This window comes from Cohnella sp. GbtcB17 (genome assembly GCF_019091135.1).
GTDB lineage: Bacteria > Bacillota > Bacilli > Paenibacillales > Paenibacillaceae > Cohnella.
In genome coordinates, this window is record NZ_JAGXJW010000004.1 from 115343 (window position 1) to 173013 (window position 57671).

At 52.5% G+C, this 57671-nt stretch carries 39 protein-coding genes (1 of these 39 cut by a window edge); 30 read left to right on the forward strand and 9 right to left on the reverse strand.

Going from position 1 to position 57671, the window contains the following annotated elements:
- The 5 genes in view from ald to KVT38_RS03070 are tightly spaced (at most 32 nt apart) and all read left to right on the forward strand, a layout consistent with a single transcriptional unit that may run on beyond the window.
- Positions 1-585: the 3' portion of an alanine dehydrogenase gene (gene ald, locus KVT38_RS03050; RefSeq protein ID WP_217592218.1), read on the forward strand. Its footprint begins 552 nt before the window's first position; 585 of the gene's 1137 nt are visible here — the last part of the coding sequence; the start codon falls outside the window, past its left edge; it ends in the stop codon at positions 583-585.
- 16 nt (positions 586-601) lie between these two features.
- Positions 602-2047 (forward strand): xylulokinase, encoded by a 1446-nt coding sequence (locus tag KVT38_RS03055; RefSeq protein ID WP_217592219.1) that lies wholly within the window; start codon positions 602-604, stop codon positions 2045-2047.
- Positions 2044-3111 carry an amidohydrolase family protein gene (locus tag KVT38_RS03060; protein ID WP_217592220.1) on the forward strand — a complete coding sequence of 356 codons (1068 nt, stop codon included), beginning with the start codon at positions 2044-2046 and terminating at the stop codon, positions 3109-3111. Before KVT38_RS03055 ends, KVT38_RS03060 begins: the two co-directional genes overlap by 4 nt.
- Positions 3099-4487, forward strand: coding sequence for an L-arabinose isomerase family protein (locus KVT38_RS03065; protein ID WP_217592221.1), 1389 nt, complete (start codon positions 3099-3101; stop codon positions 4485-4487). Before KVT38_RS03060 ends, KVT38_RS03065 begins: the two co-directional genes overlap by 13 nt.
- Before the next feature lie 32 nt (positions 4488-4519).
- The gene (locus KVT38_RS03070) at positions 4520-5668 is read left to right on the forward strand and encodes a Gfo/Idh/MocA family protein (RefSeq protein ID WP_217592222.1); all 1149 of its coding nucleotides are present in this window, start codon (positions 4520-4522) and stop codon (positions 5666-5668) included.
- Between the two features lie 89 nt (positions 5669-5757).
- Here the strand turns inward: KVT38_RS03070 and KVT38_RS03075 are convergent, their stop codons facing one another.
- Positions 5758-7620, reverse strand: a complete 1863-nt coding sequence (locus tag KVT38_RS03075) for an ADP-ribosylglycohydrolase family protein (RefSeq protein ID WP_217592223.1) — start codon at positions 7618-7620, stop codon at positions 5758-5760.
- Positions 7621-7736: 116 nt separating this feature from the next.
- Between KVT38_RS03075 and KVT38_RS03080 the strand changes: the two genes are divergently transcribed.
- The 9 genes from KVT38_RS03080 (at position 7737) to KVT38_RS03120 (ending at position 25359) form a co-directional block, all read left to right on the forward strand.
- Positions 7737-8651 (forward strand): AraC family transcriptional regulator, encoded by a 915-nt coding sequence (locus tag KVT38_RS03080; protein WP_217592224.1) that lies wholly within the window; start codon positions 7737-7739, stop codon positions 8649-8651.
- Positions 8652-8968: 317 nt separating this feature from the next.
- A complete protein-coding gene (locus tag KVT38_RS03085; RefSeq protein ID WP_217592225.1) occupies positions 8969-13468 on the forward strand; it encodes a glycoside hydrolase family 71/99 protein in 4500 nt (1499 codons plus the stop codon).
- 94 nt (positions 13469-13562) lie between these two features.
- Positions 13563-15326 (forward strand): sensor histidine kinase, encoded by a 1764-nt coding sequence (locus KVT38_RS03090; protein ID WP_217592226.1) that lies wholly within the window; start codon positions 13563-13565, stop codon positions 15324-15326.
- Positions 15319-16971 carry a response regulator transcription factor gene (locus tag KVT38_RS03095; protein WP_217592227.1) on the forward strand — a complete coding sequence of 551 codons (1653 nt, stop codon included), beginning with the start codon at positions 15319-15321 and terminating at the stop codon, positions 16969-16971. Before KVT38_RS03090 ends, KVT38_RS03095 begins: the two co-directional genes overlap by 8 nt.
- A gap of 120 nt (positions 16972-17091) precedes the next feature.
- On the forward strand, positions 17092-18882 hold the full coding sequence (locus KVT38_RS03100) for an extracellular solute-binding protein (RefSeq protein ID WP_217592228.1): 1791 nt from the start codon (positions 17092-17094) through the stop codon (positions 18880-18882).
- 102 nt (positions 18883-18984) lie between these two features.
- Entirely contained in the window at positions 18985-19875 is an 891-nt protein-coding gene (locus tag KVT38_RS03105) for an ABC transporter permease subunit (protein WP_217592288.1), read from the forward strand.
- Positions 19876-19889: 14 nt separating this feature from the next.
- Entirely contained in the window at positions 19890-20783 is an 894-nt protein-coding gene (locus KVT38_RS03110; protein ID WP_217592229.1) for a carbohydrate ABC transporter permease, read from the forward strand.
- 33 nt (positions 20784-20816) lie between these two features.
- Positions 20817-22694: a beta-N-acetylhexosaminidase gene (locus KVT38_RS03115; RefSeq protein WP_217592230.1), complete on the forward strand. Its 1878-nt coding sequence runs from the start codon at positions 20817-20819 to the stop codon at positions 22692-22694.
- Positions 22695-22722: 28 nt separating this feature from the next.
- On the forward strand, positions 22723-25359 hold the full coding sequence (locus KVT38_RS03120; protein WP_217592231.1) for a glucosidase family protein: 2637 nt from the start codon (positions 22723-22725) through the stop codon (positions 25357-25359).
- 7 nt (positions 25360-25366) lie between these two features.
- Here the strand turns inward: KVT38_RS03120 and KVT38_RS03125 are convergent, their stop codons facing one another.
- Positions 25367-27016 carry a response regulator transcription factor gene (locus tag KVT38_RS03125; protein WP_217592232.1) on the reverse strand — a complete coding sequence of 550 codons (1650 nt, stop codon included), beginning with the start codon at positions 27014-27016 and terminating at the stop codon, positions 25367-25369.
- 6 nt (positions 27017-27022) lie between these two features.
- Positions 27023-28822 (reverse strand): cache domain-containing sensor histidine kinase, encoded by a 1800-nt coding sequence (locus KVT38_RS03130; protein WP_217592233.1) that lies wholly within the window; start codon positions 28820-28822, stop codon positions 27023-27025.
- A 210-nt stretch (positions 28823-29032) separates the two neighbouring features.
- Here KVT38_RS03130 and KVT38_RS03135 point away from each other — a divergent pair, with 210 nt between their 5' ends.
- The 14 genes from KVT38_RS03135 (at position 29033) to KVT38_RS03200 (ending at position 46201) form a co-directional block, all read left to right on the forward strand.
- Entirely contained in the window at positions 29033-30307 is a 1275-nt protein-coding gene (locus KVT38_RS03135) for an ABC transporter substrate-binding protein (RefSeq protein WP_217592234.1), read from the forward strand.
- Between the two features lie 51 nt (positions 30308-30358).
- Positions 30359-31234, forward strand: coding sequence for a carbohydrate ABC transporter permease (locus KVT38_RS03140; RefSeq protein ID WP_217592235.1), 876 nt, complete (start codon positions 30359-30361; stop codon positions 31232-31234).
- Between the two features lie 12 nt (positions 31235-31246).
- Positions 31247-32092, forward strand: coding sequence for a carbohydrate ABC transporter permease (locus KVT38_RS03145; RefSeq protein ID WP_217592236.1), 846 nt, complete (start codon positions 31247-31249; stop codon positions 32090-32092).
- An 80-nt stretch (positions 32093-32172) separates the two neighbouring features.
- On the forward strand, positions 32173-33282 hold the full coding sequence (locus KVT38_RS03150) for a glycoside hydrolase family 172 protein (protein WP_217592237.1): 1110 nt from the start codon (positions 32173-32175) through the stop codon (positions 33280-33282).
- Between the two features lie 105 nt (positions 33283-33387).
- Entirely contained in the window at positions 33388-34689 is a 1302-nt protein-coding gene (locus tag KVT38_RS03155; RefSeq protein ID WP_217592238.1) for an ABC transporter substrate-binding protein, read from the forward strand.
- A gap of 297 nt (positions 34690-34986) precedes the next feature.
- Complete coding sequence (gene tatA, locus KVT38_RS03160) at positions 34987-35211, forward strand: twin-arginine translocase TatA/TatE family subunit (RefSeq protein WP_217592289.1); 225 nt, start codon at positions 34987-34989, stop codon at positions 35209-35211.
- 103 nt (positions 35212-35314) lie between these two features.
- Entirely contained in the window at positions 35315-36073 is a 759-nt protein-coding gene (gene tatC, locus KVT38_RS03165; protein ID WP_217592239.1) for a twin-arginine translocase subunit TatC, read from the forward strand.
- Between the two features lie 199 nt (positions 36074-36272).
- Entirely contained in the window at positions 36273-37301 is a 1029-nt protein-coding gene (locus tag KVT38_RS03170; RefSeq protein WP_217592240.1) for a zinc-dependent alcohol dehydrogenase, read from the forward strand.
- Positions 37298-39673 carry an alpha-L-rhamnosidase-related protein gene (locus KVT38_RS35515; protein ID WP_217592241.1) on the forward strand — a complete coding sequence of 792 codons (2376 nt, stop codon included), beginning with the start codon at positions 37298-37300 and terminating at the stop codon, positions 39671-39673. The genes KVT38_RS03170 and KVT38_RS35515 overlap by 4 nt, the downstream gene beginning before the upstream one ends.
- Before the next feature lie 129 nt (positions 39674-39802).
- A complete protein-coding gene (locus KVT38_RS03180; protein ID WP_217592242.1) occupies positions 39803-41686 on the forward strand; it encodes a hypothetical protein in 1884 nt (627 codons plus the stop codon).
- Positions 41687-41718: 32 nt separating this feature from the next.
- Positions 41719-43185, forward strand: coding sequence for an extracellular solute-binding protein (locus tag KVT38_RS03185; protein ID WP_217592243.1), 1467 nt, complete (start codon positions 41719-41721; stop codon positions 43183-43185).
- 74 nt (positions 43186-43259) lie between these two features.
- Positions 43260-44168 carry a carbohydrate ABC transporter permease gene (locus KVT38_RS03190; protein ID WP_217592244.1) on the forward strand — a complete coding sequence of 303 codons (909 nt, stop codon included), beginning with the start codon at positions 43260-43262 and terminating at the stop codon, positions 44166-44168.
- Between the two features lie 14 nt (positions 44169-44182).
- Positions 44183-45013, forward strand: coding sequence for a carbohydrate ABC transporter permease (locus tag KVT38_RS03195; RefSeq protein ID WP_217592245.1), 831 nt, complete (start codon positions 44183-44185; stop codon positions 45011-45013).
- Between the two features lie 24 nt (positions 45014-45037).
- A complete protein-coding gene (locus KVT38_RS03200) occupies positions 45038-46201 on the forward strand; it encodes a Gfo/Idh/MocA family protein (RefSeq protein WP_254638936.1) in 1164 nt (387 codons plus the stop codon).
- Positions 46202-46223: 22 nt separating this feature from the next.
- On the opposite strand, the gene KVT38_RS03205 is transcribed toward KVT38_RS03200, so the two are convergent.
- Positions 46224-47123 (reverse strand): AraC family transcriptional regulator, encoded by a 900-nt coding sequence (locus tag KVT38_RS03205; RefSeq protein ID WP_217592246.1) that lies wholly within the window; start codon positions 47121-47123, stop codon positions 46224-46226.
- A gap of 119 nt (positions 47124-47242) precedes the next feature.
- Between KVT38_RS03205 and KVT38_RS03210 the strand changes: the two genes are divergently transcribed.
- The gene (locus tag KVT38_RS03210; protein ID WP_217592247.1) at positions 47243-47971 is read left to right on the forward strand and encodes an SGNH/GDSL hydrolase family protein; all 729 of its coding nucleotides are present in this window, start codon (positions 47243-47245) and stop codon (positions 47969-47971) included.
- A gap of 128 nt (positions 47972-48099) precedes the next feature.
- Here KVT38_RS03210 and KVT38_RS03215 read toward each other — a convergent pair whose 3' ends face one another.
- The 3 genes from KVT38_RS03215 to KVT38_RS03225 all read right to left on the reverse strand — a co-directional run bounded on the left by KVT38_RS03215 (position 48100) and on the right by KVT38_RS03225 (position 50824).
- A complete protein-coding gene (locus KVT38_RS03215) occupies positions 48100-48492 on the reverse strand; it encodes a VOC family protein (protein ID WP_217592248.1) in 393 nt (130 codons plus the stop codon).
- Between the two features lie 143 nt (positions 48493-48635).
- A complete protein-coding gene (locus tag KVT38_RS03220) occupies positions 48636-49787 on the reverse strand; it encodes a glycosyltransferase WbsX family protein (RefSeq protein ID WP_217592249.1) in 1152 nt (383 codons plus the stop codon).
- Positions 49788-49888: 101 nt separating this feature from the next.
- Positions 49889-50824 carry a helix-turn-helix domain-containing protein gene (locus KVT38_RS03225; RefSeq protein ID WP_217592250.1) on the reverse strand — a complete coding sequence of 312 codons (936 nt, stop codon included), beginning with the start codon at positions 50822-50824 and terminating at the stop codon, positions 49889-49891.
- A gap of 222 nt (positions 50825-51046) precedes the next feature.
- Here KVT38_RS03225 and KVT38_RS03230 point away from each other — a divergent pair, with 222 nt between their 5' ends.
- A complete protein-coding gene (locus KVT38_RS03230; protein ID WP_217592251.1) occupies positions 51047-53224 on the forward strand; it encodes a discoidin domain-containing protein in 2178 nt (725 codons plus the stop codon).
- A gap of 736 nt (positions 53225-53960) precedes the next feature.
- On the opposite strand, the gene KVT38_RS03235 is transcribed toward KVT38_RS03230, so the two are convergent.
- Together KVT38_RS03235 and KVT38_RS03240 are read right to left on the reverse strand one after the other, a co-directional pair.
- Positions 53961-55688 (reverse strand): response regulator, encoded by a 1728-nt coding sequence (locus KVT38_RS03235; protein ID WP_217592252.1) that lies wholly within the window; start codon positions 55686-55688, stop codon positions 53961-53963.
- 1 nt (position 55689) lies between these two features.
- Positions 55690-57549, reverse strand: coding sequence for a cache domain-containing sensor histidine kinase (locus KVT38_RS03240; protein ID WP_217592253.1), 1860 nt, complete (start codon positions 57547-57549; stop codon positions 55690-55692).
- Positions 57550-57671: the final 122 nt, after the last annotated feature.

Genomic DNA, 57671 nt, shown 5'->3' on the forward strand with positions numbered 1-57671 from the left:
AAGATGGCCGTCGGCCTAGGCGCGAAGGTGACCGTGCTGGACATTAACAAGAGCAGGCTGATGTACCTGGACGATATTTTTGGCGGGAGAGTCGCGACTTTGATCTGCAATGAGTACAACACCGCTTATGCGGTAGAGCGAGCAGATCTGTTGATCGGTTCCGTGCTTGTTCCCGGCGCCAAAGCGCCTAAAATCGTAACGGAGTCTATGGTGCGGACGATGAAGAAAGGCTCGGTCATCGTGGACGTAGCCATCGACCAGGGAGGCTCGATCGAGACGATCGACCGCGTGACGACGCATGACAATCCTTATTATGTAAAACACGGCGTTATTCACTACTCCGTAGCGAACATGCCTGGCGCGGTTCCGCGGACGTCCACTTTCGCCCTGGAGGCGGCCATGCTTCCCTATTTGATGAAGCTGGCGAATAGAGGCATTAGCCGGGCGTTGCTGGAAGACGCCGACTTGCGGCTTGGCCTGAACACCTATAAAGGCGAAGTGACTTGCGAACCGGTAGCCGCAAGTCTTGGTTATCGCTATGCCGATCCCGCACAGATTTTGGCCGCGAGCCGTACCGCAGGTTAAGGGACGGATGGGCAAGATGACATCTTCCTATTTGATCGGTTTGGATTTGGGCACCTCCGCCGTCAAAGGCATACTGCTCTCCTCTGACGGCAACGTGGTCGCTCGAGAAAAGGAAGCTGTTCAGGTTCAGCTTTATGAAGATGGAAGAGCCGAATTCGACGCGCAGACGTTCTATCTGCTTATCGCCGATGTGATCAAGCGGCTGAGGTCGGCCATGCCGGAAACCGGCAGGGTCGCGGGCCTCGCATTCGCGTCGGCGAGCGGCAATACCGTGCTGCTGGGCAAAGACGGAGCGCCTCTTCAGCCCGTCATCAGCTGGCTCGATAACCGGCCCGTTTCGTCCGAAATGACAGCTGCGCTCGGCAACGCAGATCAGACAGCACGCTACGACTTGATCGGGTGGCCGCCAATGGATACGTTTCCGCTGGCTCATCTTTCGTGGCTGAAAGTACATGAGGAGGAGCTGTTCCGCCTCGCCGACAAAATCGGCATGAGCACGGAATACGTCGTTTACCGCCTGACCGGGGAGTGGGCGATCGATCCCTCGACCGCGACCCCCTTTTTTTTGCAGGACCAAAAAGCCGGAAAATGGGACAGTTCGCTTTTGAACCAGTTGAACATCTCCGAAGCCCAATTGCCTCAAATCGCGGCATCGGGCACGATTATCGGCTATACAACGGCAGACGTCTGCGTCGATACCGACCTTCCTGCAGGAACGCCGGTCGTTGCCGGCGCCTTCGACCATCCTTCCGCCGCTCGGGGAGCGGGCGTTCTGGAAGAGGGGGAGCTTTTGTTGTCATGCGGCACATCATGGGTCGGGTTCACGCCTATCAGAAACCGGTTAGACGCGCTGAATCAGAACATGCTCATCGATCCTTTTCTGCAGCCGGACGGACCTTGGGGAGCGATGTTCTCGCTTCCGGCAATCGCCACGGGCATCGAGCAATGGTTGACCCGGTATATCAGCGACAAGCCCGATCGTTATGACATCTTCAATGAGCTTGCGATATCTGCGCCACCCGGCGCTAACGGAATTTTGATCCATCCGATGCGCAGGACCGAGTTGGAGCTGGCAGACCGGCCGAGCCAAGCGGATATGGCGAGGGCGATTATGGAAGGGACCGTTTATTTGCTGAAAACAAGCTTGGACAAGCTGGAAGCGAACGGGAAGCGATTCACTTCCGTCTTCATGGTGGGAGGGCCTACGGAATCAATCGTCTGGCCGCAGATCGTTTCCGACGTGCTGGGCAAGGAAGTCCGCATCGTCAACGGTTCATGCGCCGGAGCGGCGGGGGCTGCGATCATGGCCGGTATCGGAACGGGTCTGTTTGCCGATGAGAGGGACGCGATAGAGCAGGCCGCATTTCCGGCACATGTACATACCCCGAGTCCACAAGCACACGCCATTCATCTGAGGCAATACGACCGATTTTTGCAACTTTTCGGGGAGGCGGTCCAGTGAGCCTGATCGAGATTAAGCAAGTAGACCGACTTTATTACGAGAATCGATTGCGCGCATTTTTGCCTGACAACATTATTGACGTTCACACGCATGTGTGGCTGGACGAATTTCGTCGGCCGGACGAAGGAGCTCCGGTAAGAGCCGTTGCATGGCCGTGGCTGGTTGCCAAGCATAATCCAATTGAAGACTTGTTCGAAGCCTATCGACTGATGCTTCCCGGCAAAACGGTTACGCCGCTCATCTTCGCCCAGGTCGGTCTGGATTTTGATATTGAAGCGAACAACGCTTACGTCCGGAATTGTGCCGCCGCGCATGATTTGCCCTCATTTCTCGTGACCAAACCGGGCATGAGCGCGACCGACTTCGAGGAAGGGATCGAGAAGGGCGGCTTCCTGGGCTGCAAGGTGTACTTGAATTTTGCCGCACCGTATATTCCGGAGAAAGAAATCCGAATTTACGATTTTTTGCCGCCGCACCAGCTGGAAGTTCTCAACCGGCGCGGTTGGGGGGCGATGTTGCATATCCCGCGCGACGGAAGGTTAAAAGACCCGGTCAATCTCGCGCAAATGCTGGAGATCGAGCGAAAATATCCGGCAGTCAAGCTGATTATCGCCCATGTCGGCAGAGCGTACTGCCCCGAGGATGTCGGAAACGCCTTCGAAGTGTTGGCGGAAACGAGAAACATGCGCTTCGACATCAGTGCCAATACGAACGAGGACGTGTTTCGCCAGTTGATTCGGGCTGTCGGCCCGAAGCGAATATTGTTTGGGAGCGATATGCCGATTTTGCGCATGCGGATGAGAAGAACATGCAAGGACGGTAAATACGTCAATCTGGTGCCCAAAGGACTGTACGGCGACGTGTCCGGCGATAAAAACATGCGCGAGCTGGACGGGGAGGAAGCGGACGAGCTGTCGTTTTTCCTGTACGAGGAGATCAATGCCTTTCGAATCGCCTCCGAGGCGGAACGCTTGTCCAAAGCGGACATCGAAGCCGTATTTCACGACAACGCCTGCGCCATGATCGGTTCAATCAAGGAGGGGAACAGGGGGTGGAAAATCTGAAAATCGGGCTATTGCCGTTATACGTCAAGCTGTACGACGACTATTGGCCGGAAATTCGCGAGCGAGCGGATGCTTTTCCACTTCTCATCGCCGAGCAATTCCGGCGCCGGAACGTCGAAGTAATTACCGTCTCCCCCTGCTCGGTGCAAGCCGAGTTCGAAGCTGCGGTGCGCCATTTCGAGGCGGCTAACGTCGACGCCATCGTCACCTTGCATTTGGCCTATTCGCCGTCGCTGGAGTCCGCAGACTTGTTGGCGTCGACGTCGCTTCCGCTCGTGGTGCTGGATACGACGCCGACGTTCGATTACAGTCCCGGGCAGGACCCGTCCGAGCTGATGTACAATCACGGCATCCACGGCGTGCAGGATCTGTGCAATGTGTTGCTGCGCCGCGGAAAGGACTTCCAAATCGAAGCCGGTCATTGGCAGGAGTCGGACGTAATCGATCGCGTGAGGGACTGCGCGAAGGCCTCAAAAATGGCCAAGGCGATGAAACAGGCTAAAGTCGGGAGACTCGGAAGAGCGTTCGAAGGTATGGGCGATTTCCGCGTGCCGGGCGAAACGCTGCGCACCGAGATCGGAGTCGAGACCTTGGAATTCGACTTCAAGAGCGTGCCATTCATCGAGGACATCGACAATTCGCGGATTCGGGAAGAAATGCAAACAGATCGGACGCGGTTCCGAGCCGACAAGCTGGACGAAGACGTTCATCGGCAAACGACGGAAGCTTCGCTTAAAGTGCGCGATTGGATTCAGCAGCAGGGCTTGACGGCATTTACAATGAATTTTCTCGACATTACGAAATCAACCGGCTTGCCTTGCATGCCATTCCTCGAAGCGTGCAAAGCGATGGAAAGAGGCATCGGGTATGCAGGCGAAGGCGACGTGCTGACTGCCGCTCTTACCGGAGCGCTGCTGTCCGTTTACCCGGACGCGTCTTTCGCCGAGATGTTCTGCCCGGATTGGAAGCATAACCGCATCTTCCTGAGCCACATGGGAGAAATGAATCTGCGGGTCGCGGACGAGAAACCGCTGTTGCAGGAGAAGCCGTTCCCGTTCACGGACGCCGGTCCTGCGGCAGTCGCCTGTGGCCGATTCCGCGGAGGCGATGCGGTATATGTGTGCCTGTCGCCGGGCAAGAACGATCGTTTTTCGTTAATCGTTTCCCCGATCAAGATGCTGGAGGTTGTGGAGTCCGATCGCATGGAGGAAACGGTTCGGGGCTGGTTTAAGCCGCCGATCCCGGTCGCCGACTACTTGTCCGCGTTCAGCAGGCAAGGAGGCATTCATCACGGCGTCATCGTGTACGGCAACGAATGCGAGACGATAGCACGGTTTGGCGAGATCATGGGCTGGCGCGTCGTGCGGATTGGATGAATACAATCAGCGAAGGGGGCAGATGAGAGATCATGCTTAAAGTGGGAATCGTAGGCGCAAGAGGGCTGAGCGCACTCAAGGGCTTTCAAGGCATTGAAGGCACGGAGGTTGTCGCGCTATGCGATCTGGACGGAGATTATTTAGAGCTGAAGGCGAAGGAACATGGCGTTCCCCGAACCTACCGCATCTATGAAGATATGCTGGAATCGGATATCGACGCGGTAATCGTGTCGACGCCGATGCAGCTCCATGTGCCGCAGTCGATCGCCGCGCTGCAAGCCGGCAAGCACGTGCTCTGCGAAGTAACGGCCGCCGTGGCGATGGACGAATTGTGGTGGCTGAAGGAAACCGTCGAAGCATCGGGCAAGGTTTATATGATGGCGGAAAACTATTGCTACATCCCGCAAAATCAGCAAATTTTCCAGATGGTCCAACAAGGGCTGTTCGGAGAGGTCTACTTTGGCGAAGGCGACTACTCGCACGACATTCGCAACCTGGCTTTTCAAGCGAACCGCGTAGAACAGCAAGCGCATATCGGCAAGCCGACCTGGCGCAACTATTGGCAGCTTGGCAAGCGGGGCAACTTTTACCCGACGCACAGTCTCGGGCCGATCATGCAATGGTTTCAGGGCGATCGTATTCGCTCCGTCTCGACATTCGGAGCCGGCTGGCATACGGACAATCGCTTTCGTCAAGAAGATACCTCGATTACGATCTGTCAGATGGCAAGCGGCAAGCTCATCAAGCTGCGACTCGACTGCATTTCCAAGCGGCCGCACAATATGACCTATTATACGCTGCAAGGAACCAAAGGCTGTTACGAAGCCCCGCGCGGACTTGGCGATACGCACAAAATCTGGATCGAAGCGGATGGCGGCTCAGCCGAAGATCCGCAGTGGCGTCCGCTAAGCGACTTTGACGACTATTTGCCGGAACGATACAAGAAGGCGACCGAAGAACAACGTTCGGCCGGTCATTGGGGCGGCGATTATTTTATCGTCGAAGATTTCGTCAATGCCGTAAGAGGGGTCAAAAAACCAGCTATCGACGTCTACGATGCCTGCGAGTGGACGGCGGTCGCCCTTCTGTCGGAGCTGTCGGCGATGAACGGCGGCAGAGCCATGGACATGCCTGACTTCCGCAACGCATCTACGGTCGCGGAGCAGGTTATTAAGTTGTAAAAAATGAGCGATAGCTCGCGGACAAAGCGGGCTGGGATCACGAAAAATTGTGATTCCAGCCCGCTTCAATAATCATTATTATTTGTGCTTTATTCAGCTAGAACAGACGGTGCATATGCATCGAAATAGATTTCGGTTAAGTAAAAAAACTCGCCGATCTTAGATAAGTTTTCTGCAAGGATCGGCAGTATGAAAAGCTCGAGTGGCTTCTCGTCTTTCATGATCTCGATCCGGATATCATGGGTGCCGGCAGCCAAGCGTAGTTCGTGCATCTTGCTTCTCGGCGAACGGTGATAAGCAGGCATAAACTCCGTTTCTTGATCGTCTTCGAATAAAATCGTTCCGTTCAGCCACACTTTAACCGGATTAGCCGTTCCTGCTATCAGCCGAATGGCTTGTTCGGATGGATTTACAAGCTTGGAAACCGCGGTATATTTTCCAGGCATCGCTGTATTCAAGGCGTTGCTAAAGTCAATTCGATCGCCGGCGAAGTCGACCGTTTGCATAACCGATTCATTCGGGCCGGATATTTGCCATCGGGACGCGGCCAGAAGCGTGAATTGAACGGTTTCTTTTGACCATTGGGCATTATCATGAGTTCGGTGGATGATTAGCGCGATCTCGTTCGTTACGGAAATGACTTCGGGTGCATGGATCGTGTCCGTCCAAGTCAGGACGCCGCCGGGTGCAAGGGTAAAGGGGCGAGCACCTGAGCCGCTCCAGCGATCAGGAAGCTGCCAATCGAGATTCCCGTTCCATGCCTCTCGGGAGTGGTTAACTAAAGTCAGTGAAAGTTGTTTTGTCCCGCCGCGTCCGATAGAAGGGCCATCCATGCCGTAATCGATTGTCAGTTCTAAGCCTAATCGGGTAGTCCGTGTGCCTTGGGGGAGCAAGTAACGATTGGCAGTAAAGGGAGTATACCATAGGTCTGTCACCGTTTTCGGTACTTCCAGGATTTCTACTTCAGCCCCCCAGGTGGCCAATACTTCGCGTCCGGCCCGCATCGTGCGGTGGGTCAGCTCATCCAAAGTAGCCGGAGCGGGAAAGCCTTTAATTTGCGGGCTGACGACGATTCGGTCGCCAACTGGACTAACCCATCTTTCTGGCAGAAGCTCCGGTCCGAGAATCATGCCTAGAATTGCACCAAGCGTAGCCGCGGTACAGTCCGTATCGTAGCCGCAATTGACTGCTTTCAGTATACAGTCCTCGAAATCGGTACCATACAGCCAGCCAAGAATCGTAAAAGCGATATTTTGCGGAGCGTCCGTAAAGTTGGAGCTCCCATGATGCTCAAGAATCAGGCGGCGCGCTTCCAACCAATCCTTACCCTCCTTGTGCCAGCGGAGCAAATCGTGAATGGCTTTTGCGGTCCGACACGTTGAAGGGATATGCTGCAGACCGATATGGATTAATCGGTCCCTGTCCGTTTCGATAAAGATAGCGCTTTCGATAGCGGCGAAAAACATTTCCCCGTATACGCCTTCACCGCCTGCATGGTCGACGATTGCATCCTGATAGGCATAATAGGCGGCCACATGAGGAGCGCCGGGAGCCACCATTGCCCATATTTCCGAGCGTATGGGCGAGCCCATGCAATCAGTAAACGGATTGTTGAACCACCCTGCCACGGGAGCTGTTAGTCCTCTTCGCAAATTCGTTAAGGCATAGCCGTATTCGTCGAACGGGAAAAATACGTGTTCCACCCATTCCTGTCCGAGCTCGATCGCTGTTAATCGCGCTCCGTATTGCTCTAAGGCATGAAGCCAAACGAGCTGCAAATCTAAATCGTCGTTTTCCAGCGGTCCATCGGGCAATTTGGGATAGAACGTTAAATGGAGCAACTCCTTGGAACCTTCCACCGGCGCTCCGAGCGTTCCTCCTATATTTTTACCAAGCCAGCCTCCATACACCCGGCGATAGTAGTCCTGTTCATCGATGGTCTTGCTAGCCATGATTCAAACTCCTTTTGAGCGCTATTTTTTTGTTATACTGATCTTAGCAGTGAGCGAGTTGCTAAATCCATGTACAGCTTTAAGATTAGGACCGTCTCAAAAATGGGAGGTAAGGCATGGAATATTTTTCGCTACCTCGGACTTCCTCACTCGATGTTAGATGGGTTGGTGTATTTGAAACGAATAGCGGCTTAGTGGGGCGCAACCATTATAACCCGCATTATGAATTGATCGTGGCAGCGGAAGGGCCTGTATACCTGCAAGTGGGGGAGCGCCGCCTGGTGTTGAAATCAGGAGAAACCTTACTGTTAAAGCCCTGGGAGCAGCATTCCATTCTGCAGCAAACAGATTCGGGCAGGTTTTTCTGGGTGCAGTTTACGTCCAATCCGCCCCTGCTTGAGCTCGATGGCTCGAAGAATGCGAGAGAAGACCTTAATATTGTCCATGTTCTGCCCAATGAATTGCGAACTTCATCTCACCCAGACGTCGATGGACTGCTCATTCCAAGACAATTTCAGTTGTCGAACCGCTACCGGCTAATGACCGAGTTCGAAAGGCTGATAAAAGAATCCAATGAGCCGGAAGGGTATTTTCGCTACCGGATGTCGCTTATCCTGGCCGGGATCTTGGAGCATATGGCCGACGAATGGCTTCACTCCAATCGTGAATTCCAAATTCCTGGATCATTTCTTACTTTTCGAAAAATCGTCAACTATCTGGACGAGACCTATGCGCAAAATGTCAGTAAGGAAGCGATGGAGCGCAGCCTCGAACGCAAATACGAGTATATCTGCCAGGTGTTCAAGAAGTACGCGGGCATCACGATCGTAACGTATATCCAGCAGCTTCGAATTCAGCGGGCTAAATATTTGCTCGCGAACAGAGCTGCCAGCCTGCAAGAAATTTCCGCAGAAGTCGGGTTTGAGGACCCGTTCTACTTTAGCCGCGTATTCAAAAAGGTCGAAGGAATGTCACCTTCGGTTTACAGAGAGCGGACAGAGAAAGCTTCGCAATCATACAAAGAGCCCTGAATGATCTTGATGATCGTCCAGGGCTCTTTCAAAAGTACTGATAAAAAACTGTTGACAAAATTAAAAGTAGTCAATTATGATTCAACTTAAATTCCGTAACAGGAATGATAAACGAAAATCGAAAAGGAGGAGACTGGAGTCGAAGTATGAAAATCAACCCATCTGAGGAGAATGTGGCCGAATTTAGCTCAAAATGAAAGCGATTACATTTCCGTTTGATGGAATGTGGTCTATTTGTTGCGCTCATTTTTAGAAATAAAACGCTCATAATCCCAACCGATCGACTATATTGAGGAGTCAATGAGAGGGGAATCGACATGATAGACAATGGAGCTAGCCAATGGGCACTAAGGATTTTGAGACTGGCATGTTTTGCATTCATCGGCAGCGTAATGATCGTCCTTCTGCCTACGAAACCTGCAGCAGCGGCAGATACCTATATCTACAACGCAACCGTAGGTACGGACAGCTTGAATCGCAGCTTGCCTTTGAATACCGATACGGGGAATGCCAAGGCGAACCGTTACGTCGGCATGTTTTATTTTCTCGCTTCAAGTTTTGATATCGGTCCTTATGACATGGAGTTTTTATACAGAAAATATCCGGATTCCGTTTTCGATAATCGAAGACCGGAATGGGGAGGCGTGGGAACGAATCATTTTTGGGGGAATCCGCTATATGGGTATTACGATCACAACGATCCTTGGGTCATACGCAAGGATTTGCAGATGCTTGGAGAGGCAGGAGTCGATTTTATCGTATTCGATACGACCAATGTACCGACCTACGATACGGTGCTCAAAAGTCTGCTTGACATTATGCAGGAATTGTACGATCAAGGCGCCCCCGTTCCGAAAATAGCCTTTTATACCAATACCGATTCCGGTAGCGCCATGGAGTATATTTATGACCGATATTATAAAGCCGGCGCTCCGGACAGACACCCCGATCTTTGGTTCAATTGGAGATCCAAGCCCCTGATCGTTGGCGTCTCCAGTCAAGCCTCAACTGCCGTATCCAATTTCTTTACGATCAAAGAATCGCAATGGCCGACAGAAGCGCCAAAAAACAACGGCTTTCCATGGATTGACTTCGTAAGACCTCAGCAAGTCTATAATTATAACGGACAAAAAGAAATCATGACCGTATCTCCCGCCCAAAATTCAGGCTCCCTTTTATTCAGCGATAATGCGTTTTTTGGATTACCGAATACTTGGGGGCGAGGTTATCATAACGGGACGCACGACGATAGCTTAGATGCCGTCAACTCGGGATACAATTTTATCGAGCAATGGAACAATGCGATCGCTCAAGATCCCCCAATTGTATTTGTCACGGGATGGAACGAATGGATGGCCGGCATTTGGGATGGTATCGGCAATCGCAAAGTGAACGCATATGATGGTGCAACCATGGCGTACAGTCGCGATATTCAACCCATGAAGGAGGGCTTTAAAGACAATTACTACATGCTTCTTGCTAAATATATTCGACAATATAAAGGCTATAACGCGATGCCTGTGCCAAGTGCGGATAAAACCGTCACGATCAATACGGATTTCTCGCAATGGAACGATGTTTCGCCAGCCTATAAAGACTATACGGGAGACACGGCGGCGAGGGATTACAGAGGCTATGGCGCGCTCTATTTTAAAAACAATTCCGGTCGTAACGATATCGATGTGATGAAGGTGGCCAAAGATTCGACCAACCTTTTTTTCTATGTGAAATGCGTGGCGAATATTAGCTCTTATACCGACTCTTCATGGATGCGACTGTTCATCAACACGGATGGAAATCCGACAAACGGCTGGAATGGATTCGACTATGTAATAAACCGGACGGGCGTAGGTGCCGGCACGACCACGCTTGAACAAAGCACCGGGGGATGGAATTGGTCGTCTGTAGACTCCAATATTAGCTATAGCATATCCGGTAAAGAAATGATGATTCGAATACCGAGAAGCGATCTGGGACTTACGAGCGATCCTGTCAACATCGCATTCAAATGGGCGGACAACATGCAGAATGACGGCGATGTGATGGATTTTTACGTGAATGGCGATACTGCGCCGGGCGGAAGATTAAGCTACGCTTATTATTCAAACGAAAGTGTGGTTACTACCCCGACTCCTGCCCCGACTACGATGCCAGGGCTCCCTCCAGTACCAGAAAACATCAACGTGCCCGGAACGGCAAAGTCTTGGGAATTTGCTAATCTGGCTGATCCGGAGGGTTGGAAGGTCGATACGATTAAAACGGATTTGTATAATCCAAGCGCGGCTAAATCGACCGTTGCGATCGGCAGTACGACAGTAGCCGCAGAGAAGTTCACGACGACAAGCTCGCTGAACCGAATTGAAATTTTAAGTCCGGTATATACCGGGTCCGGCACCGGCCTGCGATTAACGCTCTATAAATGGGATACGGATTATGAAACGACGCTTGACGGGGCACCGTTCACGACGTACATCCATAACGGCGTCAGTGCCAATAATCCGTGGATTTATGTTTGGGCGCAGCCGGCATTGCCTCCGGGGGATTACCTTTGGACCGTGTCTTTGAGCAGCACGCCCGTTACTAATGCCGGAGTCATTAAAAGCGCCGGAAGCTTCAGCGGAACGACGTCTTATTTGAATGGGGTCCCTATTGCGGATCATTACACGATGAGAATGTACGGAACTTCCGCTGCAGCATTCGGGGTTACCGAGGAGCACGCGCTGAAAGGTACAGTTGCCATGAATAATTCCTATATCGTCATGAAAAAGGATGCCGATATTGAACTGGCAGGAAAAAATACGGTGCAGATCAGGATGAGCAACGCCACCAATGCAACAAGCGCCAGATTGTATTTTACGACTTCAGACGATGTAACAGGTTGGAATTTTAATTCCAATGCTGAGAGTTGGATGGCCAACTCCGACATTGGCGGATTTGCATGGCAGACAGGAGGTTATATAGGCGGAAGTGTAGCCGGCCCAGATCCCTTCATTGTTTCACCGGATAACTTGGGCATCGATGCGGCAAACAACACCATAATCAAAATCAAATTAAAAAACAACACAACCAACACGACCGGACAGATCTACTTTACAACGACAAGCGACACCAACTGGAGCGAAACCAAGTCTGTAACGTTCCCGATCAATGCGAATGACAATAATTATACCGAATATTCCGTTGATATGACGGAAGCGATAAACGGGCTTTGGTCAGGAACGATCAAAAGAATCAGGATCGATCCGAATAAAGATGTATCAAGCGGATCGTTTAGCATAGACAGTGTGGCAGTAGTGAAAACCGTTTTCTCCGATACGAATTCAAGAACGTTTACTATCAACGCAAATTCCGGTTATACCCTCTACAATCTGGATATGTCGAATATCGCGGGATGGAGCGGAACTTTGAAGAGAATCAAGCTAGTTCCCGCGGTGAACGCATCAAGCGGGTCATTCGGAATCGACTATATAAGAATTCTCAACAGTCCTGCAAAAGGGTGGTATTTTAATTCCACGGTAGATGATTGGACAGCGGCCGGCGATATCAGCGGGTTCGGTTGGAAGACAGGAGGCTATGCGGGGGGAACGTTCAGCGGCTCCGATCCATACATTTTTTCGACCGACAATCTGGGGATCAGTGCGGACAGCCATACCATTATGAAAATTAAAATGAAAAATAGTTCCTCGAATACAACCGCAAAATTATTTTTTACGACGAACGCAGATGCATCGTGGACGGAAGCGAAATCCAAGACTTTCACTTTGACTGCGAACGACAGCAATTATACCGAATATTTCATCGATATGTCGGGGGTGTCAGGTTGGTCGGGGACGCTCAAGCAATTGAGATTGGATCCGAATGAGAGTGCTTCAACCGGTTCCTTCGAGATAGATGAAATAACGGTATCCAATGCTGCCGTTTACACGCAATCCAGAAGCTTCTCCAAAACACAGGGAGTGAATGGATGGCGTTTTCAGGAGTGGGCTTGGAATGGGTCAACCAGAACGATATCTGACATGACATGGGATTCTGCCAACAATCGGTGGAAAGGGACGTCGGCCAATAGTTTCGTCGGTGCGGGATTCGTGCAGCCCGATCTTAACAAAGAATCGGTTCAAGTCTTTACTGCCCCTGCGAGCGGCACCGTCAGGATCATGGCAAATGTGAGAAGAAGCGTCAGCAACGCGGCTTCTGACGGGGTGCAGGTAAAAATCAAGAAAAACGATCAGGATTGGTGGCCGATCGGCGGAGGCTATGTGCAAGTAAGCGATATGACCGGCATCGTTATCGATCAGCTTGCCGCGGTTGCCGCAGGGGATCAACTCCAGTTTGTCGTTAATGCCAAAGCTTCTTCGGCTTATGACGCGGTTTATTTAGATCCGACGATTACGTATTATGGAGGTGCATGGAATTTCGACTCGACCGTTGAGAACTGGACAGCCGGAGGAAATACGAGCGGCTTCGGATGGCAAGCCGGCGGATATATGGGCGGTAATGTAACGGGCACCGATCCGTATTTGATGTCTTCCGACAATCTCGGCATTCGAATGGTCGACCACCAATTTATAAAAATTAGAATGAAGAATGCTACGGCGGCGAAAACGGCTAAATTATATTTTATTACAAAAGCGGATACGACGTGGAGCGAAGCGAAATCGAAAACATTTGCTACAATAGCAAATGATCGGAACTATACGGAGTATGTCGTGGATATGTCGACCGTGCCCGGGTGGACAGGGGTATTAAAGCAATTAAGATTCGACCCGGAGGATAGTGTATCAACCGGATCGTTCAGCATCGACTATATCAGATTCTAGTCGAGTATGGAGCTATAGGAGGAGGCGAGTTTTCGCCTCCTTTTTACGATTTATCCCTAGCAACGTTTAAATATAGAGGGGGAAATGAATGAGGATGTTACTTACATTATGGAAGAGAGGGATATTCAGAAGGTTGCTGTCTACCTTTCTTGTGGTCTTGCTTCCTATTTGCTTGTTAGGCATCAACTTCATTAATCTCGGGATGCGTGCGGTTAAAAAAGAAATTTCAAATTCCATACAATCTCAAATTGATTTCTATTTTGAGAATTTCGAAAAGGAAATGGATCGAATTAGATTGCTTCAAAGTGATTTGATTAATGATGTCAATCTGAATAAAATGGCTAATCTGCCTGAAACGATGAATTTGTATGATAAGGCGAGCGCGATTCTGAGTTTGCAACAACGGCTGCTGGCCATCAAGAACAGTAGTGCATATATTAAAGACGTTATCGTGCTTCTTCCGGCGAGCGATGACGAAAATAAAATTACCGCCTCTTATGGCTTAAGCAAAATAACAAGCAATGATAAGGAGTTGCTTGATCACATCCCGGACAAAAGTCATAACTACTTTAGCTTCTGGGAAAATAGATTGTTTTTAAGTTTTTTAAGCCCTTTGGAATATAGCAACAACACGCATTCTTCCTCATTTATTATCGCGGTTGAACTCAACGAGAAAGAAATAAGAACGGCCTTGAATCAATTCAACAACTATAAAGACAGCGGGGCGGTACTCATGAACCCCGACCACCATTATTTTCTTACGACGGACGATAACCCCATGGTTGAAATCTCTTTGAAAAAATATTTGGGCGAACGAAAAGAAGAGGAAAAAGCGGGCCACGCTTTACTCAAAATAAAGGGTACCGCCTATCAAGTTTTTTATGCAGGATCCACGCATTCAAGCCTAGTGCTCGCTACGTATATTCCGGAAAAATTCATATTTGAACCTTTGAAAGGATACAGCAATTGGCTGTGGGTTTTTACGGCAATCTCCCTCGTCATCATCCTTTTATTTTCTTATTCAACTTACAAGTATATTCACAAGCCGATGTTGAAGTTGGTTAGTTCTTTCAAAAAAGTTGAAAATGGGGATTTGAATGTACGCATTGAACATCATCATGAAGACGAGTTCAGATACTTATTTAAAAGATTTAATGTAATGGTGGAAAACACGAAGGCTTTAATCGATCAGGTCTATAAACAGAAAATATTAGCTCAGCGGGCTGAACTGAAACAACTGCAATCTCAGATCAATCCACATTTTCTGTATAATAGCTACTTTACTTTATACAGCATGCTGGAGGATGAAGACTATGACAATTCCAAACGGTTTGTAAAACAAATCGGGGGATATTTCCAATACATGACACGAAATGCTTCCGATGAGGTAAGTCTTGCGGCCGAAGTGGCACATGCCAGAATATATGCCGAAATTCAAGCCAGACGCTTCCGTAACCGCATGCGCCTGGAGTTTGAAGAACTGCCTCCGGGATATGAAAACATAATCGTACCTCGTCTAATCATACAACCCCTTATCGAAAATGCATTTGAGCATGGTCTTGAAAACAAATCGGCCGATGGCATTGTAAAAGTCCGGTTTATTGCCATGAATCGTTTTTTGGTTATCGTTGTGGAAGATAATGGTTGTGGAATGAGCGAATCGGATCTTAACCTTCTCGCCGGAAAAATATCGGGTGACGCGGATATGATCGAGATTACGGGGATGATGAACATCCACCAACGCGTACGAATGAAATTCGGTCCGTTAAGCGGCGTGGGCGTTGACCGCGGAATAGACGGCGGCCTAACGGTGAAGATCCACATTGACATGGAAAGGGAGAAACCAATCGATGCGTAGTTTACTCATTGTGGATGATGAACAAGACATTGCTGACAGATTGTATATACAATTCAAGCAAGCCGAGATGATGGAACTGGATGTCTATAAGGCTTATTCGGCCTATGAGGCATTGGGCTGGTTGAACAGAACAAAAATGGATGTTGTTCTAACGGATATCCGTATGCCGGGTATGAACGGGTTGCAGCTGCTCGATATTATCAAGGTGAAATGGCCGAAATGTAAAGTGATTTTTCTAACAGGGTATAACGAATTTGATTATATTTATGCAGCAACGAAAAACGACGGCGTCAAATACTTATTAAAGACTGAAGGATATGAAGTCATCGTAAATGAAGTGCAAAAGGCATTCAACGAATCTGAGTATGCCATTGAAATGAATGAACTCATCCATAACACCAAAAGCCAAATGCTCCAGGCATTACCGCTTTTACAAAAAGAGTTTCTGCTCGACCTGTTGGATGGAGCATCGTATTCCGCAGAAGAAATAGATCAGCAGCTCGGAAACTTAAAAATGAATTTGGATGCTTCTATTCCACTACTGTTGCTTGCAGGAAGCATAGATCAATTCCATGCCAACAAAGTCAGTTTCGAAAGAACGCAAACGTACTTCCAAATTAAGCTGATCGTCGAACAACTCCTTCACCCCTATGTCAGAACCTACTTGATTATGTATGATCCATCGACTCTGCTTTGGATCATTCAGCCGAACGGGGACGGGATGAAGTCGGGTACGAATGACGACGGGGCTGATATGCAAGTATTTGTAAAAGGAATGTTAGACCCGATCCAGGCAGCTTGCAAGGAAGTCGTGGATACTTCCTTATCTTTTGTTATTGATCATAGAGCTGTCAGTTGGGAAGCCATCTCGGAAAGATTTTGGCACTTGAAGCAGCTATTGAACTATCGAATCGGTACCGGAATGGATGGGTTTTTAGTTGACAGCGGCCTTCTGTTGGATCGAGATGTTCAAACGTTTTATTTCCAGCTAAAAAAAATCAAAGAACTGAGAGGGCTTCTGGAAAGCGGAAAACAAGATCAATTTTCCAAAGGATTATCGGAGGTCGTGGAAGGGTTCGAGGATATCGAAAATAAAAACGATAATCCATCTTTGGAACTGTTTTATTCCATATCCATCCTGTTTTTGTCTTACATAAACCGGTGGAATCTAACAGAGAAAATAGCGTTAAAAATCAACATGAATAAATTAACACGAGCGGATGAACACGCGTCATGGAAAGAAGCGGGTCATTATTTTTTACAATTGACCAATGTCATTTTTGATATTCAAAGAAAAGAAGAAGATAAGCGTTCCGATGTGGCTGTAGCTCATATTAAGGATTATATTATCAATCACCTGGGGGAAGATTTGTCGCTTGTCTTACTTGCCGAGCAAGTCCATTTCAACCCATCCTATCTATCGCGACTCTTCAAGCAAGTGACAGGCAACAATATATTTAACTTTATCAAAGAGGCTCGGTTAGCAAAAGCGAAGGAGCTTCTTAGAAATAGCCATTTAAAAATCAATGAAATTGCCGCAGCTGTCGGGTATATCTCCGCCCCGTATTTCACACGTTCCTTTCGAACGGCCACAAGTATGAGTCCCCAGGAATATCGTGACCAAAGCCATCACACGAACAAGTAAAGCGAAGGCAAGATTGTAAACCGATTGTATATTATGCGATTCGCTAACGCCGAGTATGATTGATTTATAGCGTTGTGCACAACCTATGTTCTCCTTTACACCTAAACTGGAGGTAATCGTATGTGGGGATCTTTTGTCAAAAAGAGCAGCTTCGCACTACTATCCATCGTGCTGACCGTCTCGCTTGCAGCTTGTACAAAAAATAAAAATGATACGGCTGCCAGCGGAGCGGCGTCATCCGTTACGGAAACGACCGCTCCTGAAAGTGCTTCTGCAACCGCTTCTGCAACCGCTTCTGAAAGCGCTACCGATCCGTTCGGCAAATATACGCCGCCTATCGAAGTGACAGGTTTTAAGGCGATCGGAATCAGCACAAAGTTTGAAAATGGAGAAACGATTGACGACAATCGATGGATGAAGGCTTATGAAGATGAGTTAGGCATCAAACTGAAATGGTTATGGTCGGCAGATGAAGCGACGCAATACTATAACAAATTAAATGTATCGATTGCTTCAGGTGAATATGCCGATTTTTTCGTTGTCAATTCCAAACAGTTTAAGATGCTTGCTAAAGATGGTCAGTTAGCGGATTTAACCGAAGCTTTTGAGAAATACGCTTCACCTCTTGTCAAAAAGTATATGAACGCTTTTCCTCAAGGCTTTGAGTCCGGAAAGGTGGATGGAAAACTTGTGGGCTTATCTCCGCAGGGGGATTATGCCGGTCAGTCCTTGATGATCTGGATTCGTCAGGATTGGATGGAGCAGCTGGGGCTGCAACCGCCGAAAACGATGGACGATTTTGTGAAAATAGCCGAAGCTTTTGCGAAGCAGGATCCCGATAATAACGGGAAAAACGATACGTATGGATTAGCTGTAACGAATGCCTTTTTCGGTGGATTCCAAGGCGATTATTTGATGGGGGTAGCTTCGCTTGAAGGTTTCTTCAATGGATATCATGCCTATCCTTCCATCTGGATTAAGGATGATAGCGGAAAGCTTGTATATGGAAGCGTACAGCCTCAAATGAAAGACGCATTGAAAAAGCTTCAGGAAATGTTTAAAGCGGGGCTAATAGACAAGGAATTCGGGGTGAAAGACCCCGGCAAAGTCGTAGAAGACATTTATAAAAATAAAATTGGCATGAGTATCGGCATGGAGTGGAATACAGGCTGGCCGTTCGATGAAATGCTTAAAACGAACCCCAAAGCCATTTGGAAGCCTTATCCACTCGTGTCGGTAGATGATCAGCCTGCTCTTGCGGAAAATCCATGGCCCATATCCGGCTACATGGTTGCCAGTAAAAATGCCAAGCATCCGGAAGCTTTAATCAAGATGCTGAACCTTTATGTAAAGTACGTCGTGGATGAGAACAGAACGAAAGAAGATAGCAATAAATTCGAAAAATCGCAAGACGGTACGTATTTATACAGCACCTATGCCCTTGCTGCCATGAATAATCCGGACCTGGCGATGAACGATTTTTACAAATTAAATACGGCTTTAAAAAATAAAAGCGATGCTACGCTTCGATATACCGACGGTCCTATGAAAGGCGAAATCAACAGTTTGTTGGAGGGCCAATATAAACAAGGACTGGCTTTTGTGGAAAAAGGGGATGTTTCGAATGGAAACGTCCAAATTTATACTCAAAAAATGGCCGACGATGGATCGTACGCCATACTTAAGCATTATCGAGATAACAATCTCTTAATGATCAACCAGATGCCTGGCGTTGGTACCGATACGCTCGTGCAGAAGAAATCTACTTTGCTCAAGCTGGAGCAAGAGGTGCTGACAAAAATTATTATGGGCGTACGCCCGGTGGATGACTTCGATAAATTCGTCGAAGATTGGAAAAAGCTTGGCGGAGATCGGATCACGCAGGAAGTTAACGATACTTATAACAACTAATGAGGCAAAAGCTTAGATGATCATGCTTGGGAAAGGTGACACTCTCGTTATCTTTCCCGAGTTTTGATTATAACTCAGAGAAGGTGATTAACTTTGCATAAAATGAAATGGATGAGAGAAATACCGCTGCACCTCATGATTTTACCTGCCTTTATTATTGTTTTTATTTATAGCTATGTCCCCATGTTCGGCATCATTATCGCCTTTCAAAATTTCACGCCTGTAAATGGATTTTTAGGGTCGAAGTACGTCGGTTTGGATAATTTCAAATATATTTTTCAATTTCCGGATATTTATCAAGTTTTATGGAACACGGTTTACATTGCTTTGATGAAAATTGTCGGAAATTTAATCGTGCCTGTCGTCATTGCACTTCTCCTGAATGAGTTAACTAAACAGTTTCACAAAAGAACATTCCAAACGATTGTGTATTTGCCTAACTTTTTATCTTGGGTCATTGTATCCGGCTTAATCATTGATATCCTGTCCCCTTCGGAGGGAATTGTCAATAAAGTACTGCAATTCGTTGGTATTCAAGAAGTGTTTTTTCTGGGCAATCAAAACTGGTTTCCGTTCATTATGGTTATCACGGACATTTGGAAAAACTTCGGATTTGGCACCGTTATATTTCTTGCAGCATTAACCGGCATAGACCCGACCTTGTATGAATCATCGATTGTTGACGGGGCTAATCGATGGAAGCAGACCCTTCACATTACTTTGCCAGGCATTAAACCGGTGATCATTCTCATGACTGTGCTCAGTCTGGGCAATATATTGAACGCAGGATTTGAACAAATTTTTAACTTGTACAACCCTATGGTATATGCAACCGGGGACATTATCGACACTTTGGTTTATCGGCTTGGCATCGTTGATGCACAATATTCGCCGGCAACGGCTGTGGGACTATTCAAATCTGTCATTTCTTTTATTATGATTGCCGTTTCTTATAAATTAGCCGATAAATTTGCCAATTACCGTATTTTTTAAGGGGGTGTGCTCGTTTGCTTCACAACAACACAATAGGAAGAAAGCTTTTTGTATTTTCAAACTACGCGGTACTTATATTGGTATCCTTGTCTTGCTTGTTGCCATTATTGAATGTTTTGGCCGTTTCATTGAGCAGCAGTACGGCGGTGTCGGCCGGCAAGGTTTGGTTCTGGCCGGTGGAATTTACGACAAAATCTTACGAATATGTGGCCAGTACAAGTGCGTACGTTAAAGCTCTGGTTGTCTCTATGAACAGAGTAGTCTTGGGCGTTGCGATTAACATGCTGCTTACGATATTGGCCGCGTATCCGCTATCCAAAGAAAAAAACGTTTTTCGGCTGCGGGGACATTACGCCTGGTACTTTATTATCACGATTCTTTTTAACGGCGGCATGATTCCTACCTATATGGTCATTAAGCAAACTTATTTGATTGACACGATATGGGCGCTGATCCTACCAACGGCGCTTCCTGTATTCAATATGATCGTTCTGCTGAATTTCTTTAGGCAAATTCCGAAGGAGCTGGAGGAAGCCGCTCATATTGACGGAGCAGACCATTGGAGAATATTACTTCGCATATACCTGCCTGTGTCCACGCCGGCTTTGGCAACATTGGTGTTATTCTGTTTTCTGAATCATTGGAATTCCTGGTTTGATGGTCTTTTATATATGAATAAGCCTCAACATTACCCCTTGCAAAGCTATCTTCAAACGATCGTGATTAATGTCGCTGCCCAAATACAAGCGATGTCTAGCAACGGAAGCGGCGGGATTATGGATTTTGTTAATCAGAGGACCAATAAGAGCGCTCAAATCGTACTTGCTATGATTCCAGTCATTCTGATCTATCCGTTTCTGCAGAAGTATTTTACGAAAGGCTTGATTTTGGGAAGTGTAAAAGGCTAGAGAATGAAGGAATGGAAGGAGGGAACAAAGGCCTTGAAAATTCGTTTGTACGGGGATCAGGTTGATCTGATCGACGCCGTGAAAGAATTGATCCGGGATCGTGAGATCTGCATTTCCGATGACGGGTTTCCCGTCGAAGTGGAGATGGGTGCCGGGCATTTGAAAGTGGAGTGTATGGAAACAAATGCTCGAATTCGCTTCGAACGCAAACATCAGTTTTTCCGTGCGCTAGGCTTATTTATAGAACATTTCATGCATTCCAAAAGTTTCATACTTGAGGAAACCGCTCAATTCAAGTCAGTAGGCACTTTATTCGATCTTTCCCGCAATGCGGTCTTCCAAGTGGAGAGTGTTAAACGAATGCTCCGACATATGGCTTGGATGGGGATGGACAGACTGCTCCTCTATATGGAAGATACCTTCGAAATTCCGGGGATGCCTTACTTCGGCTATTTCCGGGGAAGGTATACATTCGAGGAACTGAAAGAAATCGACGATTATGCGCACGCATTCGGCATTGAAGTCGTTCCGGTCATTCAAACGTTAGGCCATCTGAAGCAAGCTTTGAAATGGAATGTCGATCCGGCGATCTCGGATAACGAGGACATTCTGATGGTGGATGATCCCGGCACTTACGAAATGATCGATCGGATGATTCGTGCCGCGACTTCGCCTCTGCGGTCAAGAAGAATCCACCTCGGCATGGACGAAGCGGATCAAGTGGGTTTAGGGCGCTATTTGAAGAAAAATGGCTATAAGGATCGATTTAAGCTTATGACCGGGCATCTGAGTAAAGTTATAGAGATTGCCCATTCTTACGAACTGGAACCGATGATCTGGAGCGACATGTATTTTAAGGCTGCTTCGAAGGAAGGCGGCTATTACGAACGGGATACGGTGCTTCCTGAGGAAGTCCGTTCGGAGATGCCGGCCGGCGTTGATTTCGTTTATTGGGATTATTATAGCGAGGATGAAGACCACTACCGGTCGATGATACGCAAACATGACGGACTCGGGCAACGCAGCATTTTTGCCGGCGGGATCTGGACTTTTGTGGGCGTCAACGTGAATTACGATAAAACTTTTGCGACATCAAACGCCGCATTGTCCGCATGCAAACTGGAGAAGGTGGACGAGATTTTTGCCACGGTTTGGGGCGATGACGGGGCGGAGACCAACTATTTCACCGCGCTTCCGGGCATGCAACTATACGCTGAGCATGCCTATGCGCAAGAGGTCGATCTGGCTCGGATTAAAGATCGTTTCCGGATTTGTACGGGAGCATCCTGGGATGCTTTCATGAACTTATCTCTTATTGATCATATTCCAGGCGTTCGGCAGCCGAATCTGATCCCTGCGAATCCCTCCAAGGCTTTATTGTGGCAGGACCTTCTGACCGGTCTGTTTGATCCTTGCGTTAAAGAGCTTCATGTCGCGGCGCATTATGCTAAAGTCAAGCTTCAAATGGAAGAACACGCGGAGGAGAACGCTGCGTGGTCATTTCTATTCGCGACAGCGGCTCGTTTATGCGAAGTTCTGGAGCTGAAGGCGGATATCGGCTTGAAGATGAAAACGAGTTACGAAAACGGACGCAAGGAACAATTGGCTCAACTGGCATATAACGTGTTGCCCCGGTTGTATGACAGCGTGGATGCGCTGAGGCTTGCTCATAGCGCGCAATGGATGGCGACTTATAAACCGTTCGGTTGGGAAGTGCTCGATGTCAGATACGGCGGATTACTCGCTCGTATTCGATCGACATCGTCAAGAATCGACGATTATGTGAAAGGCGTTATTGACAGGCTGGAGGAATTTGAGGTTGAGCGATTGCCGTTCGATCCGAACAGTGCCGAAGCCTATCGATTCGGCTGCTTAAATGCCTACGCGCGCATTTTTTCCGCAAGCTCTTAACGGCCTACGAAAAAGGGGATCTGGATAGATGGATGCGAAAATTGCGGTGGAGTGGAAGAAGGGGCCAAGCCGAGGAACCGTCTCGACAACCTTCGGCACGATAAGTGCCACAATCGAACGGGGAAGCGGCATGACGGATGGGCTGCGCTTCTCCACGGACGGAAGTCCGGCGCGGCTGGAATTAAACGTACAAGCTGAAGATCCGAAAGAATCGCAGGCGATCCTGATCAAGATCGATGCGCAGGAGCACCCTTTCAGCTTCTATTTGAGGGATGTGAACAGCGTTTATCCGATTTACATTCCCGCTTACGGCGTTGCCGTAACGCAAGTCGACGACGATCGGAATTACGAACAAATCGAGCGCGACATCAAGGCCAAGAACCTGATTACCGAGCTGCAGCGGATAGAAGAGGAGCCGGAGGAGAACTACGATAACGCCGCCGGCCATACGCGGGAACTCGCTTCCCAGACATGGCTCGGCTTGTCGCGCGATATTCGGATTTTTGGCGTCGGCTTCCGCGGCGTCGGGGGAGAGGAACGACTGTGGGATTGGGTTCAACCGAGATTTCACGGTCACGAAGTGACGCTGCCGGAGAACGAAGACAAAGCCGTCTGCTATCGATATATGCTTGGCCGAGGCATCGGCTGCGTGGAAGGCGTCACTCGCAGACTTGAAGAAGGATCGCTTCCCATCCTGCATGCCTCTATCTCGGATAACGACATCGTCTACGACACGGTATCCTTTGTCTCTTACGAGAGCAGCCAACTGAATGTCGAGACGTTAAGGGGCACCCACTACTTGGTCGCCGATGGCTTCGGCCACTTTAATATGCTGACGGAAGATCAGACAGCCCGGCGGGAACGGATCCTTCCGCAGGAGATGAACCGGGAGGAGGAGACGGTGCTTTACTTCCGGGCGGTAGCTACGAATAGGGGGGAAGTTCCAAGATACGCCTGGTTCAAGAATGTCATTCCCAACGCATTTGTCTTGAATAACGATCAACAATACGCGTTCGACGGTGAAAGCGGGTTCGTGCAGTTCTCGAAGGACCGGGTCTGCTGCGTATCCAAGCTAAACGGAAAACCGCTTCAGATGGAAGAGACGGCCGTTCTCATTTCTCCGGGCGCTTCGGTTACGTTCGAATTCTATTTGCCTCACCGCCCGATTTCCAGGGAACGCGCCGAAGGGCTGAGCCGGCAATCCTTCGAGGAGAGACACAAGGAGTGCCGCGCGTTCTGGCTGGCGAAGCTGTCCCGGGCAGCCTCGATCAAGCTTCCTGAGCCGCGGATCGAGGAGATGGTCAAGGCCGGTCTGCTCCATCTCGACCTCGTCACTTACGGGCTTGAGCCCGGCGAGACGGTCGTTCCGACGATCGGCGTCTATACGGCGATCGGCTCGGAGAGCTCGCCGATTATTCAATTTATGGCGTCCATGGGGTGGAGCGACCTCTCGGAGAGAGCGCTGCAGTTTTTTCTGGATAAACAGCACGAAGACGGTCTGATGCAAAACTATAGCGGCTATATGCTGGAAACGGGAGCTGCGTTATGGAGCCTCGGCGAGCATTACCGGTACACCCGCGACGAGGAATGGGTACATCGGATAAAGGGACATTTGCTGAAGGCGTTCGACTATCTCGCGAATTGGCGCAGCCGCAACAAAAAGGAGGAGCTTCGGGGGAAAGGCTACGGGATGTTGGAAGGGAAGACGGCGGACCCGGAAGACCCGTTCCGCTCCTTCATGTTGAACGGGTACGCCTATATGGGGTTGAGCAGGCTGGCAGAGATGCTCGCGATCGGCGATCCGGAGCGCTCCGCTCGAATCGAAGCCGAAGCGCAAGCTTTGAAGGCAGATATCCGTGAAGCCTTGTTCGCCGCGATGGCGAGCTCTCCGGTCGTCCCGCTGGCCGACGGCAGCTGGGTGCCAACGGCCCCTCCCTGGGCGGAGCACAGGGGTCCGCTGTCCGTGAACGGGGAAGGAGGCAAATGGCTGACGCACGGGTCTGCCGTCGCCCGGGATTCCCTTCTTGGCCCGCTATATCTCGTTTTTCAAGAGGTTGTACAGCCTGACGAAGGCGCGGCAGAATTCATGTTGAACTATCACCATGAGTTGATGTGTACCCGCAACGTGGCTTTAAGCCAGCCTTATTACAGCATCCACCCTTGGGTCCATCTGAAGCGCGGCGAGGTCAAGCCGTTCCTGAAAGCCTATTACAATGGCTTCGCCGGATTGGCGGACCGGGAGACGTATACGTTCTGGGAGCACTTCTGGCACGCCAGCCCGCACAAGACGCACGAGGAAGGCTGGTTCCTCATGCAGACGCGGTGGATGCTGTATATGGAAGACGGCGACACGCTGCGCCTGCTGCCCGGCATCCCGCGGCGATGGCTGGAAGACGGCCAATCCATCGAGCTGGAAGGGGTCGCCACCTACTTCGGCCCGCTGACCCTGCGAGCCGAATCGCGGCTAAGCGAAGGAACGATCCGCGCGCGCATCGTCTGCTGCGATACCGACAAGCGGCCCAGCCGGATCGTCATCCGGCTGCCACATCCGCAAGGGCTGCACCCGACGCGAACGGCAGGCGGAACGTACGACCCGGCGACCGAGACGGTTACGCTTGACGCAATCGGAGAAGAAGCCGAGATCGTACTGCACTACGACGCATAACCGCCATTCATTCATCCGCTTCGCTGACGACGCCGGCCGCACCTATCTTCTTGCGGTACTCCCTTGGCGTCATATGCGTGAGCTTGCCGAAAATCTTGCTGAAGTATCTCGCGTCCTGGTATCCGACCATCTCCGCGACCGCGGAGATCGGATACTGCATGTTGCATAGCAAAGCCTTGGCGTGTTCGATCCGAATTCGCTCCAGGTAATCGGAGATATTCTCGTTGAACTCCTGCTTGAACTTGCGGGATACATACTCGCGGCTGACAAAAAAACGATGGGCGACTTCCTGCAGCAACACATTTTCGCGGTAATTCGCTTCGAGGTATTGCTTTACGGCATGAATGACGCTGTTTTCCTTCTGACGAGCCTTCCGCAGCCGTTCAGCCGCCTGTTTGAACGACTCGATCCATTCACGCTGCATATCCGTCAGGGACAAGCTGCCTTCCGAATCGATCGGGAATACGGACTGGGGAATCGATCGCGTATATTCGGTCGATGCGGAAGAGCCGCTGGCTTCCTGCATCAAGCGGTTCATCAACAGCTCGTATTCGTACTGCCAATACTTGAGATGCTCAAGCGTAACTTCCTGCATTCGCTCGACGGCTTCGATCCATTGGGCGACGGCGTGCTCGATCTTAGTCGGGTCCCCGCTGTAGACGGCGACGGCAATTTGGCTGCCATAATCGGCCAGAACGGCTTGTTTGGCCGCCGGTGTCGATGCGTTCTCGCCTTGATAGATCCATTTTGCCTGCTGCTTCGCACCCTGACGGAAGGCAATGGATCGGGCCGCCTGCATCGCTTTCTGAAAACCGGCGTGCACCGTGTCCAATAGAACCGGCGTTGGATCGCAGGCAAAGCGAAAACGCGTGCCAAGAATGCGGGCGAAGGAGTCGTTCATCTCGTGCAGCTTCCGGTGCAGTTCGGAGGGATCGCCGGCATACAGCAGCACGATGCCATGATTCGGGTCGGTATGCTTAAACGCGAATCCCGAGCGGACGGAACCCAGCACCTCGTTGCAGACGTTGGTCATCAGAAAGTGCAAGAGGTCCAGATTGCGGCCGAATTTGCGATGAACGATGCCGGAGAGCGGGTCGGTCGGCACAAGAACGACGCGGAACGCTTGCTCGCCGTGCCACCCGAAAGCGGCATGTAGCTCGGCGGCGACGGACCGGTAATAGCCGGGTTGGGTAACGACGTTCGACAGCACCTTGTCCCAATACGCCGGCATCGTCTGATTGATCTCCACGTTTTTTTGGATATGAAGCTTGCGTTCCTCCTCCTCCTTGCGCCAGGCGAGCACCGCGTTGCGCAGCGATTCGAGCAATTCTCCGCGATCGATCGGCTTCAATAAATAATCGAGTCCGCCGTGCTTCATCGTTCGACGCATGTAGGTGTAGTCGTCGTAGCCGCTAATGACGATCCGCTTGGAGCCCGGGCATTCGCTTTCGATCCACTGAAGCAGCTCCAGCCCGTCTACGCCCGGCATTTTCATATCGGTGAACACGATCTCCGGTTTTTCCGCCCGGATGATTGCCATCGCCGCGCCTCCGTCGGACGCTTCCAGAATATCGGATATCCCGTATGTCTCCCAATCCACCAGCATTCTGATCGAGTCTCGAACATCTTCTTCGTCGTCGACGATAAGCACCTTCATATTGAATTACACCGCCTTTCGCCAAGGGATAAGGATGACGACCGCAAAACCGTTCGGTACCGCATGATCGATCGTGATTTGTACCGGCTCGTCATCGTACAAGCGCAGGCGCGACAACACATTCATCAATCCGATGCTGCCCCCCGGCATTTCCATGGACGCGTCCTGTTCCATCCAGCCTCGAAGCTCCTGCAATCGCTCGGCAGAGACGCCCGCACCGTTATCCTCAACGGACAGCCTTATATGATCGCCATCCGATCTTGCGACAATACGTATTTCGGCGGCGTCCATGTTTTCCCCGAACCCATGCTTGAAGCAGTTCTCCACCAGCGGCTGGACGGTCATCTTGGGCACAAGCGCGCCTAGGACAGCCTCCTCCGTCTCGATGCGGAAGGTTAGACGCGCCTTGAATCTTTGCTTCTGCAGCTCCAGATAAGCTTCCGTATGGGCGATTTCTTTGGACAAGGGCACGATGGACTCTTCCGTGTTCATATGGTAACGCATCATCCTGCCCAGCGAAGAGGTCAGCTCGTAGATTTTGGGGACGCGATGATGCAGAGCGACGGAGCCGATGGATTGCAGCGTGTTGTTAATAAAATGCGGATTGATCTGGGCCTGCAGCGCTTTGAGCTGATTGTCCTTGTTGGCCAGCTCCAGCCGAAGCTCCCTCATGATCAGATTATCGATCGTATCCACCATGTTTTTGATCGCGTGGCCGAGTACGCCGACCTCATCGCTTCTTTCCCAGTCGATATCCAGCCGCAGCTTTCCCAGCTTGATCTTGCGAATCGATTCCGTCAGCTTCTTGATCGGCGTCGTCAGCTTGACGGAGATGAACAACGTTGCGGCGACGGCCACGATCAGAAAAGTGACCAGAACAAGCATGTTGATGCGCAGCACGCGGGAAGCGTTCTTGTACAAATAGTGGTTCGGAATCTCCTTGGCGACCATCCACGAGCGGCCGATCAGCTCGAATTTCTCGTAGACGACGATGCCGTCGAAGGACGAGTCCCGCCAGTCGAAGTGGCCGGACTGGAAGAAGCTGTAGCGCGCATGCTGCAGCCATGCGTAGTCGGGCTTGCTGCCGATCAGATTATCCTCGGACGAATACGACACCGTGCCCGTATCGTCCAGCAAGTACAGCTTCTCGTTCCCTCGATCGTAGAGCATATTGCTTATGCTGCGAAGTCCGTCCAGCTTGAAGTCGATGGACAGTATACCGATTCGTTCCTTGAGCGGGGCGCGGTACACCGGGCGATGGATGGTGAGAACGGTATTGGTCGGGCTATACGGGAATTCCTCCATGCCGTAGTTGTGGGAAGGATGCGGGGGCTCGAAGTAAGGGTCGTCCTTGCTTGAAGGCTGCGCATAATGGCCGTTCAGCCCCGAATGTCCCGCCGCCCGCTTCAAATAGCCGTCGATGAGCAGGTACGATTGATCGGCCAGATCGGAATACAGGTACACTTGCTGGATGTCCTTGGCGGATTGGGCGATGGCATGGAGGCCGGAATAGAGATTGTTCTCCACGATGAAGTCTCTCCTTCCCCGCTCCAGTATATTGTACAGGCTGTTCGTCTCCTGGATATTGTTGTAGGCGTACAGAGAGATGGCATTCATCTGGCTCAGCAGGTTCGCCATGCTCGTCGCGCCTTGGCGCACCGTGTTGGAATTCTCGCGAACGGCCTCGTTCTTGAGGGAGTTCTTCGTATAAAAATAGGAGATGAGAATCGAAGCGGCGATAGGCAGCAGAATGGCGATAAGCAGAAATAAACTCAGTTTATTCCGTATGCTGCTGGGATACTTCATGACGAATGCTCCTCGCTCCCCGAATTGGTACTCAGTCTACCACGCGATTCGCAGCGAGTTCAATAGTAGGTTGGCGCCATAAGCTCGCGCGCCGCCGCGATCACAAATTTACACCTTTTTGATCAAAGCCGTTCGTATTTTGGGGCTGAAGGAAGCGGGTATACTGGACCTGTTCCAACGTTAGCGCTTACAAAACAGGGAGGGTTACGTGTGAGAAAATCAAGCACATGGCTGGTCGCGTCCGCTTTGGCTGTCACCGTTATGCTGGCAGGCTGCTCAGGTTCGAAGGGGAACGGCGCAGCGCCGGCGGGCTCCTCCTCACCCGGTGCGAGCGGCTCCGGCGGGCAGGATGAAATTACGCTCTATACGATCCAATCTACCAATCCCAAGTTTGAGGAATGGCTTAAGGAAGCGCAGGAGAAGAGCGGCGTAAAGATCAAGTGGGTTGCGGCGCCGACGGATTCGGATACCCGCCAGCAGAAGGTATCGACGATCCTCTCCTCGGGCGACAGCTCGGTCGATGTGCTCGAGGTCAACGATGAGATGGCGACATCGTTCAAAAACGCGGGGTGGCTGGAGCCGCTGCAAAATTCGGTGTTGACGGAAGACATCATGAAGCAGCTGCCGCAAGGCTACATGAAGGACATGCTGACTTCGAACAAAGGCGATGTCGTCGGCGTGCCCAGCTATTCCGGCTATCTCGCCATGTGGGTGGACCAGAAGAAGCTCGATGCGGCCGGGATGACTTCGATCGACAACGAAGAGGACTTCGTGAAGTTCCTGAAGGCGTCAACGAAGGACGGACAGTACGGTTACGGCGGCTCCTGGGAAAAAACCTACGTCTTTAACGAGATCGCCACCTTTGTCAATTTGTTCGGCGGCGATTACTACGATTGGTCGAACGAAGGGAGCCGGAAGGCCGTGAAGTTCATGTACGACATGGCCAATACGTGGAAGGTAACGCCGGTCGATCAGATCGCGGACAAGTACGAGCAGATGAACCAGAAGTTTATCGACGGCAAGTATGCCACGGTGTTCATGTGGGGAACGGGCACGGACTACAAGAAGGCGAACCGGTACGGCAAGGATCAGATTCATATGATCAACATGCCGATGTTCGCGAAGCGAAGCATCTTCACCGATTCCTGGAGCTATGTGCTCAACTCGGCATCCAAAAACAAGGAAGCGGCGATCAAGTTCCTGAAATACGCGGCAAGCGAAGACGGCGAGCTGAACGGATGGAAAAACTTCGATCGCTATCCGGCAAGAGCCGACGTTGCGGCCGGCGACGCGGTTACCGGCGATGTCAAAGACGTGTACGCCGAGATCCAGAAGACGAACGAGATTCATGGCCGTCCGATGCTTCCCCAGACGATGGAGTTCATCTCCGAGATGGGAACGCAGTTCCAGAACTACATTCAGAACAAAATCACGCTGGACGAATTCTGCAAAAAGGCGCAGGAGGCCGTAGACCGATATAAATAAGCGCCGGCTGGGAAGCCGGTTCCCGATCCTTCACAAGAAAGGCGCGTTGCCATGTATGCGAACAAAAAATATTTAACTATCGCGTGGATCCTTGTGCTGCCGGCCCTGCTCATTCGTTTTTTCACGACGCTGTACCCGATTGCGGATACATTCCGCATCAGCTTCTTCGAAGTCAAATTGCTGCAGGGCATTCATCGGTTCGTCGGATTCAGAAATTACGTTGACATGTTCCAGGACGACAAGATGATCGCGTCCATCTCGTTCACTGTGCTGTTCGTGGTCGGCTCCATGGCCGGCCACCTCATTCTCGGCATCGCCCTGGCGCTTATTCTTAATATGAAGTTCGCCGGGCAGAAGGTGCTTCGCACGATCGTCCTGCTTCCGTGGGCGATGCCGATGGTGGTCATCGCGATGGCATCGAAGTGGGCGTTCAATAACGACTACGGGCTCGTCAACAACTTCATCCGGTGGTTCGATCCCTCGTTCCAGATGAACTGGCTCATTCATACGGGGACTGCCCGCAATGCCGTCATCGCCGTCGACTTGTGGAAGGACCTTCCTTTCTTCGCGATTCTTGTGCTGGCCGGGCTGCAATTCATCTCCTCGGATATGTACGAGGCGGCCAAGATCGATGGAGCGGGAAGCGTCCAATCCTTCTTTGCGATCACGCTGCCGCTGCTCTCGAAGAACATTCTGGTGCTCAGCATTTTTTTCACGATGTGGAGAATGACGTCCTTCGATATCGTCTATGCAATGACGAGCGGAGGGCCCGGCGAGAGTACGGCATTGGTCGCTTATCGGGTGACGACGGAAGCATTTACGAATTTGAACACCGGGTATGCCGCCTCCATCGCGATCGTGTTGTTTCTGGTTATGGCCGCGCTTAGCGGTCTCAGCATGTCCGCAGCCAAGCGCGTAGACTACTAAGGAGCGATCGTTATGGTTTCCAACCGCGCGAGACGGCTGCTCCCCGCGATTGCGATGTGGGGACTGGCCGCCGTTGTAGCGTTTCTCATCCTCTTCCCGCTATGGTGGATCTTCATCTCGTCCATTACGCCGGCAGGGGAACTGTTCGCCAAACCCATCAAATATTGGCCGGCCCATCCAACCCTGGAAAGCTACCGGTTCCTGATCGAGAACGTCGGGCTGTTAGCGAAAATCAGAGATACCCTCATTATCGTCGGATTGTCCATCCTGATCGGCATGATCGTCTCCGTGATGGCGGCCTTCAGCTTCTCCCGATTTCGCAGCAAGGGCTTGTCGCTGGCCGTCGCTTTTCTGCTGGCCTCCATGCTCATTCCCGATGTCGTCACGGCGCGTCCGCTTTACGATTTTCTGCGATACGTTCATCTGTACGACACTTACGCCGGACTCATCGTCTTGTACATCAGCGGCATTCTTCCGTTTTCGATTCTTATTTTGCAAAATTACTTGAACGACATCCCGGTCTCCATTGAAGAATCCGCGTCGATCGACGGCTGCGGCTTCGTTCAGTCGATGTGGTATGTGACGCTGCCGCTGCTCAGGCCGGCGCTCGCTACGGTGTGCATCGTCAACTTTATTACATGTCTGAACAACTTCTTTACGCCGCTATTTTACTCCAACGGCATCTCGGTGCTGTCTACCGCCATCACCCAGCTTCCGCTGCGGGACAATATGTATGCGGTGCCCTGGGATCTGGTGAGCGCCATGGGGTGGATCATCATTTTGCCGATCATCGTTTTTGTCGCCTTTTTCCAGCGGCAGATTATGGAGGGCATCATGGCCGGCGGCGTAAAGGGTTAAGCGACAAAGGTTATGCGAAAACGGTTAAGCGACATACGCGTCCTTCGAAATATGATGGCCTTTGAGAGGAGACATTAGATATGTACGGAAATCCATTCATGGGAGGGCTGTCGGCGCTCCCGCTGATCAAACCGGGGCGAAGCCGCGCGGTCAACGCAGAAAATCCGACGGGGGAGAAGGGCAAAGGAGGGATGGCGGCCAGCCATCTCGGTCCTTCCCGCAAAGGCTCGCCTTGCATCCGCGATGTAGCGCCGGGCGCGACGGCGACGCTGGCGGAGATCGCAGGACCCGGCGTGATCGAGCATATCTGGATCACCGTGACCGATCGCACCGAAGCCGATACGTTCGTCTTGCGCGATCTCGTTTTGCGCATGTATTGGGACGACGAGACGGTCCCTTCCGTCGAAAGTCCGTTGGGCGACTTTTTTTGCAATGGCTTCGGCAGAGGCTGCGTCGTCAATTCCATGCCGATCGTCGTCAATCCGACGAGGGGCTTCAATTGCTATTTTCCGATGCCGTTCCGCAGCAAAGCGAGGATCACGATCGAGAACCAGCATGAAGCTCCGATTCCGGCTTTGTTTTATCAAATCGACTATTGCCTGCACGACGAGCTGCCGGAGGAAACGGCGTACTTCCATGCGCAATGGAGACGACAGCCGATCACGACCAAAGGGGAAGATTACGTCATCCTGGACCAGGTCAAAGGGGCCGGTCAGTATGTCGGCACGTACCTTGCGCTTACGGCGCTCGAGCGCTACTGGTGGGGAGAAGGCGAGATCAAAATGTACATCGACGGCGACGAGGAATATCCGACCATCTGCGGTACCGGGACCGAGGATTATTTCGGCGGGGCCTGGAGCTTCGCGACGCAGCGGGACGGAAGGACCGTAGAGAACACGTACAACACGCCGTTCATGGGCTACCCTTATTACGCCAGTCACGATGATTCCGTCCACAATCTTTATCACAACGACGACACCCTTCCGATGAGGGGCTTCTACCGCTGGCACATTCCCGACCCCATCCGCTTCCGCCAGGATCTGAAGGTGACGATACAGCAGATCGGGGTGTATAAAAAGGGCTTGTTCGAGCGGCAGGACGATGTGGCCTCGGTCGCCTATTGGTACCAGACCGAGCCGCATCAACCGTTCGGACCGCTGCCCGGCAAGGTGGAGCGTTGGCCGAGATAATCGGCCTTAAGGAGCAAGATTGGCCCATGGCAGCGTCTATCTTCTATTTCAAGCGCACGTTATACTGGTTGTACTGCCGACTTGAAACACGAAGGGAATGCCGATATGACCAGACGTATAGAAGGATATTCGCTTCGGCTCGCCGTCTTGCTCCTGTTCGTCCTTACCGCCGGCGGATGCGGGATCTCACGGAACGGCGCCTCGAATGAAGCGGGAGAGATCGCGACCGCCAGCCCGTCCGACCGAACGGTCCATGTATTCAACTTCAAGGTCGAAATGGCCGAGCAGCTGAATGCGCTGGCCAAGCAATACGAGCAGGAAACCGGCGTCCGCATTGCCGTCGACACCTGCGGCGGCGGCTGCGATTACAGCGCCGCGCTAAAAACGCGATTTAATTCCGGCGACAAGCCGGATCTTTTCTTCGTTGCGGGATACACCGATCTCGATCTCTGGCAGGAATATCTGGAGGACCTGTCCGATCAGCCATGGGTGTCCGACTTGGTTGATCTGACGAAGCCGGGCATTACGAAGGACGGCAAGGTTTACGGCATGCCGCTTGTCATTGAAGGGTGGGGCTTTATTTATAACAAGCAGCTGTTCCGCCAAGCGGGAATCGCCGAGCCTCCGGTTACGCTGGAGGCGCTGAGGGAAGCGGCGAAGAAGCTGCAGGCAGCGGGGATTCAACCGTTCGAGAACGCGTATGCGGAGTGGTGGATCGTCGGCAACCATCTGCTCAACCTGGCGTTCGCCGCCCAGCCGCATCCGTTCGAATTCGTCGAAGCGGTGAAGAGAGGCGATGCGAGTCTGACGGACAATGCGATTCTGAACCAGTGGACGGATCTGGTCGATTTGACGGTGGCGTACGGGCAGCCCGATTCGCTGCAGACGGACTACAACGCGCAGATGGCGAATTTCGCGGCCGGCCGCGCGGCCATGATGCAGCAGGGAATATGGACGCAGCTGCAGCTGGACGAGATGAATCCGAATCTCGACATTGGCTTTCTGCCGATGCCGATCAATAACGACGCCTCGGCCATGGACAAGCTTCAGGTCGGCGTCCCCAACTACTGGGTCGTCTACAAAAACTCCGGCGTCAAACAGGAAGCCAAAGCGTTCATGAACTGGATCGCCACATCTGCGGCAGGACGGCAATTTTTTATGGACGCCAAGCTGATTCCGCCATTCCGAAGCATTCCGATCGGCAAGGGACAGCTCGGTCCGCTGGCCGACGACGTCATCGCGTATCTCAAGGCAGGCAAGACGCTTCCATGGATGTGGCAGCGATATCCGGGCTACGAAGCCAACACGTCCCGGATGGCCGTCCAGATCAAAGCGTACATCGGCAAGCAAATCGACAGAGAACGCATGTACCGGGAGTTTCAACGCATTTGGCGCGAGCTGTCCTGACCACTTCTTAAATAGGCAGGGAGATCCCGTCGGAGGGAAAGCATAAACGCAGTCAGTGAGAGGCCGCCAATTTGGCGGCCTCTTTACCTATCTAGCTGAAAGTGAAGCCGACCGATGTATTCGGCCCCCTATGTCTTCGCCATTGTCAAATTCGTGCAAATGAAGAAGTCGAATCGATGGCACAACAACAAAAATAAGACTTCGAAATTGGTGAAAAAGTCCAAGACCTGCAAAGACGCCAATCCGTTCATGCAGTACGATACAACTAAATCAATTTATAAGAACGGAGGGAATACGATGGGCGGTATTGGTACATCCGGCATCATATTGCTTGTGTTGATCGCGTTGCTGTTATTCGGACCGAATAAGCTTCCTGAACTTGGCAAAGCGTTCGGGCGTACGTTGCGCGAGTTCAAGAAGGGCGCTAATGATTTATTGAACGAGCCGAAACCTGCAAGCCGTGTCGACATTTACCCGGAACAGCCGGAGCCGCTGAAAGCGGAACGGCGACTGCCGGAATAAAGCGATTTTGCAACGAACAAAATTTCATGGGGCCGGCTTCTCGATGCGAAATATCTTTTCGCCTTAGGGGCGGCCTCATTGTCGCGGGGGCGAAAAGTGATAGATGGCCGAAAACCAAAGCGCACAACGCAGTGACGAATGGATGCCGCTCACGGATCATCTCGGCGAATTGCGAAAACGGATTATTTTTTGCTTGATCGTATTCGTTGCCGGCCTTATCGGGGGCTTGTTTGGTTCTGAGCCTGTATTCGATTATTTGGTGGAAGCGGCACCGGTGAACAACTTGAATCTGCACGCGTTTTCACCTTGGGATGCCATCGGGCTATATATGAAATTTGCATTTTTAATCTCATTCGTCGTCGCGATTCCATTCGCAATGTTTCAGCTGTGGTTATTCGCGAAACCAGCGTTAGAGAAAAAAGAGCAGAAGGCAACGCTCGTATTCGTTCCTTGGGCGCTTGTTATGTGCCTCGTCGGCTTGGCTTTCTCTTATTTTGTCGTTTTTCCGATGGCATTCTTGTTCACGGAGAAGGTCACTATGAATTTAGGGCTTGAGCAAACATATGGGGTGGCGCAATATTTTTCGTTCTTGATCAACCTATTGATACCGATCTCTCTGTTGTTCGAACTTCCGCTCGTCATTTTGTTTCTGAGCCGTATCGGTATTCTGAGCCCGGCGTTGCTCGTTAGAATAAGGAAAATTTCTTGGCTTATTCTGATTGCGATCGGCGTAATGGTTACTCCACCGGACGTTGTATCGGATTTGCTTGTCGCAGTACCGCTCGTACTGTTATACGAAATCAGCGTATTTTTATCCAAGCTTGCTTTTGGAAGAAGACAACGGACATTGGAGCGGAGCTGATGGAAGTGTTTACTCAGGCGCCCTCGCGAAAGTCAGTTTTGTGCAAATGACGTGTCGCAAACGCCGTCCGGATGCTCGAAGAAAGCCTCTGCCATACGCGGCATAACAATAAACTCTGCAAAGACGCAGACGTGTTTTCACAGTAGGATAAGACTAATCGAAAGGCTATTCATCGAAACGGAAGTAGGGAGGAACAGCAATGAAAGCGTTGCAAATCGTCGGTGCCGGGCAATTCCGAATTGTGGATGCAGAAATGCCCGAGCTTCAGGATCATCAGGTGCTGGTAGAAATCCAAATGGTGTCGACTTGCCCGCGCTGGGACATGAATATGATGGCCGGGCGAGATATGTTCAATTATGACGAAGCTCCGGAATATCCTCTGCCGATTGGTTTTCCGGGGCATGAGATGGCGGGCGTCGTCAAAGCCGTGGGGCCCGGCGTATACCGCTTCGCCGTTGGAGATCGCGTCGCGGCTCTAGAGCATATCGTCCCTAAAGGAGCCTATGCACAGTTCGCCGCTTACCGCGAAGAAGAGCTGATTAAGCTTCCCGACAGCATAACGCTTAAGCAGGCGGTGTCGTTCGAGCTGTTGAAGTGCGTGGTCATCGGGTTAATGCAGCTCGGCGATCTCAGAGGAAAGTCGCTTCTGGTGTCGGGTCTTGGACCTGCCGGCATTTTGGCCGTACAGGTGGCTCGTCTGTGGGGAGCTTCGCGTGTCGTCGGCATCGATGTCAGCGAGAGCAGAATTCAATACGTTCGAAATTTAGGCTTGGGTACGGTCATGCATGCGAACGAATTGCAGGATCTGCGATTTGAGCTCGGATACGACTGCGTGGGCGTGGCCGCTTCGATTCAAAATGTACTCTCTCATGTGAACGAGCATGTCGTCATCTTCGGGGTGCTGCGCGGAGACATTACTTATCCTGAAAATTTGTGGGCGCGGGGTACCAAGCTGGAATCGTATAAATACAGGCCTGTAGGTCCGCGCGATCATCAACTTCTAATCGATCTTGTCGAGAACAAGGGGCTGAACACCGAATGCCTCCAAACCCATCATGCGTCATTCGGGGATTATGGCCAAGCCGTTGAACTGTTGAACCGGCAGGAAGCGATTAAAGTGTTCTTCTGTCCGCAGACCGACTTTCTATCGGCTGGCGATCATCCAGGACAATCGGCCGCGGCTGCCGCCAAGGAAGAACAGGCATGTGAGGAGGATGCACAGGTGTGAGCAAGAAGACGAACCATGAGCATTTTCGTTCAGCCAGACCCGTTTGGCCCAAGGATAGAGAGCTGGACAGAAATCTGACCGCCGGGTTCAGGGGCGTGGCAGCCAAGCGCAAGAACGACAGATTAACGCTCCACATCGCCGCATCGACCCTGTATCGCTGCTATTTGAACGGCCGGTTCGTCGGGCACGGCCCCGCCCGCGGACCCCATGGACATTACCGAGTCGATGTATGGGACCTGAGCGAATCTGCGAACGAGGGCGACAACATCGTGGCGATAGAAGTCGCGGGCTACAATATCAACAGCTATTATGTACTCGATCAGCCTTCTTTTGTGCAAGCGGAAGTCCGGGCAGGTGAGGAGGTCCTTCTGGCAACGACGGCCGAGAGCGGATTTGAGGCAGCTCTGTTAAAGGAACGCATACAAAAGGTCCAGCGATTCAGCTTTCAGAGAACTTTTGTCGAGGCATACGCGCTCGGATCGGGTTTCGATCGCTGGCGCTCGGATATGAGCGCGCCATTCGATAACGTCATCTGCGCGGAGACAAACGAAAAGCTGCTTATTCCAAGGGATGTGCCCTTGGCTGCGTTCACCGAACGCCATCCGATTGCGCTATACGCAAGAGGTGAAGTTGCCCGCCGCAAATCGCAAGGCGTATATTGGCGCGACCGATCTCTCACAGATATAGGACCTCTCTTGGGAGGTTATGAAATGGAACAACTGGCCTTTATTCTGTCGGATGAGTTGACCGATCTGCCAGCGCATAGCCTTCGTGTCAGTCGGCAGCCGCTTACGCAAGGCAGCTCGCTGAAGCTCAATCCCAACGAGTTCGGGATTGTGGATATGGGAATCAACAGGACCGGGTTCATCGGCGCTACTGTCCGATGCCGCGTTCGTACATTGCTGTACATTACGTTCGACGAGGTGCTGCGAGAGGACGACGTTGATTTTTTGCGGTTCGGTTGCGTGAATGCCCTGCGGTATGAGCTTGAGCCGGGAACCTACAGGCTGGAATCGTTCGAGCCGTATACGCTGCGTTATATGAAGTGGATTGCAGCCGAAGGGGCGTGCGAGGTATCCGAGGTTTATATGAGGGAGTACGCCAACGCTGCTGCCGGCAAAGCGCAGTTTGAATCCGGCGACGAACGGCTCAATATGATCTTCGAAGCAGGAAGGGAAACTTTCCGCCAGAACGTTGTCGATCTGTTCATGGATTGCCCTTCAAGGGAGCGTGCCGGATGGCTCTGCGACAGCTACTTCATGGGACGGGCGGCGTTAAGCCTGACAGGTCAGACGAAGGTGGAGCGAGCCTTCTTCGAGAATTACCTTTTGCCCGATCGCTTTCCGCATTTGCCTGAAGGCATGCTCCCGATGTGCTACCCCGCGGACCATTATGATGGCAATTTTATTCCGAACTGGTCGCTATGGTTCGTTATCCAACTGGAGGCGTATCTGGAACGGAGCGGAGACCGGCAGCTGATCGAAGCGATGCAGCCAAGAATCCTTGAATTATTTGATTACTTCGAACGGTTCAAGAACGAAGACGGACTGCTGGAGCGTCTTGAAGGCTGGGTATTCCTGGAGTGGTCCAAAGCGAACGAATTCGTACAGGACGTCAATTATCCTAGCAATATGCTTTATGCCGCTTCGCTTGCTGCCGCTGGACGACTCTATCGTTTACCGCATCTCCTGCAAGAGGCCGAGCGGGTGAATCAGGCTATTCGTGAGCAGTCCTTCGACGGAAGCTTTTTCATAGACCATGCAGTGAGAGAGGATGGCCGGTTGGTCCAAACTCAAAATAAGAGCGAGGTTTGCCAGTATTATGCGTTCTACTTCGGCACTGCCGATCCGGAGAGATATCCCGAGCTGTGGCATACGCTGCTCACCCGGTTTGGGCCATCCAGGAAGCACACGAATGCTTTTCCGGATGTTCACGAAGCCAATGCCTTTATCGGAAATTATTTGCGCCTCGAATTGCTGGCCCGTTACGAATACGTTCAGCAGTCACTGGATGAATCTGCGGATTACCTGCTGTATATGGCAGAACGAACCGGGACGCTCTGGGAGAATGACGGGGACTACGCCAGCTGCAATCACGGATTCGCTTCGCATGTCGTACACAGCCTGATACGCGATGTGCTTGGCGTCTATCAAATTGATCCGATCGCCAGAAGCATGACGCTTAGATTGAGCGATCTGGAAATTTCATGCTGTAAGGGGGTGCTGCCGATAGATGACGGAGCGATCCGCGTAGCGTGGACCAAGGCAAGCGGGCGCGTGGAATATTGGATTGATGCTCCTCCGGGCTACAAGGTGAAAGTCGAGAATCGGACTGGGTTGCCGCTGCATAGCAGGATGGATGAGACAAGCTGAATCGATAATCCAAGGAGGAATGATTAAATGTCGAATCACCACCGGCCTTCTATCGATGAATGGAATAGCGCTTCGGAGCCGCTTAGCAGATTAGACAAAGCGCTCATGTCGCCCATCAGCCGCAGGAAAATGATGACGGTGCTGGGATTGACCGGACTCTCCTTGATGACAGGTGCCAAGCTTTCTTACGCTAACTCGACAACGCTTACAACGAACATGAAGCTCAAGAAGACAGATCCGCTGGACGTCACCGATGTCAACGCTAACTTCGACCTCATTGATCAGGAATTTAGCCGCCGTGCCGTTACGCCGGATTTCTACAAGGGCGATACCGATCCCGACGACACCTTGGCCGTTCAAGCCGCATTCGATTCGGGTCTCACGGTCCTCTTCACGCGGAACTACTATGTCAAGTCGGTAGAGATGAAAGGCGATACACAGACGATTAACTTTAACGGGTATTGGCTGATCGGAGTCACGGGAAGCGGAGACACCGCGGCAGACAAGGATGCGATACTGAAAATTACAGGCATCTACCTGGAGCTGTACGATATCAAAATCAATGGACAATTCAACCGCAATTACCGTGCAGCGATTCATTGGTATTCGCGCCCCAATTTCCCCCAAGCCGGCTTTATTAATATTTACGGCATGTACATCAGAGACATCCTCGTAGGCATTCAGTACGGGGCATGGCTGGATGATCCAAGTCCCCACGATGCGCCGCAGAGCGAGAATTACTTGTACGGCTTTCGCTGCCGGAGCCTGCAGAACTGCATCATTAGCAATCAGCCGAACGGATTCCTGAAGATATCCGGAAGCACGATCGATTGTCATCAGAGGGAATGGGTATTTCAAGCGGGCAACCCGTTCAGCATTCCGGATTCAACCCTTATTACTTGCAAGATCGGCCAGATCTCCGTTGAAGACAGCGAACTGCTGAAAGTCGAATACTTGGAGGGATGCGGGCTTCTGGGCCGCAACCTCGTCGTATCGAACTGCGTCATGGAAATGCCCTGCACATGGGTAAAAGCCGAGGGAGACGTGACGCTTGATGTCGTTCACGGCGGATTTATGGGCGGCAACTCCGGATTGCCCATGTTCCAGGTTGTGCCGGGATCGACGGGCTCTCTAAGAATTCAGAATGTCCGGATGTCTCGCAGCGTTGGAGTAGCAGACTACTTGACGAATTACATCATATCCGGACTGGGGAACGCTCCGAACTACCATGTCAGTATCGCGCGCTGCGATTTAGGCGAATGGGCGCCTTACTATATTGCTTTATCAAAGGAAAGAAGCCGCGTATTCGTTCAGGATACCCACTTCATCTATACGGCGGGAGGCTCCATGCAGAGCCAAACGATCCACGACAAAAAAGATGATGTCAATTTGATTGCCTCTGTCGATACGACCGGCGAGAATATGGCGACTAGCGCCAACACGGCGAATAAATCCGGCTGGGTATGGACAAATGTGTATGGCGCGGGAGCCGTCTATTTCCGTAAAACCACCTCTAATATTCCGTCGGGCTATGCGAGCGCCATTGAGGTCGTTGCGACAGGCGAATCGTTTATTACTTCTCAGCCGTTCTCGGTAACCCCGAATACGCTGGCTGTATTCCGGATGAAGGCCAAGAGGATAGGCGGCGGCGGTCATGCCGGGATTAAGCTTCTCTGGTTCAAGGCGAACGGCACGGCTTCGGCTACGACGGAAACCTATTTATTCGGGACTGTGGACATCGACGTCAACTGGACGGATCTGATGGTGACGGCGGCCATTCCGGGCGATGCCGCTTATGCCAAAATCAAGTTGACCGCCGAGGTCGGCTCTCTCTTCGCAACCGGTATGGCGTTCAGCACGGCGGTTGACAGCAATTATCGTAACTCTTTTATTAATGAGCTGAATCGGTCGCTGGACGTGGCTGGCGAGGGCTTTATTCTGAAGGCGCCGAACGGCACGCGCTATAAAGTCACGGTAGATAATAGCGGAACGCTTGCGGCAGCCCCTTATTAACCATTTCAACAGAAAAACGGGAGGGTCTAACGATGAACAAAAGAACGGCTGGTATTTCGTTGTTACTATGTACGGCACTCATGGCTGCAGGATGCTCCAATACTGCCAATACGAAGGAAACGCAGAACGCGAGTAACGTTTCCGGCACGCAGGCCCCGGCAGCGAGCGGGCAGGCTTCCTCGGAAGCGGCCAACTATGAGAACGGACTTCCAAAAAACGAAAAGGTGACGTTAATGATCGGCTTGCTCGAATCCGGCTATGGAAGAGAGTGGTTCGACCTTGCCGTCAAGCGCTTCACGGAAAAATATCCGAACGTGCAATTCGATATTACGGCTTCGCCGAAAATCGGCGACCTCATCTCGACCAAGGCTTCGGCCGGCAACGATAACGATATGTTCGATTTGTTCTACGGAGCCACCTGGACGGAATATGTAAACGCCAACAAGCTGGAGCCCGTAACGGATATTTTCAAGATGTCGCCGGACGACGCGCCCGGCCGGAAGCTGAACGATTTAATTGTCCCGGGCTTTAACGATCCCGAGAAATATTATAAAGACAATGCCTGGGTGTTCCCGATCGCAAACTACGTCGGCGGCATGTTCTTCGATCAGAAGCTGTTCGACGAGAACGGCTGGAACAAGAACCCTAAGACCTATGACGAGTTTATCCAGCTTTGCGAAGCGATCAAGAGCAAGGGCATCGATCCGATCGTATATGCGGGCTTATACAATTACGCGCAGTTCGCCTTTGATACGAAGATATTCGAGATTGCCGACGAGCGAGGCAATAAACAATTTCGCAACGATTTCGAGTATTATAACGGTCCGCAGTATACGTCGCCGGAGAGCATCGAAGTGTACAAGCGGCTGCACGATATGGGGAAGCAGGGGTATATCAGCAAGAAAAGCGTAGGCATGAATCATACGCAATCGCAAATGCTCGTCCTTCAGCATAAAGCGGCAATGGTGCCTTCAGGCGACTGGATCGAGAACGAGATGAAGGATACCGCTCCCGACGGCTTCCAATGGGGCTATATGGCGGTTCCTTTCACTAACAATCCGAACGGTCCCATCTATGTGACGAACGGACTGAGCTATTCCTTTGAGATATGGGCAGCCAAGCCTGACTTGAACAAGAAATGGGCCAAACAGTTCCTCCTCTCGCTCATGTCGAATGAGATCCAGCAGGTACTGGTCGAGAAGGGCGGCGCGCTTCCTCTACGCAAGGATTACCTGGATGACCAGACGCGGGCGGATCAGATGAAGCCGCTGCAGAAATCGATCGCCACGTACCTGAAAGATAACCCGGTCGTACTCGAACTGAAGAATCGCAAGATCGAACTCACGGATCCCGATAATATGGCGTCGCTCAAGGTCATCGTGGATAATATGGCTCTCGTGCTGACGGGACAGGAAGATCCGGAACCGATCTTGGCGGACGCGGAGAAGCTGCTTCAGAACGCCATTGCCAAAGACAAAAAGGCCCAGAACAAAGCGTAATCGGATTACTTAGCGGTCGAGAGGCAGTCATCCGGACTGCCTTTCAATCGTGATATTCGGGGGAGAAAACCACTATGCCTATGTTAAAAAACGCACGGCTTCAAAAATCGATTTTTCTCTTCATTGTCGTTGCTCCGGCGTTTGCGGCCTATGTTCTATTCACGCTCTATCCGAATGCCCTCTCCATCTACTATTCCTTCCTGGAATGGGACGGCATAGGCGCCAAGACATTCGTGGGATGGGACAATTATATCCGGCTGTTTCATGATCCTTTCATCTTGCGGGCCTTAGGGCACAATCTGATTTTGCTCGTTACGGTCATTCCTATTACGCTTATCATCTCGTTGGTATTGGCCGATCTTCTCATAAACCGGGCATTTAAAGAGAATTCGTTCTACAAGGTACTCTATTTTTTTCCGAACGTTTTGTCTCTGGTCGTCATTGCGCTCGTCTGGTCATTTATTTATGACGGCACATTCGGCTTGCTGAACGGAATTCTTCGCGTGCTCGGCCTGGGGGGAGAGCATAATTGGCTTGGCAGCAAAGGAACGGCGCTGCTCTCCATGATTCCGCTGTACGTGTGGTGTTATGCAGGGTTCTACGTCGTCATATTCATGAACGCCATGCGAGGCATCCCGAAGTCTCTGTATGAATCCGCCACTTTGGACGGCATCACGCATATGCAGCGTTTTTCGAAGATTACGCTTCCTCTGTTATCCGGCGTCATTCGCGTCGGGGTCATTTTCCTGATGCTCTCCGTGATCAAAGGCTTTGAATATATGTTTATTATGACGCAAGGCGGTCCGGGCGGCGCGACGGATGTCATCTCCCTGTATATGTTCAACTTTGCCTTTGGCAGCCTGAATCTCGGCCAGCATATTTACGGTTATGCATCCACGATCGGTATGATGATCTTTGTGTTGCTCGTCGGTTTAAAGCTGATATTGGACAAATTCTTCGCCAAAGACAGCGTAGAATACTGAAAGGAGGGGGTTCCATGAGAACCGGGATTTCTTCATGGTTATGGCGCATGGTGCTGTTCCTCTGGGCGCTTACCATCCTGCTGCCGCTGTTCTGGATATTCTACCAATCTCTCAAAACGAATCAAGCGTTTTTCGCCGATATATGGGCCTTCCCCGAGCATCTGGAGTGGAGCAATTACGAGAAGGCTTGGACAAGTCTGGGCATCGGTCAATCGGTGGTCAACACGCTATACTATGTCGGCCTGAGCCTCCTGATCAGTTTGTTTGTTTCCACGGTGAATGCCTACGCCTTCACGCGGATTGAGTGGAGGCTGCGATCTTTGCTGTGGAGCATGATCATGCTTTCTTTGTTCCTGCCGGGCATCAACATTCTCGTATCCCAGTACACGTTGATGCGCGCACTGAATCTGACCGACAGCCTGAACGGACTCGTCCTGCTTGCGAGTCTGCCGGTCGGCGCCTTCGAACTGCTCTTGCTCGGGAGCTTCATGCGCACCTTGCCGAAGGAACTGGACGAAAGCGCGTTTATTGACGGTGCCACACTATTTCAGGTTTTTCGCAAAATCATCCTGCCTCTATCTATGCCAGGCATCGTCACGATCGGCATCTTCAAGTTCGTAGGCCTGTACAACGATTTCCTGGGTCCCTTTATTCTGATCAGCGATCCGGCCAAGTACCCGATTAGCGTGAACATGTATAATGCCAATGCCATGATGGAATACAAGGCGGATTGGGTGACGCTGCTGGCAGGTCTTGTCATCACGATCATACCTACCGTTATCGTATACGTGTTGTTTCAGAGAAGGATCATAGAAGGCGCCACCATGGGTGGAGTCAAAGGCTAAATGGAGACATCGGGAGGGAAACGCATGATCAAAGTAGGGGTTATCGGGTACGGTCATCAAGTGAAAAGACTGCTGGGCATGATGCAAGAGATGGATAGCAGTTGCGGAATTACAGCGATCGCCGACGTTCGCCATCATGAAATCCGGGAGCGGATGATAGCGGACGGGGGCGACCCTTCGGGGATTTCATTTTACGGAAATGCGGATGACATGCTGAACAACGAGGAGCTGGACGGCGTATTCGTCGGAACGCGCTGCTCCCTTCATACCCCCATGGCCTTAAAAGTGCTGCCCAGACAGCTTCCGCTTTATTTGGAGAAACCGGTTGCGACAACGATGGAGGACCTGGTAAAGCTGCGGGATGCGGATGCCTTATACGGCAGCAAGACGGTCGTGTCTTTCCCTCTGCGGGTTTCGCATCATGTACAGCTGGTCAAGGAAATTATCGATTCGGGAAAAATCGGAACAGTGGAGCATGTACAGGCTGTAAATAACGTGAATTACGGCAGTATTTATTATCATGGATGGTTCCGCGACGAGACGGAGACACAAGGTCTGTTCGTACAAAAAGCGACGCATGATTTCGATTATATTAATCATATTCTGGGGCTGAAGCCCGTGACCGTATGCGCGATGACGTCGAAACAAATCTTCAAGGGGAACAAGCGGGCAGGGTTGCAATGCAAGGACTGCGAAGAGACAAGCACCTGTCCGGAAAGTCCGGACAATCTTCGGAAACTTGCATTCGAGGAACCGTTGGGCCCTTATTGCTGCTTCGCGGAGGATACCGGCAACGAGGATTCAGGCAGCGCGTTAGTCGCTTATGAATCGGGCATGCACGTATCCTATTCGCAAAACTTTTTTGTCCGAAAAAAAGCGGCCGCAAGAGGCGCACGGTTTCTCGGGTACAAAGGGACGGTCGAATTCGATTGGGCGGCGAACCGGATTCAAGTATTTATGCACCATACGCCTCGAGTCGAATCGTACGAGATCGATGACGCAGCCACGGCAGTCGGCCATGCAGGGGGCGACGCTACGCTGCTCGACAATTTTATCTCGCTTATGCGGGGGAGGACGCAAACGTCCGTGTCTACGCTGAAGGATGGCTTGAACAGCACGTTATTGTGCCTGAAGGCCAAGGAGTCCGCGGAGACCGGCACCTTCCGCGATGTCCGGTGGCCGGATTGACATTCGGCAGATCGGGGAGTCGTTAGTCCGAGACCGAAGTCGTCTTCTTATGCTCGCTCCTCCAATGTGCGGGGCTTTTGCCGTACTTCTGCTTGAACAGGCGGCTAAAATAATGGATGGACTGAAAACCCGTGGCGTTCGCGATATCCTGAACGCTCATCATGCTTTCCAGCAAGTACTTCTCGGCAGCGCTCATTCGAAGGTTATTGAGAAATTGCAAGGGGGAAACGCCTTTGCAGGCTTTAAAGGTGCGAATCATATAGGAAGGATTCAAATGGGCATATTCGCACAGCTTCTGCAAGGTGAAATTCTCCCAGTAGCTGGATTCCATCCAACGGACAAGAATCTCGATCGTTTCCATCGTTGAAGCAATCCGGTTGTCCGGCAGTTGACTCGACCTTCCGTAGAGCTTCGTATCCGGCTTGGCCACAGACCGAATAATAGCCAGGATGGCTCGGATGTCGGAATAGCTGATTTGCCGTGCCAGATCGGGCTGCTCGCGCATCCACTCTGCCATCAGAACCTGGTGAAGCGCCTGAATGCGTTCATAGACTAATCGAACGGCTGGCAAGCTTCCGTCCGGCTCAGCCTGAAGGCGGTTCCATTTGTCGCAGTTAGCAGGGACAGGGAAGGCTTCGTTAGCGTCGTCTTGCAGTTCCCAGTAGGCATAACGATACCTCAGGGAAAGGAATTGCAAATGGTGGGAGGTATTCAAAGGGATCAGTAGGACGGATGGACCCGTCAACCGATAGGTTACGTGGTTAATCGTAATTTTCAGTGTTCCTTCGATTATATAGAGTAATTCATGGTGCTGAGGGTGAAGACCGCCGATTCTCGACTCCAAGGGGAAGAGTGAAAGATTCTCATGTATGGGCTGAGACGTGTCAAGAGAGTTATCGTAACCGTAAGCGCGAATCTGCATGCGATCCTCTCCCTTACGTCAAGATGATGGCTGACAGGGTCATTTTAACATGTAAAAAGGATTATAGTAAACGGATACATGCGAACAAAATCAGGAGAGGCAAGGAGAAGTGACGTGACGTGGACGATAACAAATTCGAGCGCTTGCGGAACCGTTTGAAGGAGAAGGCGGACGATCCTAAGGCACGTGCCGTAACTTTCGTTGCCTTGGGCGATAGTGTCACCCAAGGGTGTATGGGTTATGGCGTCGTCGAATACGAATCCGTCTTCCATCAAGCGCTGAAAAGAAGAATGGAGCGGAGATTTCCGGGCACGGTGGTGAACGCGATCAATTCGGGGGTTGAGGGAGACAGCGCTGACGAATCGCGTCAAAGATGGGATAGAGATGTGTTCCTGTATCAACCCGATCTGGTCACGATCGGGTTTGGCCTCAATGACGCGCATGCCGGCCCTGCCGGCTTGGAACGGTTCATAAGCGCGATTCGCGACCTGGTTGTGCGCTTGCAAACGGAGACGGATGCCGATCTCTTGCTATTCATCCCCGGCATGATGATGAAGCGGGATAACGAGCGCATTCATCAAGCGCATCGGGCTGCCGTTCCAGCATTCATCCAGGTAGCGGAAGCGGGTTATCTCACCTTGTACATGGATGCGCTAAGAAAACTGGCTCTGGAAATGGATCTGCCATGTGTGGATTCCTATCGTATCTGGGAGCAGATGGAGAATGACGGGGTCGATATCCACACGCGCCTGGCCAATGGTATTAATCATCCGGATCCGGCTTTCCACGAGGAGCTGGCCTTACATTTTGAGCATATTATTTTTGGAGCATTAGTCCGGTATGACTGAAGGGATGCTGGAGCTGTTCGATCGGTTCGCCGCCCTGTTGGCCAACCATCGCCCATAGGCAGAGTAAAGCTATTCGCGTCCGGATTTCCGGACAGTGGCCACTTTGCTGCTCCTTCAGTGAATAGCTCTTATTTTTTTCCGAACGTTGCGATATACCAATGGTTGCCGAAGGCGTCCTCGACCCCGCCCGAACGTTCGCCGTAGTCGTGATCCTGCGGCGGATACAAGGGTGTGGCTCCCGCGTTCAGCGCCCTGGCGTACGTTGCGTCCGCGTCTTCGACATACACGTGAAGCGCGCAGCGCGTCGGCGGAAAACTTTCGTTCACGCCGCCGCTCAGCTCTACGATGGAATCGCCCAGCCGGCAGGCTGCATGACGCACCGCACCGGACTCGTCCGTATGCCGTTCGATCAGACTGGCGTCGAATACATCCGCCAGAAAGTCGATCAGCCGGTCCGCTTCCCGGACGATCAAATAGGGATTGACGCTGTTAAACCCCGGTGGTTTCCAGGCTTGCTCCATTAAAAGTCCCTCCTCTTCAGGTGGTTTGGGTATAGATTACCATATCCGCTTCCTCGTGTAATGTGAAATTGGAAAGGGCACAACACAGGCAGGCGCCGCGTATGCACGCTGCGCCTGCCTGTGTTTTTTGCTTTCCGTTCGCTTCAGTTTTTGCCGAATACCGATTGAATCGCTTCCAGATACCCCATGCCGTTCACGGTGTCCGGTTCGATATAGCTGCCTTCCGTCCATTCGTTCCAGGAGTTGATCGTCAGGATTGGAGGGACCGTATCGCTTGACGCTTCCATGAATGCCTTGGCGGCCGCGAGCGACTCGCGGAACGCTTCGGGCGTATTGCCGACAAGAACCGGCGTGAACGGATAGCCGATATTGGCGTGAACGTCGGATTGTACGGTACGAGGGCTCGAATCCCAGCCCATGGAAACATTGGGGTAGTAGGGGATGCCGTAATCCCCGAACTGCTTGCGGAATTTGCCCCAATCCGCTTCCGACTTCTTGGCGTATGCCGGATAGTCGACGGTCGGATACGAATCCAGCGCAATATGATGAATCCAGACGTACGAAGTGACGCTGTCGAAGCCGAGCTCCTGCACGCGTTCGCCCGGATTTTCGAGCGTACGCTCGCCCGGCAGATTCTGAATGCCCCAGACGACGGCGTTCAGATGCAGCTCGCCGAGTCCCGCGTTCCGCACCTTGGCCCGGAATCCGTCGAGCGCCGTTTTCGTCTGTTCGATACCTCCCAGGCTTTGAATCAGGCTCATCAGCTCGTAGACGGAGAAGTATAAGCCGCCCTCCACGCGCCAATAAGACGGGTGGCCGAAGTACTTATCGATCATATAGTCGCAGGCCGCTTCGAACGCCTGCAGCGACACTTGTCCGCTGTGCAGCAGCGTATGGTCCATGCCGCGTTTGTACGGGAAAATGTTGATCCAGTCGTGATTCGCCCACATGAGGGAAAATTTCAGCCGGTCGTTGTTGGACGCTTGCAGGAACCCGTTCTCGAGCGCCTTGTTCAGAAAGGCGCCGTCTTCGTACCAGTACCAGTCGTAAATGAAGGCGTCGATGCCGTGGTCGGCCGCGGCGGCAATCTGCTTTTCGGCAGTCTCGGGTTTGGATTCGTCGAGGTAGCCCCACATCGGAACCTTGGGCTGCTGGTGTCCGGGGAAGCGCGGCGTCGCCCGCCGCACGAGCTCCCATTCGTTCCAGCCTGCGCCGTGCGTCGCTTCGTTGCGGGGATCGACATGATAGTTCGGAAAATAATAGACGGCAACTTCCGGTTTGCGGATGTCAGTCATTTACGCACCTTCGTTCCTTGGATTGTGAATGTTGCTGACTTTAGTTTACGAAAAGCGATAGGTGCGCGTATTTGGACGATACGACGGGCTTGTTGGACGATTCAACTGAACCTGGCCCGCAGAGACTGCGCATATTGCAGCGGTGACAAGCCTTCGCAGCGCTTGAACAGCCGGCTGAAATAATGCAGGTCGGGATAGCCGACTTCGTCGGCGATCTGTCCGACCGTGAGCGTCGAGTGAAGCAGCAGCTCCTTCGCCTTGTCCATACGGATCGAGAGGAGCATCTCCATCGGAGATTGACCCGTCGCTTCCTTGAACAGGGCGCGAAACCGGCTCGGCGACAAATGCACGGACGCCGCGATATCGCTTAGCTGAAGCTGGGAACGATAATGCGCCTGCATCCATTGGACCGCCCGGCCGATCCGTTCGCGCTGCGGATGACGGATGCTGATCCCCGCAGGCGTCGACAGCTCCCGGACGAGCAGCGCGAGCACATGAAGGAGGTCTCCGCGCATGCTCAGCTCCCTGCCGTATTCCCCGCTCTCGAACGCCGCATACAGGGAACGAAACAGCGCTTCGTATGCGACGGGGTCGGACGTAGAGACGACGCATGGAAAATCGACTTCTGCCAGCGATACGACAGGGCGTTCGGCAAGCTCCGGATCGTCCGGGATGAACGGCGAATGCACGTAATCCTGGCTCAGGTAGACGTCGTCGACGGAAAAGTTGTAGGCGTCCCCCATATAGATCAAGTCGAAATGCGCTGCATAATACCGGAAGGTCCCGTTCGGCGGGACCGCGCAGGAATGCCGCACCATCGGCTGCAAGACGACCATATCGCCCGGACCGATCGCGTAATGAACGCCTTCGATCACATAATCGCAGCGGCCTTCGAGTACGAACTTGAGCTCGTAATCGTAGATGATGCGCGGCGGCAGCCGGTAGCGATCGTCGCCGGCGATATGCTGGACGAGACGGACGTAGGGAGCCAGCTCCCGGAAGCCGATCGTTTGGCGCGCCGCTTTTTTTGGTTCCATGGAGGCGTCTCCTTGCTTGAATTCGAGTGCTATGATTCCATTCTACATGGTCCGGGGCCAAAGTCGTACGCAACCACAAAAAATAACGCCAATATCAAAATTTTGACGCTATACGCATTGTCGGGATGGCCCGATACTAAGGCTGTATGAATGATGCCTGCTCAGTCGGAATGGCGTATGGCGAATTGTAAGCGCAACCAAAATCAGGCGGGAGGAAAACAAATGAAGAGAATGTCTCGGTTGGCGGCATGGATGATCGGCATTGTCGGCGTCATCGCGCTCGGGCTTTCAGCCCATGCGGATCAGGCGGATGCTGCGGTCTACTACGTGAACAACCAGAGCGGCGCCGGCTGCAGCAATGCGTCGGCAGGTACGTCGACGACGGCGCCCTGGTGCGACTTTACCCCGGTCAACGCCCGGACGTTCGCGGCGGGAGACCAGGTGCTGCTCAGGAGCGGCGCGACCTGGACGGGACAGACGCTGACGCTGAAGGGCAGCGGAACGGCAGCCAATCCCATCGTGTTGTCCGCCTACGGGGCGGGCGCGAAGCCTGTCATCGCACCCGGCACGACGGATGCCATCGCCGTGCTCATCGACGGTTATGCGGGGTGGAAGATTACGGGTCTGGAGCTGAAGAACGCCTGGGAAGGCATCAGGCTCCAGTACGATCATGCGTATAACCGGGATTATATCTGGATTGAAAATATGACGATCCGCGATATGACGGCCGCATACAATAGCGCCCCGGCGACTTACAACCATACATCCGCCGGCATCAGCGTCAAGACGATGGCCGACGCCGTGTCGCCCGCGTATACCGACAAGGTGAACGCGCCGGGCAGACTGACGGCGCTTACGAACTTAACGATCAAAAACGTAGCGTTTTACAATTGCGACACCGCCACCTGGTTCGGGGCGCCTGTCTCCGGCTTTAATCCGAACGAGCATTTATGGACGAAGCGCGTCGTCATGGACAATCTGACGATCGACGGGGGCGGCATGTGGGGCTTCAACGTTATTTTCGTGGATGGTGGGACGCTCACCAACCTGACGGCCAAAAACATCGGCGCCGTCTCCAATCCGTTCGGCTCGGCTGGCATGGTGGTCGCCTATTCCAAGAACGTGGAAGTAATCGGGGGCGAGATCGCGAACGTAGCCAGACACCCCGATCAAAATTACGACGGCGTCGGCTTCGACTTCGAAGGCGTCGGCAAGAACATCTCGCTGCGCGGCATGAACATTCACGATACGGCCGGAGCGGGCATTTTCCACTTCAACAACTCGAGTCTGCCGGACGTCGATTCGGTCATCGAGAATAACGTCGTCAGCCATTACGGCACGAATCCGGGCAACAGCAGCGAAGGGATCCAGTTTGCTGGCGGCAGCGGCCTCGTAACGAACAATGTGTTCAACAACAGCCGCGGCCGCAGCACGTACGGCGGAACATACGGCGGATTTTACTTTGCGGCGAATACGGTGAATACCGTGCCGACGACCTACGTGCCGACGGCACCGTCCGCCTTGCCTTCCCCGGCCGGGACCGGGCTGGTCGCTTCGCAGACGCCGGGCACGCTGCGCAACGATTCGAACGGCGAAGTCGGCTTCAAGTTCACGACCGGCGCCGGCGTTATCAGCGTGAACGGGCTGGGAAGGCAATTTACTGCGGGCAATGAAAAGTCGCATACGCTCAAGCTGTATCGCGATAGCGACAAGGCGATGCTCGGCGCCTGCAGCGTCCGGACGTCCGCGGGAACGCCGGATTCGCTCGGTTATCAATATTGCAAGCTGGCGGAAAGCGTCTCGCTTCTGCCGGGCACCGCCTACCTGCTCGTGACGACCGAGGACAACGGCGGCGATCAGTGGTACAGCGACAATACGACGATCACGCTTGGCTTCGGGACGGTTGGCGGCTCGGTCTATAATAACGGATCCGGCTGGAATACCGGGATTTCGGGCAACCGCGCCTACGGTCCCGTGACGCTGCTGTACCAGGTCAATCTGGCCTATGGCGGCACCGCTTCCGCGTCGTCGACGGATACCGCCAACGGCTATTCGGCCGCCAAGGTAAACGACGGAACGGCGACCACCGACTTTAACGGCTGGGCCAGCGCTTCACCGATTATGCCGCAGTGGGTGCAAATCGACTTTGGCGCGAACCGGACATTGGGCCGGGTCGAGCTGTTCACGACGAGCGGGTACGAGCTGCGGAACTATCAGCTTCAAGTCTGGAACGGCGCCGCCTGGGTCGACTGCGTTCCGGCGGTGACGGGCAATGCGCAGGCACACAGCACGCATGTCTTTGCGCCGGTGACCGGCTCCAAGATACGAGTGTACGCGACGCTTGGCGATGCGGCGAGCAGCTATGCGCGCGTCAACGAGATTCAGGTATTTAGCAGTTGATGCCGATAGTGGCGATCGTCTGATGGGCGTGGATACAGGAATAGCGCAATTCTGCGCTATTCCTGCGCATGACGCGTGCTGGTGGGGGAGACTGAAGAGCGTGCATGCGAGTATAGCGCAATTCTGCGCTATTCCTGAGTATGACGCGAGCGGGTGAGGGCGTCTAGAGGACGTGCATGCAAGCATAGCTCAATTTTGAGCTATGCTTAAGCATGGCGCGGTAGGGGAGCGATCGCCTAAATGCGAGCATGCGAGTATAGCGCAATTCTGCGCTATTCCTGAGTATGACGCGAGCGGGTGAGGGCGTCTAGAGAGCGTGCATGCAAGCATAGCTCAATTCTGAGCTATGCTTAAGCATGGCGCGGTAGTGGAGCGGTCGGCTAAATGCGAGCATGCGAGTATAGCGCAATTCTGCGCTATTCTTGCACATGACGCGAGTAGGTGGGGGTGTCTAGACGGCGTGCATGCAAGAATAGCTCAATTTTGAGCTATGCTTAAGCATGGCGCGGTAGGGGAGCGGACGGCTAAATGCGAGCATGCGAGTATAGCGCAATTCTGCGCTATTCTTGCGCATGACGCAAGCGAGTGGAGATCGACTGAAAGGGATGAATCGAAACAAAAAAGGGGCTTTCTCAAAGGGTCAGCAATCGACCCGCGAGTGAGCCCCATTTTTGGCGAATTCGGCCTCGCTCAGCTTGAGACAGCCGCTTTTTCGTTCGCCCCGGCGCGGCGGTGGTCACAGCGTGCGAAATTTAAACTCGCTTGGCGTAAACCCGGTCGCTTTCTTGAACACTTTGGAGAAATATTTCTCATTTTGAAATCCTACGAGATTGGCAATCTCATAGGTTCGGTACCGGCCTTCGCGGATATAAAACTTCGCCTTCTCCATGCGCAGCCTCAGCAGGAAGTCGGTGAAGTTTTCGCCGAGCTCCTTTTTGAACTCCCTGCTGAGATATTCCGGGCTGATCTGCAGATGGTCCGCCACCAGCTCCAGACTGATCGCCTCGTGGAAGTGCTCGGCAATAAAATCGCGCGCCTTTCCCATCAGCTTCTTGGTCGATCGGGTCGATTTTTCCTGGATATGCGCGAATGCGTCCATGCACCGCTGCCGGAACCAGGCGATCATTTCCTCCACGCTTTGCAGCGCGTTGACCTGCGTATACAAATGATACTCGTCGCCGAGCGCTTCGTCGGCGTCGAAGCCAAGCTGCCTCAAGATGGTGGCGATCAGCACCACGAGCCGATAATTCAGCTTGGCTACGTCGGCGATCTCGAACGAGCAGGGAACGCGGAAAGGCGCGAAGCGCTCCGCAAGGAATGCCGAGGCCTCGTCCTGACGGTGCGCCTCGAACAGGGCCAGCAGCTCCCGTTCCGCCGCAAGGTCGAGCGTTACGCTCTCGGGAGCCGAATCCCGCACCGCTCTGCACGCATACACGCGACCCCCGCCGTGCACCAGCTTCTGCGCATAGGCGCGACGCGCGGAGGCGAACGAAGCCGGCGTCTCGTCGAGCCGTCCGGCAGCGTGTCCGACGCCCGCCGTAATAGACAGCTTCAACACGTCGAGCGCGAGTCCGGACGCCCGATCAGACAGCGCCGCTATCTTCCCATCCGCGTTCTGCCCATCCGCGTTCTGCCCATCCGCGTTCTGCCCATCCGCATTCTGCCCATCCGCGCTCTGTCCATTCGCGCTCTGCCCATCCGCGCTCTGCCCATCCGCGCTCTGCCCATCCGCATACTGCCCATCCTCACCGTCCCCATTCAGCAGCAGGCCGATCCCGTCATCCCATCGAAACGGCTCCGCGATAAGCCCACCCTCCCGAAAGACCTCGAGACAAAGATTTTCAAGCCCGTACTTCAGCAGCTCGACATCGGAGCGCGGCATCGCTTGCGCGATGCGAACCGCCTCGTCCATGCCGGCCAGCCATACATAATGGAAGGGATACGGAAATCGGATGCCGTATTCTTCGCATTTGCGCGCCTGCCTGCCGGATGCTTCCTTGCCCTCGACGATCTCGGTCAAGTAACGGCGGCGCAGCTCCGAGGTGCCGGCGTTTAACTTGATCTGAAGCCGTAGCTCGTCTTCGCGCAGGTCCCGCTTCTGCATCAATTCCTGCAGCGCGCGACGGACGACGTCTTCGAGTTCGGTTTCGGCGACGGGCTTCAGCAGATAGGCGTAAGCGCCGAATTTTAGCGCCTTTTGCGCGTATTCGAATAGATCGTAGCCGCTCAGCACGATGAACGGCACGTCGCCATGACGCTCGCGAACGCGCTCCAGCAGGGCGATGCCGTCCATTTCGGGCATTCTAATATCGGACAGGATTAGGTCGGCCTTCCGCTCCTCCAGCAGCGCGAGCGCCTCCGAGCCGTTGCCGGCGATCCGGATGTCGTCGATGCCGAACCGGCGGAGAGCGTCCTCGAGCGAGCCGCGAATTTGCGTCTCGTCTTCGACAATCAGGATGTTCATGTCAGACCGCCTCCTCTCCAAGCCTGTCGTGCAGCGGGAGCTTGATTCTTACCGTCGTGAAGGCGCCCGCCTTGCCGCTTATTTTGATTCCAAATGCCGGGCCGAAATGCAGCCGGATGCGCGCATGCACGTTTCGAATGCCAAGCCCGTTTCCTTGGCTGCCTGCGACAGTCGCTTCGTCCGTTACGGTCCGAGGCGTGCCGGCCGCCTCGGACGACGATAAAGCGAACCAGCCGTTCAGCCGCGATATTTCTTCTTCGGACATGCCCGAACCGTTATCGTAAATATAGATGAGCCAGTGATCGTCCGCCGGCTTGGCTGTAATGCGCAGCTCGCCGCCGATCGTCTTGTTCGCCAGTCCGTGCTGGATCGCGTTCTCGACGAGCGGCTGAAGCGTCAATCTTGGCACGGGCTTTTCCCACAGCGCGTCGTCGATCTCGAAAACGGTAGAGAACCGTCCGGCAAAGCGGATATCGTGAAGATAAATGTATTTCCGGATGTGATCGATCTCTTCGCGCAGGGTGACGGCGCTGCTGCCCTGATGCAGGCTGTACCGGAAAATGCCCGACAGGTTCTGCACCATCGCGGAAGCGCGTTCATAATCGTGGCGGTCGATGACCGACTTGGTCGCATACAGCGTGTTGTACAAGAAATGAGGATTGATCTGCGACTGCAGCGCATTGAGCTCCGCCTGGTTGCGAAGCAGGTTCGCTTCATACTTCTGAACGATCAGCGATTCGATATTCCCGACCATGGTGTTGAACGCCTGGCTGATGCGGGCCAGCTCGTCGTTGCCCTTGACGGGAACCCGCGTGGAGAAGTTCCCCATCTCCAATTGCTTGAACGAGGGCATGAGCCGGCGAAGCGGCTTGACGATCAAAAAGGAGACGACGATGGAGATGAGCAGCACGATTCCCGAGACGACGATCAGCATGAGGGCCGTTATGCTCCGGAGAAAGCCGCTTTTCTTCTGCAGCTCGGACATCGGGAGCAGGGACACGACCTGAAATCCGTACTGGGACGGCGCGCTGGCGATGACAAGCATACTCTGTCCGCCGATGTCGGTCTTGACCTGGCCGCGGCTTAGCCCCTTGGCGACGGACAGCAGTTTGTCGCTCTCCTTTTCCCCCCATTGGACATTGCTGTAGATGAGCTTGCCCGTTCGGCTGATGATGGCGGTCTGCTCGCCCTCCTGCAAATTAATATTGGCGATGTCGCCGAAGAACTGCTCGGTGTTCTGATCGACAAGCAAGACGCCGGCCGGTCCGTCCGCATTGTAATCGGCGATGGACTGCGCGACCGAGATGACGACGGGCTTGGGGGCGCTGACGGGATTAAAAAGAAAATCGTTCGTGTGCGGATCGAGAAAATGGGGCGCGCCGTTAAGCGCCATCGTCTCCTTGAACCAGGGCTCGTCCAGCACGGAGCCGGCGACGGAGTTGCGGCCCTGAACGTTAATGGCGTACTTGATTTCGCCGTGCGTGTCGATCAGGGTAATGCCGTTCAGTTTGTCGTTCATCTGAATAAGGGCGAGAAAATAGCGGTCGAGTCGCTCCTTGTAGTCGAAGTAGGCATCGCTCGTGTCGCCTGGCCCGGAGCCGAGCATATAGGTAATTTCTTTGCTGATCAAAAAGAGGGAGGCCGATTGCTTCTGCAGGATCAGCACGTTTTCGTCGATGTTGCGCATGATCTGGTCGGAGATGGCCGCTTTATTGCGGATATAGTTGTTCTCTACGTTGCGCGCGGACAGGGTGTAGGAGACGGCGCCGTAAAGGAAGACGGGCACCGATATCGCGAGCAGGTAGATCACGAACAGCCGATACGCGATTGAGTTGTTTGCCGGAAAGCGCCATTTACGCATCGAGCTCCACTCCAGGTTGTTAGTAGGCCTTAAGTTGTTCCTATCATAGCATGGCACCGGAGCGCGTTCTATGGGATGATCAAGAAATTACACCTGATGTCAAGATGTTGATTCTATTCGAT

What these genes read in the sequence shown, in the direction of transcription:
- KVT38_RS03180 (WP_217592242.1), top strand. Translation starts at nt 39,803, where the DNA reads ATGATGACGGTGCTGGGATTGACCGGACTCTCCTTGATGACAGGTGCC.
- KVT38_RS03235 (WP_217592252.1), bottom strand. Translation starts at nt 55,688, where the DNA reads ATGAACATCCTGATTGTCGAAGACGAGACGCAAATTCGCGGCTCGCTC.
- KVT38_RS03195 (WP_217592245.1), top strand. Translation starts at nt 44,183, where the DNA reads ATGAGAACCGGGATTTCTTCATGGTTATGGCGCATGGTGCTGTTCCTC.
- KVT38_RS03125 (WP_217592232.1), bottom strand. Translation starts at nt 27,016, where the DNA reads ATGAAGGTGCTTATCGTCGACGACGAAGAAGATGTTCGAGACTCGATC.
- KVT38_RS03105 (WP_217592288.1), top strand. Translation starts at nt 18,985, where the DNA reads ATGAAATGGATGAGAGAAATACCGCTGCACCTCATGATTTTACCTGCC.
- KVT38_RS03130 (WP_217592233.1), bottom strand. Translation starts at nt 28,822, where the DNA reads ATGAAGTATCCCAGCAGCATACGGAATAAACTGAGTTTATTTCTGCTT.
- KVT38_RS03190 (WP_217592244.1), top strand. Translation starts at nt 43,260, where the DNA reads ATGCCTATGTTAAAAAACGCACGGCTTCAAAAATCGATTTTTCTCTTC.
- KVT38_RS03095 (WP_217592227.1), top strand. Translation starts at nt 15,319, where the DNA reads ATGCGTAGTTTACTCATTGTGGATGATGAACAAGACATTGCTGACAGA.
- KVT38_RS03090 (WP_217592226.1), top strand. Translation starts at nt 13,563, where the DNA reads ATGTTACTTACATTATGGAAGAGAGGGATATTCAGAAGGTTGCTGTCT.
- tatC (WP_217592239.1), top strand. Translation starts at nt 35,315, where the DNA reads ATGGCCGAAAACCAAAGCGCACAACGCAGTGACGAATGGATGCCGCTC.
- KVT38_RS03100 (WP_217592228.1), top strand. Translation starts at nt 17,092, where the DNA reads ATGTGGGGATCTTTTGTCAAAAAGAGCAGCTTCGCACTACTATCCATC.
- KVT38_RS03225 (WP_217592250.1), bottom strand. Translation starts at nt 50,824, where the DNA reads ATGGAACCAAAAAAAGCGGCGCGCCAAACGATCGGCTTCCGGGAGCTG.
- KVT38_RS03240 (WP_217592253.1), bottom strand. Translation starts at nt 57,549, where the DNA reads ATGCGTAAATGGCGCTTTCCGGCAAACAACTCAATCGCGTATCGGCTG.
- KVT38_RS03185 (WP_217592243.1), top strand. Translation starts at nt 41,719, where the DNA reads ATGAACAAAAGAACGGCTGGTATTTCGTTGTTACTATGTACGGCACTC.
- KVT38_RS03085 (WP_217592225.1), top strand. Translation starts at nt 8,969, where the DNA reads ATGATAGACAATGGAGCTAGCCAATGGGCACTAAGGATTTTGAGACTG.
- KVT38_RS03220 (WP_217592249.1), bottom strand. Translation starts at nt 49,787, where the DNA reads ATGACTGACATCCGCAAACCGGAAGTTGCCGTCTATTATTTTCCGAAC.
- KVT38_RS03155 (WP_217592238.1), top strand. Translation starts at nt 33,388, where the DNA reads ATGACCAGACGTATAGAAGGATATTCGCTTCGGCTCGCCGTCTTGCTC.
- tatA (WP_217592289.1), top strand. Translation starts at nt 34,987, where the DNA reads ATGGGCGGTATTGGTACATCCGGCATCATATTGCTTGTGTTGATCGCG.
- KVT38_RS03055 (WP_217592219.1), top strand. Translation starts at nt 602, where the DNA reads ATGACATCTTCCTATTTGATCGGTTTGGATTTGGGCACCTCCGCCGTC.
- KVT38_RS03230 (WP_217592251.1), top strand. Translation starts at nt 51,047, where the DNA reads ATGAAGAGAATGTCTCGGTTGGCGGCATGGATGATCGGCATTGTCGGC.
- KVT38_RS03070 (WP_217592222.1), top strand. Translation starts at nt 4,520, where the DNA reads ATGCTTAAAGTGGGAATCGTAGGCGCAAGAGGGCTGAGCGCACTCAAG.
- KVT38_RS03215 (WP_217592248.1), bottom strand. Translation starts at nt 48,492, where the DNA reads ATGGAGCAAGCCTGGAAACCACCGGGGTTTAACAGCGTCAATCCCTAT.
- KVT38_RS03140 (WP_217592235.1), top strand. Translation starts at nt 30,359, where the DNA reads ATGTATGCGAACAAAAAATATTTAACTATCGCGTGGATCCTTGTGCTG.
- KVT38_RS03145 (WP_217592236.1), top strand. Translation starts at nt 31,247, where the DNA reads ATGGTTTCCAACCGCGCGAGACGGCTGCTCCCCGCGATTGCGATGTGG.
- KVT38_RS03075 (WP_217592223.1), bottom strand. Translation starts at nt 7,620, where the DNA reads ATGGCTAGCAAGACCATCGATGAACAGGACTACTATCGCCGGGTGTAT.
- KVT38_RS03120 (WP_217592231.1), top strand. Translation starts at nt 22,723, where the DNA reads ATGGATGCGAAAATTGCGGTGGAGTGGAAGAAGGGGCCAAGCCGAGGA.
- KVT38_RS03200 (WP_254638936.1), top strand. Translation starts at nt 45,038, where the DNA reads ATGATCAAAGTAGGGGTTATCGGGTACGGTCATCAAGTGAAAAGACTG.
- KVT38_RS03170 (WP_217592240.1), top strand. Translation starts at nt 36,273, where the DNA reads ATGAAAGCGTTGCAAATCGTCGGTGCCGGGCAATTCCGAATTGTGGAT.
- KVT38_RS03150 (WP_217592237.1), top strand. Translation starts at nt 32,173, where the DNA reads ATGTACGGAAATCCATTCATGGGAGGGCTGTCGGCGCTCCCGCTGATC.
- KVT38_RS03080 (WP_217592224.1), top strand. Translation starts at nt 7,737, where the DNA reads ATGGAATATTTTTCGCTACCTCGGACTTCCTCACTCGATGTTAGATGG.
- KVT38_RS03205 (WP_217592246.1), bottom strand. Translation starts at nt 47,123, where the DNA reads ATGCAGATTCGCGCTTACGGTTACGATAACTCTCTTGACACGTCTCAG.